The sequence below is a fragment of the Pyramidobacter piscolens W5455 genome, assembly GCF_000177335.1.
GTDB lineage: Bacteria > Synergistota > Synergistia > Synergistales > Dethiosulfovibrionaceae > Pyramidobacter > Pyramidobacter piscolens.
Genome location: NZ_ADFP01000071.1, coordinates 1 through 57,671 on the forward strand (window position 1 = coordinate 1; position 57,671 = coordinate 57,671).

Consider the following 57,671-nt stretch of genomic DNA (forward strand, 5'->3'; position numbering starts at 1 on the left):
GCGGGCGCGCAGCGCGTCGGCGACGCCGGCGGCGAGCGGGCCTTCCGGGCCGACGATGGCCAGGTCGATCTGACGATCCTCGCAGAACGCGGCCAGCGTTGCGCCGTCTGTGACGCTCAGCGCATGGCACTCCGCTTTTTGGGCGATACCGGGATTGCCGGGGACGGCGTAGAGTTTCCCGCAGCGGGGCGAACGGGCGCAGGCGGATACGAGCGCGTGTTCGCGGCCGCCGCCGCCGAGAACGACAATGTTGAGTCTGCTGGTCATGGCTTAATGGCGGAAGGTGCGGTGCCCGCTGATGAACATGGACACGCCGAGTTCCCGGGCGCGCGCGGCGACCTCTTCGTCGCGGACCGAGCCGCCCGGCTGGATGACGGCGGCGATCCCGGCGGCGGCCGCTTTTTCGACGCCGTCGGGGAACGGGAAGAACGCGTCCGAAGCCATCACCGCGCCCTTGGCCTTCTCGCCGGCCTGACGCGCCGCGAAATCGACGGCGAAGACGCGGCTGCAGAATCCCATGCCGATGCCGACGGCTTCGCCGTTTTTGACCATGGCGACGGCGTTGCTCTTCGACACGGCCGCGACTTTCCAGGCCAGCACGAGATCGTCCCAAAGGTCGGGACGGGGCGTGCCGATCCATTGACCTTTTTTCTGATCGGGAAGAGGGGCCAATTCGTCGCTTTGCACGAGCATGCCGCACCAGGTTGAAACCATCTGCCGGTCGAAAACGCGCCCGCCCTTCCACGTCATGACGCGCAGGTTTTTGCGCTTCTCGGTCAGGAGCTTCAGCGCCGCGTCGTCGATGGAAGGACACAGCAGCACTTCGGTGAAGTGTTTGGAAATGGCTTCGGCCGTTTCGAGGTCGATGTGGCGGGTGACGCCGACGACGCCGCCGAACGCCGACAACGGATCGCAGGCGAAGGCGCGGTCGTAGGCTTCCGCGACCGATTTTCCGACCGCCATGCCGCAGGGCGTGGTGTGCTTGATGACGACGGCGCCGACGTCGCTCTGCAGCATGGCGGTGGCGCGCATGGCCGTGTCGAGGTCGAGCAGATTGTTGTAGGAGAGTTCTTTGCCGGCCAGCTGCGTCACGGGGAAGTCGGCCAGCGGCGGAAGGTAAACGCCGGCGTGCTGATGGGGATTTTCGCCGTAGCGCAGTTCCTGCTTGCGCACGAGCGGCAGCGTCACGGAATCTTCACCGCTTTCTTCGCCCATCTCGCGGCGCAGCCCGGCGCCGATGGTCGCGTCGTAGCGAGCGGTGGCGTCGAAGGCGCGAAGCGCCAGGCGGCGGCGCGTTGCGGGCGTCACGTCGCCCTCGGCCTTGAGCTCTTCGAGAACGGGCGCGTAATCGGCCGGATCGGTCATGACCGTTACGTAGCGGTAGTTCTTGGCGGCCGCGCGGATCAGCGCCACGCCGCCGATGTCGATGTTTTCGATCAGCGCGTCGAGGGCGGCGCCGGAGCGGGCCGTCTTTTCGAACGGATAAAGATTGGCCGCCACCATGTCGATGCCGTCGATGCCATGATCTTTCATGTCCTTGACGTCGGCGGGCAGATCGCGGCGGGCCAGGATGCCGCCGAAAACAAGCGGATGAAGAGTCTTCACCCGGCCGCCGAGGATGTGAGGAAACTTGGTGACGTCGGAAACTTCGACGACGGGAACGCCCGCGTCGCGGAACATCTTCGCCGTGCCCGAGCTCGACAAAATCTCCCAGCCCAGTCCCACGAGAGTTTGGCCGAGTTCAAGCGCTCCCGACTTGTCGGCCACAGAAATAAGCGCTCTGCGTTTCATGTACAGACCTCCTATGAAATCCGCTTGATGTAGTCTTTCAACGCCTGCCAGTAGATCTGATGCTCCACGGCGTGAATCTTGGCCGCAAAAGTCTCGATCGTGTCTCCGACTTCGCGGGCGACTTCGCGCTGCGCCAGGATCGGGCCGTGATCCATCTTCTCGTCGACGAGGTGGACCGTGACGCCGCTGACCGGTTCGCCGCTTTTCCAAAAGTCCTCGATGCCGTGAGCGCCGGGAAACTTCGGCAGCAGCGCCGGATGGATGTTGAGGATGCGCCCTTCATGGCGGCCGACGAACTTGCCCGTCAGCAGGCGCATGAAGCCGGCCAGGACGAGCAGATCGATCCCGCGCTCCTGCCAAAGCTTTTCGAGGGCGGCTTCGCCGGCGGCGCGTCCGTCTCCATAGGGCAGCACGGCCGTGGGAATGCCGCGCTGCCGGGCGAGGCGTAGCCCCGCCGCGAAAGCGTTGTCGCTGGCCACGAAAAGCGGCTGCACGTCGGCTTTTTCCGCGGCGATGCGATCGACGATGGCCTCCATGTTCGTGCCGCGGCCGGAGACGAGAATGCCGATTTTGCAGGTCATGCCCTGACGACGCGCCCGACGCGGCGCGGTTTTTCGCCGAGAGATTCGAGGACCGCGACGACCCCGGCCTCGTCTTCGGGCGAGACGATGAAGACGTAGCCGATGCCGAGGTTGAACACACGGCGCATCTCCTCTTCGGGAACGCCCTTGGAGGCGATCAGATCGAAAACGGCCGGGCGCGGCCAGTCGTAGCTCAGCTTGCAGACGCAGGGGGCGGGGATGACGCGGTTGATGTTGTCCTCGAGGCCGCTGCCGGTGATGTGCGCCATGGCCTTGACCTTGCCCGTCTTCGTCGCCGCGACGGCCTGGGGAACGTAGAGGCGCGTCGGCTTCATCAGCGTTTGTCCCAGCGTTTCGCCCGCGACGGGGCCTTCTTTGTCCAGACCGTGGGCGATCTCATCCGCCAGCGCCGAACGGACCAGCGTGTAGCCGTTGCTGTGGACGCCGGAACTGTGCAGGCCAATGATGACGTCGCCCTCTTTGACCTTGGAGCCGTCGATGATCTCCGATTCTTTGAGCGTGCCGACGGCGAAGCCTGCCAGGTCGAAACTTTCCTTGCCGTAAACGCCGGGCATTTCCGCGGTTTCGCCGCCGAGCAGCACGCAGCCGCAATACTCGCAGGCCTCGACGACCGACGTGACCACGGCGGACATCATCTCTTCGTTCAGCGCGCCGCAGGCGATGTAATCGAGAAAGAAGAGCGGCACGGCGCCGCCGGTGACCAGATCGTTGACGTTCATGGCGACGAGGTCCTGCCCGAGACCGTCGTAAATCCCCGAGGCGCGGGCGATTTCCACTTTCGTGCCCACGCCGTCGCAGCAACCGGCGATCAGGCGGTCCCCGTCGAGGCGCATCAGCCCGCTGAATCCGCCGATGCCGCCGACCACCCGCGGATCGGATTTGTGGCGTTTCATAATGCCCTTGATCGTTTCAACCCAATGGTCGCCGCCCTTGATGTCGACGCCGGCCTTTTCGTACGTCAGATTGCCCATGGTCTTCTGTCCTCCAATTAGTCAAAGCGAGATATTTCGATTGCAGACGGTTCAGCAGCGTCCGTCAGCTCAAACTTCGGCGCGGCGCGAAAAAAACGCCGCGGTCGCGCGAACCGCTGCCGGTGGAGGGACGCGGCTCGCGCTGGAATTTTAAAGATTTCTGAACGCCTTGTTCAGCGCCTCGACGCTGCGAAGGCATTTTCCGCCGACGGCGAGGCATGGACCGCCGACAACGCCGATCTCTTCGAGGGGCACGTCCTTCCAGCAGCGCCGGAACTCTTCGACCTTCGCGGCCGGCACGGCGTAGATCGCCGCGGTCGCTCCTTCTCCGAAAAGATCGGCGGCGCTGTAATCCTTGTCTTTCAGATCGGCGCCGACGCCGCTCTCGATCGCTTCTTTGGCGACGGCGACGAGCAGGCCGCCGCCGATGATCGGACGGGCGCTGTCTGCCGCCCGGGCTTTTGCCGCAGCCAGCGCGGCGGCGTTGAACGCGCGCTCGCGCTCGGGCACGAAGGGAACGGGACGTCCGGCGAAGTCGTGCGCGTAGTGGCGTTGATAGACGCTCGCCGCCAAAGTGCCTTCGTTCCAGCCGGCCAGGAAAAGGATATCGCCCTCGTTCCACCGGCCGCATTTCATGACGGCCGGCGCCTCGACGAGGCCGACCACGCCGAGCAGCGGCGTGGGAAGGATCGCCGTGGCGGACGTTTCGTTATAGAGGCTGACGTTGCCGGAGACGACGGGGCAGTCGAGCTCGCGGCAGGCGGACGCCATACCCTCGACGCTGTGCGAGAGCACCCAGAAGTGCTGAGGATTTTCCGGCGAAGGGAAGTTGAGGCAGTTGGTTAAACCGCCCGGAACGGCGCCGGCGACGGCAAGCGCGCGGCAGGAACGGGCCACCAGATTGGCCGCCGCCCGTTCCGGATCGAGTTCGCAGCTCCAAGGATCGGCTTCCATGCTGACGGCGCACAACCGTCCCGAGTCGGCGACGCGGAAAACGCTGACCGGCGAGCCCGGACCGACGACGGTATTCGCCTGCACCATCGAGTCGTACTGGACGTAAATGTCTTCTTTGCAGTGCAGATTGGAATCCCCCAACAGATCGACAAGGGCCTGAGCCGGACAGGGCGCGTCGAGTTTCAGCTCTTTGTTCCAGCGGGCTTCGAGGTTCGGACGCTGCTGCGGCCAGTCGATAGTGGGGCAGTCGCTGCCGATCGTCGTGGCGGGAATGTCGGCGACGATCTTGCCTTTCCAGTAAATGCGGTAATGGTCGCCCTCTTCGGTGCGGCCGATCTCCGTGGCGTCGAGCCCCCATTTTTCGGCGATCGCGTAAATTTCGGGCATTTTCGCGTCTTCGACGATCAGCAGCATGCGCTCCTGAGACTCCGACAGCGCGATTTCCCACGGCTCCATGCCTTCCGCCCGCAGCGGCACCTTGTCGAAGTCGATCGTCATGCCGACGCCGCTTTTGGCGGCCACTTCCGAGGAGGAAGAGAGGATCCCGGCCGCGCCCATGTCCTGCATCGACACGAACAGGCCGGCGTCGCGCATCTCCAGACAGGCTTCGGTGAGCAGCTTTTCGACGAACGGGTCGCCGATCTGGATCGAAGGGCGGCTCTCCTTGGTGTTGTCTTTCAGTTCCGTGGAGGCGAACGCCGCGCCGGCGATGCCGTCGCGCCCCGTTTTGGAGCCGAGGATGACGACGGCCTGGCCAGGCCTGGCCGTCTGCGAGCTGACGATCTTGTCGAGGTGGACCGTGCCGATGTTCATGGCGTTGACGAGCGGATTGCCCTCGTAGGTGGAATCGTAACAGGTCTTGCCGCCGATGGTGGGCACGCCGATGCAGTTGCCGTAGCCGCCGACGCCCTTGACGACGCCGTCGTGGACCGGCGACTGCTCGGAGCCGAAGAACAGCCCGTCAAGCGAGGCGACCGGCCGAGCGCCCAGAGCGATGATGTCGCGGATGATGCCGCCCACGCCGGTCGCCGCCCCCTGATAGGGAGCGACCGCCGAGGGATGGTTGTGGCTCTCGACCTTGAAGGCGATACCGATGCCCGCGCCGCCGTCGATGACGCCAGCGTTCTCGCCGGGACCGAGGACGACGAACCTGCCCTCTTTGGGAAGCTTTTTCAGCAGCGGGCGCGTGGATTTGTAGCTGCAGTGTTCCGACCACATCACGCCCATGATGCGCAGTTCGAGTTCGTTGGGCTCGCGTCCCAGCGTTTTTTTCAGGGAAAGATACTCGGACTCGCGGAGTCCTGCTTCTTTGTAATTCATCGGCGAAGGCCTCCTTCAAGCCAGCTTTTTACGGAAGTCCAGAATCCGGCGCCGTCGTTTCCGCCCAGCAGCAGATCGCTGTAGCGCTCGGGATGCGGCATCAGTCCCAGCACGTTGCCGCGTTCGTTGACGATGCCGGCGATATTGTTCAGCGCGCCGTTGGGATTGCTTTCCGGGGTGATATTGCCCCGCGCGTCGCAGTAGCGGAAAGCGATCCGCCCTTCGCCTTCCAGGCGCTCCAACCCTTCGGCGTCGATGTAATAGCGTCCCTCGTTGTGGGCAATCGGGATCGTGAGCACGTCGTTCTTTTTGTATCGAAGCGTAAAAGGCAGATCGTCGCGCTCCACGCGGACGGTGACGGGCTTGCAGACGAAATGCATGCAGTCGTTGGCAAGGAGCGCGCCGGGAAGCAAACGGCTTTCGGTCAGAACCTGAAAGCCGTTGCAGATGCCGAGAACGAGCCCGCCTTTGGCGGCATGTTCCTTGACGGCGTTCATGATCGCCGAATTCGCGGCCATAGCGCCGCAGCGCAGATAATCCCCGTACGAAAAACCGCCGGGGAGAACGACCAGATCGGTACGGTCGGGAAGGGCCGTTTCCTTGTGCCAGACGGTGACGGCCGTCGCTCCTGCGACCGAAGCCGCCGCTTTTACGGCGTCCTGGTCGCAGTTGCTGCCGGGGAAGACGACAACGGCGGTTTTCATGCGCGGGGTGCCTCCGGCTCGATCGTGAACTCTTCGATAATGTCGTTGACGAGCAGATCGTCGCACATCTTCTCGACCTGTGCGACGGCTTCGGCCTCGGAGGCGGCGTCGACGTCGAGATGGATGTACTTGCCGACGCGCAGATCTTTCAGGCAGCCGTACCCCATGCCTTTGAGAGACGCCGCGACCGTTTTGCCCTGAGTGTCGAGCACGCCTTCTTTGAGAAAAACAAGCAGACGGATTCCGTAAGTCATCAGTTCATACCTCTTTCTGGAATTGCATTCCAAATAATTTTCTCCCCGAACGCCGGAGAACGTTTAAAAGCCGTTCCTTAAAAGTTGTTGCCGACAATACAGTTTCAGGTCCGTCCCCAAAATATCCACGGGCCCGAACGCAGAGATTGCACTGACATTATTCTTCATTGCGAGATAAAAGTCAATAAACACGACGCGCGAATTTTTGTCGAAAGAGGAGCCGAATTCTCGTTTGGCGGCCGTTCGTTGCAATAAATCGAGTCGTTGTGTGCGCGTCGAAACTCTTTCTGCAAATAATAACAGAGAAAGGAGCTTTCGCGAAAATTTTTATTTTTTTTGACGGCTGGCATTTGAAAGTCTAAAATCAAAAAAACTTTGTGCTGGCAGGAAAATCGTGTATACTAGCTTGCAGATCAGAAACCGCAATTTTTGTATCACGCAAGAAAGAAGGACGATTTTTGTGACGGCCGATCCTCGAAAAATACGCAACTTTTCAATTATCGCTCATATCGACCACGGCAAGTCCACGATCGCTGACCGGCTGCTGGAATCGACGGGAACGATCGCCAAACGGAACATGAAGGAGCAGATCCTCGACAACATGGCGATCGAGCGGGAGCGGGGCATCACCATCAAATCCGTGCCCGTGCGCATGGATTACCGTGCCGCCGACGGGCAGACGTACGTGCTGAACCTGATCGACACGCCGGGGCACGTCGATTTCGGCTACGAAGTGTCGCGCTCTCTGGCGGCCTGCGAAGGCGCGCTGCTTGTCGTGGATTCCACGCAGGGAGTCCAGGCGCAGACGCTGGCGAACGCTTACAAGGCGGTCGATCACGATCTGACGGTGCTCCCGGTTCTGAACAAAATCGATCTGCCCTCGGCGCGCCCGGAGGAAGTCCGCCGCGAGATCGAAGACGTGATCGGCATCGACGCTTCGGAGGCCGTGTGCTGCAGCGCCAAGGAAGGCATCGGCATCCGGGACATTTTGGAGCAGGTCGTCGCTCGCGTCCCCGCGCCGCGGGGGAGCGAAAGCGCGCCTTTGCAGGCGCTGATCTTCGACGCCGTTTACGACAACTATCGCGGCATCGTCTGCTATGTCCGCATCATGAACGGCGCCATGCGCCCGGGCGACGCGATAAGAATGATGGCGACGGGCACTTCCTATGCGGTCGAAGAGGTGGGCGTCTTTTCGCCGGGCTGGACGCCGGTCGATGCGCTCGGGGTGGGGGAAGTCGGGTACTTTACGGCGAGCATCAAGACGCTTGACGAAGCGCGCGTCGGCGATACGGTGACGAACGTCGCCCGGCCGGCGGAAAAGGCGCTTCCCGGTTACCAGGCGGTGAAATCGGTGGTCTATTGCGGTTTTTACCCGGTGGAGCGCGACGACTTCCCGCAGCTGCGCGACGCTTTGGAAAAATTGAAGCTGAACGACGCCTCGCTGACTTACGATCCTGAGACTTCGACGGCGCTGGGATTCGGATTCCGCTGCGGCTTCCTCGGACTGCTGCATATGGACATTTCGCGCGAGCGGCTCGAGCGCGAATTCGACGTTCATCTCGTCGCCACGGCTCCCAACGTGGTGTACCGCGTCGTCAAAAAGGACGGCGAAGTCGTCGAAGCGCACCGCCCCGGCGATTTTCCTCCGGAGGGCGACGTTCAGGAAGTCCAGGAGCCGATGATCCGGCTGACGGTCTACACGCCCAAGGATTACGTGGGCAAGGTCATGCAGCTCTGCCAGGACAAACGCGGCGTGTATATCAACCTCGACTACATCACGCCCGAACGGGCGCGGCTTGCCTACGATCTGCCGCTGGCCGAGTTCATCGTGGAATTCTACGACAAACTGCAGTCGCTGACGCGCGGCTATGCGTCTCTCGACTACGAGCATATCGGCTTTCGGGCGTCGAAGCTGGTCAAGGTGGACATGCTCATCAATCAGGAGCCGATCGACGCGTTTTCGTTCATCTGCCACGTCGACGACGCCTATCACCGCGGTCACGCCTCGGCCATGAAGCTGAAAACGCTGATCCCCAACCAGCTTTTCGAAGTGCCGATCCAGGCGTCGATCGGCAAAAAGGTGATCGTGCGCACCAACGTGCGCGCTCTGCGCAAAGACGTGCTCGCCAAGTGCTACGGCGGCGACATCTCGCGCAAGAACAAGCTGCTCGAAAAACAAAAGAAGGGCAAGGAACGCCTGAAGCAGATCGGCAAAGTCTCCATTCCGCCGGAAGCGTTCCTCTCGTTCCTCGACGTGAACGATGAAGAGGATGACAAATAACCGCTGCCTCTCGCTTTACGTCCATGCGCCTTTTTGCCGTTCCAAGTGCCCGTACTGCGCGTTTTACAGCTTTGCGCCGCGAAGCGGGCAGATGGAGCGGTGGCTGGCGTGTCTTGCCGCGGAACTGGAAACGATAAAGAGCGGGCTTGGCGAAGGAGAAAGTTTTTCTACGGTCTATATCGGCGGCGGCACGCCGTCGTATCTTCCCTTGGCTCTCTGGCGCAAACTGCTCGGCGCGCTGGGCAAGGTGCCGCGGGAGCCCGCCTGCGAGTTTACGGTCGAAGCCAATCCCGAGAGCGTCGACGAGGAAAAACTGGCGCTCTGGAAAGATTTTGGCGTCACTCGCGTCAGCGTGGGCGTACAATCCCTCGACGATCGGGAACTGAAAACGATGGCCCGACCGCACGACAGCGCGCAGGCGCTGAGGATTCTCGAACTCTGCATGAAAAAGGGTTTTCGCGTCAGCGCCGATCTGATCTTCGGCCTGCCGCGCCAGACGCTGAGGCGCTGGCACGAAAGCATGTCGAAGCTCGTCGCCGAAGGCGTGACGCATCTGTCCGTCTACCAGCTCATGATCGAAGACGGCAGTTTCTGGGGGCGCTGTCGGCCGTCGGGACTGCCGGACGGTTATCCGATGTACCGTTGGGCGCAGTATTATCTGCCGCGCCAAGGATTGAAACAATATGAAATCGCCAGTTTTGCGGTCCCGGGATTTGAAAGCCGGCACAATCGAGCCTATTGGAAGCGCAGCGACGTATATGCCGCCGGGCCTGCCGCCTGGGGCTTCCTGGGCGGCGTCCGCTTCGCCAACTGCCGCAGCCTGGCACGGTGGGCGGAGCGGATCGAGAACGGACAAAGTCCCGTGGAATTTCGCGAGAAACTTTCCGCGGCGCAGGAAGCTTCGGAAGCGGCGATACTGGCGCTGCGCACGAGCGAAGGCATCCATTTCGAGGAGTTTGCCGCGCGCTATGGCAAAAGGTGGCTCGACGCGATAACGAAGCGCCTGCGCGCCCTGCCGGAGGCGGATTTTGTCTGGAGCGGGAACGGCGTGGCCCTTTCGCCGCGGGGAATGCGCGTCGGCAATTCGATCTGGACGGAACTGATGGATTTGGAGCGGTAAAGAGGCCATGGGAATGAACGATTTTTTGCCGGTCTGCCGGCGCGACATGGAGCGCCGCGGCTGGGACCAACTGGATTTTCTGTTTGTCACCGGCGATGCTTACGTGGATCACCCGACGTTTGCCAACGGTCTGATCGCCCGCTGGATGGAATTCCTCGGCTATCGCATCGGCGTGATCGCCCAGCCCGACTGGCGCGGCCGCAGCGATTTCGAAGCGATGGGGGAACCGCGGCTGGCCGTCTTCGTGTCGGCGGGCAACTTGGATTCCATGCTGAACAAGCTGACCGCCTCGCGCAACAAGCGAGGTCACGACGCCTATTCGCCCAACGGCGAAGCCGGACATCGCCCCGATCGGGCCACGATCGTCTACTGCAACCGCGTCCGCGAGATCTGGGGGAGAAAGCCGCTGATCGTCGGCGGCATCGAAGCCAGTATGCGCCGTTTCAGCCATTACGATTACTGGTCGGACAAGGTGCGCCGCCCGATGCTTGCCGACTGCAAAGCGGATCTTTTGATTTACGGCATGGGCGAACTTCAGCTGAAGGAAATCGCCGCCCGGCTCGAGGCGGGCGTGCCGGCGCGCGAGATCGACTCGGTGCCGGGCACCTGCGTGATGAAAAAGTCAAAGCCGGGGGACTGCGTGGAAATTCCCCCCTACGAGGCGGTCGCGGCCGACAAAACGGCTTATGCCGAAGCGTTCCGCCTGCAAAGCCTGGAACAGGACCCCATCCGCGGCACGGCGGTGGCGCAAAAAGTCGGCGACCGCTACATGGTGCAGAACAGGCCCATGCGCCCGCTGACGACGGAAGAATTCGACCTGGTCAACGAGCTGCCGTTTACCCGCGAAGCCCATCCCATGTACGACGCCCGCGGCGGAGTCCCCGCCATTGAAGAGGTGCGCTTCAGCATCAACAGTACGCGCGGATGCTTCGGCAGCTGCGCTTTCTGCGCGATCCACGCCCACCAGGGGCGCATCGTTCAGGCGCGAAGCGAGGAGTCGATCCTGCGGGAAGCCCGCGAGATGACGCGCCACCCGAAATTCAAAGGCTACATTCACGACGTCGGCGGCCCGACGGGGAATTTCCGTTCTCCCGCCTGCGAAGATCAGCTGCGCCGCGGCTGCTGCCGCCACCGGCAGTGCCTTTCGCCGAAGCCGTGCCCTCATCTGAACGCGACTCATCGTGAGTTCATCCGGCTGCTTGAAAAACTGAGAGCCGTTCCCGGCGTGAAAAAAGTTTTTATCCGATCGGGACTGCGTTACGATTATATCCTCGCCGATCCCGAGGGCGGACGGTTTATCGACGCGCTGTGCCGCTATCACGTTTCCGGGCAGCTGCGCGTGGCGCCGGAGCATGCCAGCCTGCGCGTGCTCCGTTTGATGGGCAAGCCGCCCGTCGAGGAGTACGTGCGCTTTAAAAAGCTCTTCGAAGAGGCGACGCGGCGCGCGGGGAAAGAGCAGTACGTCTTGCCGTATCTGATTTCCAGCCATCCGGGATGTACGCTGAAAGACGCGGTCGAGCTGGCGGAATTTCTGCGCGATCAGCGTTTCACGCCGGAGCAGGTGCAGGACTTTATCCCGACGCCGGGCAGCCTCTCGACCTGCATGTTCTATACCGGGCTCGACCCGGCGACGGGCGAAAAGCTGTACGTCCCCCGCGGCGGTCATGAAAAAGCCCTGCAGCGCGCGCTGCTTCAGTATCGGAAGCCCGAAAATTACGACCTTGTGGCGGAAGCGTTGCACAAAGCCGGCCGCGACGACTTGATCGGCTGGGACGAGCGCTGCCTGATCCGCCCGCCGAAGAGGGGCCGGCAGGGGATTTCTGTGAAACGAAAAGGACGGAACGCGTCTTTCGCTTCGGGAGGAGAAAAAAGGAAATATGGCCAACACACTCGCCGAAACCCTGACTGATTCGGGATTGATCTGGAAAGCCGGCGTGCCGCTGCGAAATCTATGTCACTGGAAGATCGGCGGCCCCGCGGATTATGTGATCGAACCGCGTAGCGCGGAGGAGACCGCGTCGGCGCGCCGCCTTGCCATAGAGGCAAACGTTCCGTTTCTTGTCATCGGCCACGGTTCCAACATGCTTTTCGACGACGCCGGTTACCGTGGCGCGATCATAAAACTGGGCAGCAGGATGAGCCGCTGTCGTTTTTCCGGCACGAGGGTCAAAGCGGAAGCCGGGATCTGGGCTCCGGCGCTGGCGCGGGCGTGCGCCGGGCGCGGCCTGACGGGGCTCGAACATATCGTGGGCATCCCCGGCAACTTGGGCGGATTGCTTTATATGAACGGCGGCAGTCTCAGAAAGAATATCGGCGACGCCGTTGTCTGCGTGGACATTTTGGACGAACAGGGGAACAGTGCCGCCGTCTCTTCCGCGGAGTGTCGTTTTTCTTACCGTCATTCGGTTTTTCAGGAGAAGAAGAGCGTTATTCTCGGCGTGGAACTGGAACTTCGGCAGAGCACTCCCGATGAAGTGCGCCGAAATATGTTGGCCGTCCTGAAAGAACGCCGGGAAAAGTTTCCTCTGGACCTGCCCAACTGCGGTTCGGTGTTTAGCAACGAGCCCCGGCTTTACGAAACGTACGGGCCGCCGGGCATGGTGATCGAGCAGACGGGACTGAAAGGCGTTCGCGTCGGCGATGCGGAGATCAGCGCGCGCCATGCCAACTTTATCGTCAATTGCGGACGGGCTTCCTCGGCGGATGTTTTCGCGCTGATCAGGCACGTCCGACGGAAAGTTCTGGAGCGGACGGGATTTCTGCTGCACTGCGAGGTCTGTTATGCGGCCCCGGACGGCCGATGCGGGCGTCTTGACGCATTCCTGTAAATAAAAAATGGAAGCTCCTCATTTCCGGAAGAGCTTCCATCATTTTTGGATTCGACGTCGGGAATTTCACAGAGAAAGAGTATTGCAGGCAAGCAAGGTGGAAACGATCTCGAACATGTTGGAGACGATCCCGACCCCGACTTTTTCCATCAGGCCGAAGTGCTTCAGGCAGGTCCCGCAGACAAGCACCGTGCCGCCCCGCGCCACATAATCGCGAAGCGTTTCGGCGCTGGACGTGTCCCGTTCCGCAAGCTTGACGCCCTCGTTCATCAGGGCGATCACGGCCGGGCGCTCGTTTTCGTCGTACTGTACCAGCGTGCCGAGAAACGCTTTCATCAGCACTTCGCCGAGTTGCGGATCGTCGCCGCCGATTCTGCTGTGAGCGATGAAAACGGCGTTCTTCAGTCTGGCCGACGGCATCAGGTCGCAGCCGCAGAATTCGGGAGCCGGCAGCGAACCGTCGCGGGTGCCGGTGACGGTGAAATCTTTGCCTTCGCCGCTGACCACGGCTCTGTAGCCCTTGCTTTCGAAAAAGCGCGAGACGTTCTGCGTGGCGGGGACGTTGTCCACGCGCACGGCGACGGCGTCGGGATTGTCGGCGACGGCGTTTTTGGTCATGATCACGGGTTCGGGGCAGGCTTTGCCTCTGGCATCGATTTGAATCATTTTTCTTTCCTCCAATTCCAATATTCGTGAGATAATAAACGACGACAATAATGATTATAGCATTCAAGGTTAAAAATGCTACTCGAAATTTACTGTGGGAGCGTGTTCATGTTGATTAAGAAGCAGAGTAAGGTCGAGTCCGTTCAGGAGGTAATGCGGTCGCTTCCTTCCATGGAAAAAATTCTCACCGACGGCCGCTTGGGCGAATTCGACGGCATTATCGACCGCGACAGTCTCAAACGCATGTGTCGCGACGCTCTGGAACGCTGGCGCGACATGATTCTCGACAGAGAAGTGCTGAGTTTTGACGGCGACGTTTTTTTTGCGGAACTGCGTCAGGAATTGAAACGTCGGCTGCGTCCCAGTCTGCGTCCCGTGCTGAATTGCACCGGCGTCGTGGTGCACACGAATCTCGGGCGCTCCTGTCTTTCCGCCGAGGCGGCCGAAGCGGCGCGCGCGGCCGCCTGCGGGTACAGCACGCTCGAGTACAATCTCGAAAGCGGCGCGCGCGGGCACAGGAACTTCCACGTGGAATGGCTTCTTTGCCAGCTGACGGGAGCCGAAGCGGCGCTCGTCGTGAACAACAACGCGGGCGCGGTGCTGCTGGTGCTCGCCGCGCTGGCCGGCAAAAAGGAAGCGGTCGTGTCCCGCGGGGAGCTGGTGGAGATCGGCGGTTCGTTCCGCATTCCCGACATCATGAGCTTCGCCGGGGCCCGCCTGGTGGAGATCGGCTGCACGAACCGCACCCACTTGAAAGATTACGAAAACGCGATTACCGACGAAACGGCGATGCTGCTCAAAGTCCATCCGTCGAATTTCCGCATTACGGGGTACGTGTCCCTGCCGCTCCGGGAGGATCTGGCCGAACTGGCCCATGCCAAGGGGCTGCTGATGATGGAGGATTTGGGAAGCGGCATTCTCGTGGACGCGCAAACGCTGGGGCTTGAGGGCGAGCCGACCGTGAACGAGTGTCTCGAAGCCGGCGTTGACGTCGTCACTTTCTCGGGGGACAAACTTCTCGGCGGTCCGCAGATCGGCGCCATCGTCGGCAGGAAAGAGATCATCGATCGGATCCGCAAGTACCCGCTGCTGCGCGCTTTGCGCTGCGATAAAATGACGCTGGCCGCCATGGAGGCAACGCTCCGCATTTATCTTCGCGGCGACTGGGAAAAAATCCCTTCACTCGGCATGATCGCCGCGTCTGAAGACGAATTGAAAGCGCGGGCGGCCGCCTTGAAAAAAAGAATTGATGCCGAGCTGGCCGATTTCTGCCTGCACACGAAAGTCGTGCCGGTCCAAGACGCCGTCGGCGGCGGCGCTTATCCGGAACGTCCGCTGCCGGGCTGGGCGGTTTCGCTGCTTCCGGCCAACGAGAATTTAAACGCCGGCATTCTGCAGGAACGCCTGCGCCGCTGTACTCTGCCCGTCGTCGCCGGAGCGCGCAGCAATGAGCTTTTGCTCCATATGCGCACGCTCCCGGCCGAGAACGAGAGCGTCTTGATGGATTCGCTGAGAGAAGCTCTGGTGACGGAACGATGAGCCGGCGCGAAATTTCGCTCGTGGTCGGAACCGCGGGGCACATCGACCATGGCAAAACGCAGTTGGTCAAAGCTCTGACGGGAATCGACTGCGATCGTTTGGGCGAAGAGAAAAAACGCGGCATCACGATCGAACTGGGATTCGCGCCGCTGGTCCTGCCCAGCGAGCGCGTGATCAGCCTGATCGACGTTCCCGGTCATGACCGTTTCATCCGGCAGATGGTGTCGGGAGCTTCCGGCGTCGACGCGGTCATGCTGGTCGTCGCTGCGGACGAAGGCGTGATGCCGCAGACGCGGGAACATCTGGACATCCTGTGCCTGCTTGGCGTTCAGCACGGCATCGTCGCCATCACGAAAAAGGATCTGGTCGACGAAGAGATGCTCGCACTCGTCGAAGAGGACGTCCGCACTCTGACGGCCGGCACGTTCCTCGAGGGCTGCCCGGTCGTGAGCGTCTCTTCGGTGACCGGCGCCGGCATCGACGAATTACGGCGCGCGCTGGAGCGTCTGGTGGATCAGGTAAAGCCGCGGGAGCGCAGCGGCGCTTACTTCATGCCGATCGACCGAGCGTTTCCCGTGGCGGGATTCGGCACGGTCGTCACCGGTACGGCCTACAAAGGGAGCATTGCTCCCGGCGAGGAGATCGAAGTCTATCCTTCCGGGCGGAGATCGCGCGTGCGCTCGGTGCAGGTCCACGGGAAAACCGTCGAGTCCGCCTATGCCGGACAGCGCGTCGCCATGTGCCTGAACGATCTCGATCTGAATGAGATCCGGCACGGCGACGTCGTCTGCGCGGACAGCGTCTACAAAGCGACATCGTGTCTTGACGTGATGCTCAAACTGCTCGGCTTCGTTCCCGAACCTCTGGAACATTGGCAGCGCGTCCGGCTTCACATCGGCACGTCCGACGTCCTGACCAGAGTTTCCCTGCTCGACGAAAAAAATCTCCGTCCCGGTCAGACCGCCCCCGTTCAGCTGGTTCTGGAAGAGCCGGTGGTCGCTTCGCTGGGGCAGCGCTTTGTGATCCGCTTTTACAGCCCGCTGCGGACGATCGGCGGCGGAGAAGTGCTCGTCCCCTATGCGAGCCGCCCCTCGGGCAGGAAACGCCGCGAATCGGAACGCGACCGTCTGGTCGCGCTCAGCGGGACGTTGACCCGCGAGGAACGGGTCGGCGCGATCGTGAACTTCGAGGGGAGCCTTTCCATGAGCGAACTCATGGTGCAGGCGCAAGAGCGCCGTCAGGACCTTGCCGCGGTCCTCGAGAAGCTGGAAAGCGGCGGCAAATTGGTGCGTCTCCACGTCGGCGACGGCATGATCTTTTCGGCGGAAAGCTATCGGAACGCCGTGGAAAAACTTCGTGCCGCAGCGAAGGCGTTCCATGCCGCTTATCCGCACCAGCGCGGGATCGCGCCGGAATCGCTGATCAATCAGGTCTTCTCTGAGTCGGAACGGAAAATCGGCCGCCTGATCCTGGAAAAGGCCGTCGAGCAGAGCCGGTTCAGAGTTGACGGAGACGTGCTGGCGCTGCCGAAGTTTGCAGCCGTCGACGACTCTGCGTACAGCGAGGCGCGGAAAAAACTGCTGGATCATTGTTCCAGGTGCGGTTTTCAGCTGCCGGAAATCGAGGCTTTGCCGAAAAACCTGAACATGACGGCCGGAGATTTTAGAAAACTGCTGGATCAGCTGAAAAAGAACAATGAAGTCGTCGTTCTTGAAGGGACGTTTGTCCTCGCGGTCGAGATTCTCAATCCGCTTCTGGCCCGGCTGAGCCGGATCGAGGGAGGGTTCACGCTGGCGCAAGTGCGGGATTTGACGGGCAGCAGCCGCAAGTTCGTCCTGCCTGTCCTTGAGTACATGGACGGAAGAGGGATCACGCGGCGCGTCGGCGAAAAGAGAATTCTCTTGAAAAAAGACTAAAAAGCAGAGTCTTCTCCGGAATGAAGAGGCGCTGATTATTTCAAAAAGAGGCTCCGGCCTCTTTTTTTGTCGCAGCGTGCAGGAGGCTGATCGAGGTGGAATTTCGGAACTGCTGGGCCAAGATAAATCTGTCTTTGCGAGTTGTGGGCAGGCTGCAATCCGGTTATCATGACCTGTGCTCCGTCTTTTTCAAAATCGGGCCGGTTGATTGCTTGACAATTAATGAGGACGTAGAGGATAATGTAAGGGTAATTTTTAGCCGGACAAAGTCAGGCATCCAGGGACGCAATATTCTTTTGAAAGCGCTGGACAGGATCCGCGCTGCGGGCATCGCCGTACCGCCGCTGGACATGCGCCTCGAGAAAAGAGTACCGCCGGGAACGGGGCTGGGCGGCGGCAGCGGCGACGCCGCCGCGCTTTTGGATTATCTGGCGTCGGCGGGGTATCCCGTGGGACGATTCGCTGCGGAGATCGGCGCCGACGTTCCGTTTCTGCTCAGCCGGGTTTCTGCGGCGCTTGCGCGGGGGGCGGGGGAAAAACTCTCGCCGCTGCAGGCCTCCCCAGCCCAATGGCGAGTCGTCGTCGCCATACCGACGTGGCGTTGTGTGACGGCCGATATGTTTGCCAGACTGGACGAATATTTTCATGACGAATGGAAAAGCACGAGCGAGCGGGCGTGCTCGGAAGCGCGTCAAGTTTTTGACCGGCTTGTGCGCGGAGAGTTCTGCGGCCTGCTGCCGAACGATTTTTCCGATCTGCTTTTAAGGGAACGCGGCGAATATCGAGCGCTTTTTGCCGATTTTTATCGGAGCGGGGCCATCGCCTGGGGAATCAGCGGCAGCGGCAGCTCTGCCTTTGCCTTGTGGAATAAGAACGACTTTCGCGGTTTCAGCACTGCGTTGCCCTGGGTGGAGGACGTGCTTGTTTTTTGAATCGATCGAAAAAGAAAAGGTGTGACACGACATGAAAGGTCAGCGTACGGAACGGCTTATTCGTATAACTTCCAAATTTCTTTCTTCCCCGTCATGTCAGATTTCACTGACCGGTCTGGCCGATGAGTTCGGGGTTTCGAAGACCGTGATCAGCGATGATGTGTCCATGGTGAACGATGCCCTGACGCAAGAGGGATACGGCCATCTGGTCGTAGACCGTGGCCGCACCGGAGGAGCTTTTCTCGTCCCCGCATTGTCCCCGGAACGGCGCGAAGAGTTTTTGAAGAACGTCGCGAAAATCCTTTCCGCCCCCAGCCGTTTGCTGCCGGGAGGGTTGATTTATTATGCGGATATCCTCTTCAATCCCGTCTATACGGATATCTTGGGATTGGCTTTCGCTTCGGATTTTAAAGGGCTTCATCCCACTTTGATCATGACCTCGGAGGTAAAAGGAATCCCCCTTGGGCTGGCGACGGCCCGGGCTTTGGGCGTGCCTCTGGCGGTGTGCCGTTTTCGAAACCGCGCCAGCGATGGGCCGGCCGTCTGCGTGCATTATCCGACGCAGAGCGGCGAAGTCCGCTCGATGTACATGGGAACGAAAATCCTTTCGCCCGACGACAAGGTGCTTCTGATCGACGATTTCATGCACGGCGGCAGCACTGCGGCCGGAATGGCTCAGGTCGTGCGTGAATTCCGCGCGGAATTGGTCGGGATGGGCGTGTTTATCGTCGTGGACGAGCCGGAGGAAAAAGCCGTCAGCGAATATAAAGCTTTATTGAAGCTCTCTTTGCATGGCGAGGAGCGCGTTTCGCTCTTTTGATGCGCATGGAATGACGGGTTGACTCATGTCGTGGCGCTGGTTATAATTGTGCGTCGTGGGAAGGGGACTGGCTCATGTTTGTGACCCTAGATACGGAGAAATGTATTGGCTGCGGCGTCTGCGTACAAATCGCGCCGGACGTTTTCTCTCTTGACGAAGCGCGCGGCGTGGCGAAAGTCATTCGCCAGGAAGGCAATGCAGCGGTGGAGCAGGCTGTGAAAAGCTGTCCGGTCTCGTGTATTGCGGTTGAATAACGTCGTTCGTCGTCTGGTTGCATGATCTGAGAGGGCCCATAGCTCAAGGGCAGAGCTGCCGGCTCATAACCGGGAGGTTCCAGGTTCGAACCCTGGTGGGCCCACCATTTGTCTGTTACGTGATTGAATTTTTTGCGAAACCTCGCTTGCGGCGAGGTTTTTTTGTTATACTGTGTGTGTCGCTTTGCGGCTCTTCCTCGAAACGCCGCAAGGTTTGAGCTTTTATAAAGGAACACCTTTGTCGAAAATACAAAGCTGCCGTGTACGGCAGCGTTCCAGGGAGGCTGAAGGCATTGAATAAGTTGAAGGGGAAGATCGGCGAGGCACTCAAGTCAGTTACGCCTATTTCTCTCTTGGTCGTTGTGCTGAGCGCATTGATCGTCCCCATGCCTGCGGAGATACTGATGCTTTTTCTTGTCGGCGCGGTGCTTTTGATCGTGGGGATGGGGCTTTTCTCTCTCGGCGCGGACATGGCCATGATGCCGATGGGGGAGGGCGTCGGAAAGCAGATCACTCTGCTGCGCAAACTTTCCTTTGCCGTGCCCGTCTGTTTTTTGCTTGGTCTGATCACGACGATCGCCGAGCCGGATCTGCAGGTATTGGCCGGGCAGGTGCTGGCGGTTTCGGATTTTATGCTGATCATCACGGTTGCCGGCGGCGTCGGCGTTTTTCTTGTCATCGCGATGCTTCGCCCTCTATTGAAGATCGAGCTTGCTCACGTTTTGTTGTTTCTGTATGGAGTGGTTTTTCTTCTCGCGTACTTTACGCCGCAGTCTTTTATTCCCGTCGCTTTCGACGCCGGCGGCGTCACGACGGGACCGATCACCGTCCCGTTTATCATCTCTCTCGGCGTCGGCATGGCGTCGATGCGCCACGATGAATCGTCTCAGGAGGACAGTTTCGGTCTCGTTTCCCTCTGCAGCGTCGGCCCCATCTTGACGGTGATGCTCCTGGGAATGATCTACGATCCCCAGACGGCGGCCGTATCTCAAACGATTGCCTCGATGGACAAGATGACCTCGATCGACATTGCCGAAAGCTTCTTTGTAAGAATCCCCGCTTATTTGAAAGAAGTCTCGCTCGCCTTGACGCCCGTGGTCGCTTTTTTTGTCGTTTTCCAAGGGATCTTTGCCCTTTTCCGCCGCGGCTCTCTTGTCCGCATCGTCGTGGGGGTTGTCTATACGTTTCTCGGGCTCGTGCTTTTTCTTACCGGCGTCAACGTCGGCTTCATGCCGGCCGGGCACTTTATCGGCAAGTCGCTGGCCATGTCCGAGTACAGATGGCTGCTGCTGCCTCTCGGATTGATTATCGGTTATTATGTGGTTGACGCGGAGCCGGCCGTCCACGTTTTGAACAAGCAGGTCGAAGAGATTACCGGCGGCACCATTTCGCAACGGGCCATGCATGTCAGCTTGGCCTGCGGCGTGGCCTGTTCCGTTGCGTTTGCGATGCTGCGCGCGATTACGGGACTGTCCATTTACTGGATCATCATTCCGGGTTACGCGCTGGCGCTTGTTCTGACCTTTTTCGTCCCTCCCATTTTTACCGGAATCGCCTTCGACTCCGGCGGCGTTGCCAGCGGCCCCATGACGGCGACGTTTCTTCTGCCTTTGGCCATGGGCGCGTGCGAGGGCGCGGGCGGTTCCATCCTGACGGACGCGTTTGGCGTCGTCGCCATGGTGGCGATGACGCCGCTCATCTCGATCCAAATTCTCGGCGTGCTCTATAACATGCGCCTGAGGGCCGCTGCCAAACAGCCGCCGGTCAGTAAGGTTTACGACAACTTCGTTATTATCGAGTACACTCCGGAGGAGCTTGCGTATAATGACTGAGAAATTGCCCGTAATGGAACTCATGGTCACGATTGTCGACCGGACCAAAGCGCTTCAGGCCACAAATTTCTTCAAAGGGAAAAACGTTTCCCTGACGCTTTCCTGCTGGGGGAGAGGAACGGCGAGCACCGAGATTTTGGACATCCTGGGCATTGGCGAAAAGGAAAAAGTCGTGGTGTTCAGCCTGACCCCGCGTTCCTGGATTCCCGCTCTCATCACCCAGATCTCGGACGCCATGCAGCTTCGCAACGCCGGGCGGGGGATCCTTTTTACCGTACCGCTTTCATCCGTGAACCAGGGAATACCGCGTCGTTACCTGTCAGCCATTCGTGAGAAAAAAAACGAGGAGCGCGTCATGTATAAGACTAACGAAAACAAATACGAATTGATCATTGTCAGCACGGAAGATGGTTTCGTCGATTCGATCATGAAATCCGCCCGGAGCGCCGGCGCGCGCGGGGGGACCGTGATGAGGGCCCGCGCTGTCGGCGACGAAAATACGGAAAGTTTTTTCGGGTTGAAGCTGTATGATGAAATGGAAATCCTGGCAATACTGGTTCAACGCGAAGAAAAATTGAAGATCATGTCCGCCGTCAGCAAAACTCTGGCGGAGAAATCCCCGGAAATGGGCACGATCTTTTCGGTGCCGGTCGACGATGTTGTAGGAGTCGGCGCGGTCCTGGAGAGTCCCGACCCGGCGTAGCAACGAGAGATCTGAATTCGATCGTTGGCGGATCGCGCGTGAGGCGCGCGGATAATGGACGGGCATATTAAAACTTTTGCGCGATCCGTCATGTCGATTTTTATGTATTAATATGCTATACTAAAGCCGCGCGGGCCGCTTGCCCAGAAAAATAAAAAAATCCGCAAGACGGTTCGTCTTGCGGATATGCCGGTCTCGATGGTGGGCGATACAGGGTTCGAACCTGTGACCTCTTCCGTGTGAAGGAAGCGCTCTTCCACTGAGCTAATCGCCCTTTTTGTTTGCAACGTATGAGATTATAAATGCTCGGTGCGATTTTTGCAACCCCCAAAAGGGAGAAGTTGCTTGTATACGGCGTTTTGCTTTTGTGGTAAGATTTGAAAGAGTTAGATGGATAAAATGCGCTGTATGCAGTCGAATGGATACCTCATCGTGTGGGAGAGTGGCCAAAATGATCGATATGTCCTATTTAACGGGCGGAAAAATTTATTGGGACGATTGGCGTTTTGAGCCATGGCAAAGCGGCAGCGCGTCGGGGGTTTATCGTCGGGTCGATTTCATAAAAGCGGGATTGCTTGGCGAGGTTGGCCGTTATAAAGCGGATGATTACATCATCTGGAAATATGAGGATGGGGACGTCGAGCATCTGTTCAAAAATGTCAGGCACCAAAAAGGCTTAATGCTTCAACGCTATATTTTCGTCCGCCCAGAAGGGAATACCACTTCAAGGAGCAAATCTTTTCGGATGGGATTCAGCGGCTTTGTCGAGGTCTATCAGTATACGCCTCTGGGAGATTCATTGAAAAGGCTGACCGATCTTACCCAGCTCATCGATGCGGCCCACAAATATGCCTTGGCTCATAAGGGGGAGTCGTCGGTATAAAGCGCAAGCGTGGCAAGATTTCATGGGGTGAGTGCCGGTGGGGAAGCAGGTCCTCCCGGTTCACGATAGAAAAACGCCCAAGACGGAAGGGCGCAAAAAATTATATGGAGGTGTGTTTTATATGCTGTTTCCAATGATGTTTGGTATTTCTGCTGTCATATTTATCATCGGCTACATCGTTTATGGGCGCTTTATGGCGAATGTGTACGGCCTTTCCGACACGAACGAGACTCCTGCTGTCAAGTTCGAAGATGGGATCGACTACTGTCCTGCCCATCCGGCCGTCTTGCTGGGGCACCACTTTGCTTCGATTGCCGGCGCTGGCCCCATTACGGGGCCCATCGCCGCAGCCATGAAGTTTGGCTGGCTGCCCACGATTTTGTGGTGCGTCATCGGTTCCACCTTCCTCGGCGGACCGCATGACATGGGCGCGCTGGTCGCCTCTCTTCGCCATGACGGCCAGTCGATCGGCGCGGTTGTCGAAAAATGGATCGGCAAAACGGGAAAATTCCTTTTCCTGAGTTTTACCATCCTCACGCTGATCCTCGTCGTCGCCGTCTTCCTGGTCATGTCCGCCGGCACGTTTGCGGCTGATCCTGTCGTCGCCTTTGTCAGCACTCTCTATATTGTCCTGGCGATCATCGCCGGCTTCATGATCTATCGCTGGCACGTTCCTCTCTGGGTCGTCACGATCGTCATGCTCGCCTTGATCGTCGGCGGTTGCGTCAAGGTCAACGCCGAGACGGCCCCCTGGCTGATCAACACCGTTTTTGCCCATGACATCAACTTCTGGAACGCGTTCCTCGGCGTTTATATTTTCTTCGCTTCCATTCTGCCGGTGTGGATGCTCCTTCAGCCCCGCGATTATCTTGCCTCATACTTCCTGTATTTTGCCGTGATCGTTGGCGCGTACGGCATGTTCGCCGGCAGCGCGCTCGATTCGAAAACCGTTTCCGTGGTGGCTGCCAACGTCCGCTACTTTGGCTTCTCTTCCAGCGCCATGTGGCCTGCCATGTTCGTCCTGGTTGCCTGCGGCGCCATTTCCGGCTTCCATAGCCTCGTCGGCAGCGGCACGACGTCCAAGCAGCTTCGCAAGGAGAAGGACGCCGTTCTTGTCGGCTATGGCGCGATGCTGATCGAAGGCCTGGTGGCCGTCATCTCCATCGGCACGCTGATGGTGATCGGCCTCGAGGGCGCAAAGGGACTTTCTCCCGTGCAGATTTTCTCGTTGGGTTTTGGCAAGTTCTCGACGCTCGTTGGACTTGACGCCACGTTCGGTGCCCGTCTGGGCGCCATCGCCATCAATAGCTTCCTGCTGACCTCTCTTGATACGGCGACCCGTCTGGCCCGCTATCAGGTCCAGGAGATCACCGGCGGCAAAGTCAGTATGTATCCTGCGACGATTTTCGTTATCGTCCTCGCTCTTTGCCTGGTCTACACCAAGACTCACGATGTGAGCGGCAAGGTGATCGCGGCATGGCTGGCGATCTGGCCCATTTTCGGCGCCGCCAACCAAATGGTCGCCGCTTTGAGCCTTCTGAGCATCGCCGCCTGGGTCAAACTGGGCCTCAAAAAGAAGCATACTTTCGTGTATGCTCCCTTCTGGTTCATGCTTGTAACGACGGTCTTCTCGCTGATCATCGAGGTGAAGGAACGGTTCGCGGTTGCCCAGCCCAACTATCTGCTTTCCAGCTTGGCGGTTATCCTCATCGTTCTGGGGATCGCCATGTCCATCGCTGGAATCAGGACGATGCATTCCAGCGAAAAGCAAAGCGCCTGAGACGACTGAAACTGAAATGGACAAAAAATCTTCCTCTCCGGAGGAAGATTTTTTTTTGTGAACGAAAAGATCCCGTTTCATGCGAATTCTTGATAGAAAGTCTTGGCGTAGTTTGCTTGGCGCAGCAAAAGAGTTCATCCTTGTTTTCGTTAAACAGGGCACAAGTTCTTCGCCCTTTTCGGCACGCGAAAAGGGCGTGAGATCCTGTGTTGCGTGATTTTTGTAACACCACCGTGTGTAGCGCGGCGTTTTTCAATCGGGGCTTTTATTTTTCGATATGCGTTATCTACTTGCCTGCTCCTCGCGAAATGGTGAGTTTAAGAAAGGGGCCATCGTTTTTACAATGTTAATTATTGCATTTGACAAAGAGTTGTAATTTTGATATTATTCAAACACAACACGGTATTTTTTTGGTATACTGAAAAAATACTACCGGGATTTTATGATGTTCTAGCGCGTAAATGGAAAGTGAAAAGCCGTTCTTTTTAAGAAGATTTTACGTTATGCTGCAACGTTAAAGGGAGGGGAAATATTGTCTGCTACGAAAAGGGACATTGCGTACAAAAGAATCAAAGAAATGATTCTTCAGGGAGATTTAACGTCGGAATTCACCCCTTCAGAGAAAAGTCTAGGTGATGAGCTCGGCATGAGCCGAACCCCTGTACGTGAAGCTCTTCAGCGGCTGGTCATGGAGGGATTCATGAAGGGGTGTTCGCATAAAGGTTCTATGGTCAACGAAATCTCGATAGCCGAAGCTGTGGAGATCGTGGAGTTGCGCATGGCTGTGGAGGAGTTTGTCATTCAGAATCTCAGTCTTCCTCTGAGCGACGAACAATGCGCGAAGCTGCAGGCGATGGTCGATTCTCAGGAGGAGCTCGCAGCCGCCGGCAATTCGTCGGCTTTCCTTGAGAGCGACGTGGAATTTCACGACTATCTGGCAAGTCTTTACGGCAATCAGCTGCTGAGAGACACTCTCAAAAGCGCTCGTGAGCGCTTTCTCGCCCCCGGCGGAGTCATTTTGCGCAACAAACCTCAGATGCTGGAGGCGCTGGAAGGGCACGTGAAAATACTTGGTGCCCTGCGAAAGGGGGACTCGGAAGAGGCCAAGCGGCAGATGCACGCCCACATGGTTTTTGCGAAACACGTGCTGATTTCTTGATGGAGCGTGAGAAGACAGAGGTTCAAGGGAGTTACTTCACCTCACGATGGAGTCCACTTCACCGAGAGGAGTCAAAAAATCGTTAGGGAGGTTGTTTGGATGAGTGCACTTGCCATTCATAAGGAACCGACGGTTCCTGTGGGGAAGTACAGCAAAAAACTCTTGACGGAGCTCTACGGAAAGATGGTAACCATCCGGCTTTTTGAACAGACGGTCGAATCTCATTTCCTCGCGGGTGAGATCCCTGGGTTCGTGCACCTCTACATCGGCGAAGAAGCCATTGCTGCTGGTATTATGGCGAATCTAACCAATCGCGATTACATCGAAAGTACCCATCGCGGCCATGGCCATACAATCGCCAAAGGAGCCGATCTAAAACGCATGATGGCCGAAATCTTTGGCAAAGCCACGGGCTACTGCAAAGGCAAGGGTGGTTCTATGCACATCGCGGATTTTAGCATCGGCATGCTCGGGGCTAACGGCATTGTGGGCGGCGGCTACACTTTAGCAGTTGGCGCTGGATTAGCCACAAAACTTTCTGGCGAAGACAAGGTTTCCGTTGTGTTTTTCGGCGATGGCGCTTCCAATCGCGGCACTTTTCACGAGGCTCTGAACATGGCGGCCATCTGGCAGCTGCCAGTGTTATTCGTTTGTGAAATGAACCAGTGGGCTTCCACGACTCCTTACAGAACCACCACATCCGTAGAAAACATTGCCGATCGTTGCCAGGGATACTCCATTCCCGGCTATGTTGTGGACGGAAACGATGTTTTAGCTGTGTATGAGGCCGCGAAGGACATTGTCGCTGATATCCGCGCGGGGACAGGTCCCGCCCTCTTGGAGTGCAAGACGTATCGAATCAAGGGACACTTCGTGGGTGACCCCGAGAAATACCGCACAAAAGAGGAAGTTCAGCACGAATTCGAGACCAACAACCCGATCACCCGTTTTGAGGAAAAAGTTCTGAAGGCCGGGGCCTTGACTCAAGCTGATCTCGATGCCGTTTATAAGCAGGCAGAACAAGAAATTGCCGAGGCACTGAAGTTCGCCAAGGAAAGTCCGGAACCCGCGCCTGAAGCGATCTATGAGGATCTCTACGTATAAGGAGGCTCGTCAGCTATGAAGACCATCACTTTTTCTCAGGCAACTCAAGAGGCCATGATCGAAGAGATGGAGCGTGACCCCTCCGTATTCGTCATGGGAGAGGACATCGCCCGTCAGGGAGGCATTTTCGGCCAATTCAAGGAACTCCCGGGACGCTTCGGCACTGATAGAGTCCGTGACACGCCGATCAGTGAAACGGCGATCGTCGGTGCTGCCGTCGGGGCTGCTCTTGCGGGTATGCGTCCCGTTGCCGATATGCATTTTGCCGATTTTATGCTCGTCTGCGGCGATGAGGTGTTCAACCAAATGGCTAAAGTTCATTACATGTTCGGAGCGCAAAAGACTGTTCCCATGGTCCTCCGCGCTCCTGATGGATTGATCAGCCAGGCTGCCGCACAGCATTCTCAAATGGTTGAGGGGATTTTTGCACATATTCCTGGATTGAAGATTGTTTCCCCCTCCAATCCCGCCGATGCGAAAGGTCTCTTGAAATCTGCGATTCGTGATGACAACCCCGTTATATACTTTGAGCACAAAGCCCTGTTCAGCACCAAAGGCGAAGTCCCGGAAGACAGCGATTTTTACGTTCCCATCGGCAAGGGAAGAATTGACAAGGCCGGTACGGACGTGACAGTGGTTTCCTGGTCTCACTGTTTGCACACTACGTGCCAGGAAGTCGTTAAACTGGCAGAAAAGGAAGGTATCAGCGTTGAGCTGATCGATCTTCGTACGATCGTTCCCTGGGATAAGGAAATGGTTCTTGAGTCCGTTGCGAAGACTAGTCGCCTCTGTATTGTCCATGAGGCTGTGAAGCATGGCGGTTTTGGCGGTGAAATCGCCGCTACCGTTGCTGAAGAAGCCATCGGAATGCTTGATGCGCCGATCCTTCGTTTCGGAGCTCCCTTTACTCCGGTTCCCTTCGCTCGTACGCTGGAGCAGGCCTACCGACTTTCGCCGGAGAAGATCATGGCTGGCATCAGGAAAATGTTCTAGTGTTTCTTTTGTGAATCTTAGGAACATGACGTGAAAGTTATTTTTATTATGATCGTTGAGATTCTTAAGTAAATAGATGTTGTGTTGCGAGTATTACGAGGCGTTTTGAAGCTCTTTTGAGAGCTTAATTCATGCTCAAAATAATGTGAGGAGGGTATTTTATGAAAAAGTTTGCAGTAGTGTTGTTGGCACTCCTGGCTGTTGGCATTACCGTTCCTGCTATGGCAGCCTACAAAAGCGAGTACAAACTTGATATCGTTCCCAGCATTACCACCGCCTGGGGGCAGGGAGCTCAATACTTTGCAGATCTGGTTCGTACCAGAACGGACGGGCGCGTCAACATTAAGGTCTATCCCAACGCTCAATTGACTACCGGCAAGCAGACCAATGCCTTTATGATGATCCGCAACGGGGCTATCGACTTTGCCTGTCAGTCCTCGATCAACTGGTCGCCTCAGGTGGTGGAGCTGAATCTTTTCGCTATGCCCTTCTTCGTGGCGGAGCAGCCCGATCGCTATGCCGCGATGGATGCCATCACAGGCGGCAAGAGCGGCGCCATGATCAAGACTGCCGTGGAGCTCAAGGGCGTTAAAGTTCTCGCTTACGGCGAAAACGGATTCCGCGAGTTGACCAACTCGAAAAGGGAGATCCACACCCCGGAGGATTTCAAAGGGTTGAAGCTCCGCGTCGTTGGCTCCAAACTGTTCCTCGACACCTACAAAGCTATGGGAGCCAATCCCATCGCCATGAACTGGTCCGATACGATGACTGCCCTGCAGCAGGGCGTCGTCGACGGCCAGGAGAACCCAATCAACACCTTCTACCCCGTAAAAGTCTACGAGTACAACAAGTACATGCTAGACTGGCACTGTGTAATCGATCCCACATTGTTCTCGGTGAACCCTGGCGTCTGGAAGTCCTTCACTAAGGAAGATCAGGCAATCATCGAGGAAGCGGCCAAGGAAGCCGCGAAATTCCAGATTGCCCTTGCCCGGATTGGCCTTGACGACGGCTGGGCCTATGATTACCTTGCCAAGATGAACAAGTTGCCCGAAGTTACCGACTGGTATAAAGAACTCGCCAAGGTCGGAATGGTCGTCACCAAGCTGACTCCGGAGCAGACCGCCGCCTTCGCCGCTCTGGCAAAACCGGTTCGCGACGAGTGGTACAGTAAGTTCCCTCAGATCATGGATCAGGCAGTCGCAGATATGGCCGCCGTCGCCAAGAAGTAGTTCTCTCGGTATTTCATACAGAAAGGGGAGCGCGCAAAAGCGCTCCCCACTTAACTGAGCGTTTTCTCGACAGCGCAACTTTTCTGTTCCGGTACACTTTCAACGTGAAAGGAGCAGCGTTATGTTGAAAAAATTCTTCGCTCACTTTGAAGAGATCGTGGGCGCGGTTGTCCTTTTTATAATGGTTTCGATTACCTTCGTAAACGTGATAACTCGCTATGTTATTGTATATCCGCTTTCGTTCACCGAGGAAGTGACGGTTAACCTTTTTGTGTGGCTCGTGATGGCGGGGACATCCTTGGCCTTCCGCCAGAATGCGAATCTAGCCATGACCTTTGTGTATAATCATCTACCAAAGAAAGTTCGCAAGATTTGTTTCTGCTTTTCTTGCTTTCTGACGGTGGTCTTCCTCGGTCTGCTGACGTGGCTCGGAACCTCTCAGGTGATAGATGAGATTGAACTCGGATCTGTCACGGAATCGCTCGCTATCCCATCGGCCGTGTATTCTGCTGCGGTCCCCTTCTTTTCTGTAATTATTTTGATTAGATTTTCGCAGGCTGCGCGTGATTTCGTCGCGCAGGGCAGATATTGAGAAAGGGGCGATTCTTATGAGCGAATTCTTTTCGGATTCGGCGCTCTGGACTGTCATCCTTTTCTTCATCCCTCTGCTTCTCGGCGTGCCTATCGCCATTTCCCTGGGCATGACGGCCATCGTCGTCGCCATTGGTTGGGATATGGGTTACCAGATGCTTTCCTACAGCTACTTTTCAGGCATTGCCAAGTTCCCTCTGCTCGCAATCCCTTTCTTCGTCATGGCTGGCGTCATTATGGAGAAGGTGGGGATCGCGGAACGCCTGATCGCCCTGATTAAGCAGCTTGTGGGCGACATGCCCGGCGGACTTGCAGTGGCGACCGTTCTCGTCGCCGCTTTTTGGGGGGCCGTTTCGGGGTCGGGGCCTGCTACGGTGGCCGCCCTGGGACTTATCCTTATCCCCGGCATGGTCGACGCTGGATACGATAAACCCTTTGCGACGGCCGTGGTGTCGGTCGCGGCAGGGCTCGCCATCATCATCCCTCCGAGTATTTGCTTCATCGTCTACGGGGATATCATGGAACAGTCCATCGGCACGCTGTTTGCTGCCGGCGTGTTCCCCGGGCTGGTGGTTGCCGGATGTCTGTGCGTTCTCGTTTATCTCGTATCGGTAAAACGCGGCTACCGCGGCGCGCCCCGGGGGGCTTCCAGGGAGGTGTGGAAGGCCTTCGTGGATGCCTTATGGGGACTTATTACTCCTGTGATTATCCTCGGCGGAGTGTACGGTGGAATTTTCACTCCGACCGAAGCCGCAGCTGTGGCCGTATTCTACGGCCTGTTTGTCGGCATGGTGGTCTACCGCACCATGTCGTGGAAGATGTTCTACGATATTCTCGTCGACACGGTAGTGTCGACCGCCGTAGTCATGCTCGTGGTCACCTGCGCCGGGCTTTACGGCTGGATTGGAGCTACTATCGGCCTGATCGATAAAATTGCGGCGGTCCTGTTGTCTGTTTCTGATAGCCCCGTCATTATCCTGCTCATGATCAATGTGATCTTGCTTTTTGCGGGCATGCTTCTCGATGCTATTTCGATCTGCTACATCTTTCTGCCTATTCTGATGCCCATTATCGCTCATTTTCAGTGGGATCCCATCTGGTTCGGCGTCATGATGACCGTCAACTTGGCAATCGGGCAGGTCACGCCTCCTGTAGCGGTCAATCTCTATGTTGGGGCTCGCATCAGCAACCTGTCGATTGAAGATATAGTTCCAGACGTTCTTCCTCAACTTTTTGCCGCTCTGATTGCGCTGTTGCTGATCACGCTGTTTCCCTCGATTACGACGGCTCTTCCTCATTGGATGGGTATGCTGTAGGTTTCTTCGGCCTTCTCCTATTCGTTCGGATGGGAGAGTTGCAGCGTTGCTTTGGCTGCGTGGATGGAGAAGGCAGGAGCAAACTTTTCTGGACACTTGGTCGGCGAGCCGGAGTGTTTGAACAGGAGGCATCTTGGCATCGGATTCTTTATTATAGGGAAAGAGGGAATTGATTCATGGCAACTTCTATTACAATGCCCAAACTCGGTCTGACGATGACTGAAGGAACGATTTCGAAATGGTTGAAGAAAGAAGGAGATTCAGTTGCGACGGGAGACTCCCTGTTCGTCGTTTCTACCGACAAGCTGACCTACGAGTATCGGGCGGAGGTAAACGGAACGCTGCTGAAAATCGTCGTGCCCGAAGAGGGAACAGTTACCGTCGGCGGCGAAGTGGGCATTGTAGGAGGCGTCGGCGAATCGGTCGAGGCCGCTCCCGCGGCGAAGGTCGTTTCCGTCAAAGTCCCGGAAGCCAGCGTGACGTTACCCTTAGCGGCGGTATCGCCGCTAAGGGAGAGCTCTGTTAACGTTTCGCCCAAGGCCCGCGCCTTTGCGAAAGCCCGTGGTATCGATCTTTCACTGATCGTGGGACACGGCGAGCCTCCCATGGTTCACCTCTCGGACGCCAGGGCCTATGCGGATGCCCGTACCGTCAATGCGACGCCTAAAGCGCGGAGTCTGGCCAAAGAGAGAAAGGTGGATCTTTCCGCTGTCGCTGGTCACGGAGAGCCGCCTATGATCCATGTGGCCGACGTGGAAGCATGGCTTGCCGCGAATAAGGTCAAGTCATCGCCGCTCGCCGCGAAGATGGCTGCGGAGCTTGGCGTGGACATGGCTGATTTGGGGCTCGGCCGTCGTCGCGTCATGAGCGGCGATGTCATGAAAGCCGCTGGGATCGTTCCCGCAGCTTCTGCCACCAAAGTCTCAGAGGCTGTGAAACCCTGTGAGAACGACGCGGACGCAAGACCCATGACGAAAATGCGTCAGATTATCTCGGAGCGCATGACCGAGAGCGTCACTGCGATTCCCGCGGTCAATTACCAGACCGACGTGGACTGCACTGCTCTCAAGGCGATGCGCAATGCGTTGAAGAACGACGGCGCCAAGGTCTCCTTTAATGACATTATCATGAAGGCCTGCGCTCGAATTCTTATGGAGATGCCCATGTGCAACTGCTCGACCGACATGGAGCGCAAGTGTTATGTCATGCATGGCTTCGTCAATATTGGCCTTGCTGTGGCGGTGGACGGCGGCTTGGTCGTTCCCAACGTCAAGAACGTGCAGACCAAGGGACTGGCAGAAATTTCAGGCGAGAGCGCGGCGCTTGTGGAAAAGGCCCGCAGCGGCAGTTTGATGCCCGACGACATGTCCGGTGGCACCTTTACGATTTCCAGCCTGGGCATGTTCGGCATCAAGCACTTTACGCCCATCATCAACCCGCCTGAATCCTGCATTCTCGGTGTAACTATGATCGAAGAGCGTGCTGTGGTCCGGGATGGACAGATCGCGATCCGCCCAATGAGTACCTTCTGCCTGACCGCCGATCACCGTTCTGTGGACGGCGCCGACGCGGCGAAGTTCTTGCAGAGGCTGAAGGAGCTCCTGGAAAATCCTTACCTGATGCTGCTCTGAAGAAGAAGGGCTCTGGCGAGAGAACGTTCGGTTCCTCCTCTTGTATTTTAGATATTGCGAAAGAAGGATAAAGATCAATGGCTCAATCCATCACCATGCCTAAGCTTGGCCTGACGATGACCGAAGGCACCATTTCAAAATGGAACAAGGCTGAAGGCGACGCTGTTGCCGTCGGCGAAGTTCTTTTCGTCGTGTCCACCGATAAGCTGACCTATGAATATCAGTCGGAGGTCTCCGGGGTGCTTCTTAAAATTGAGGTGCCCGAGAACTGCAGCATTGCGGTGGGTGGGGAAGTTGCGCTTGTCGGCGAGGCCGGCGAGGTCGTCTCTTCGAGGTCTGCGCCGCCGCGGACTTCAGACGGGAAAGAGACGTCCGTGGCCCCGGCCGCGGTCTCCTCTGCAGCGTCTTCCGCCGGCAAGAAAAAAGTCGTCGTCATCGGCGGGGGCCCCGGCGGTTATGTCTGCGCCATCCGTTTGGCGCAGCTTGGGGCCGACGTCACACTCGTGGAGAGGGAGAGAGTGGGCGGCACTTGTCTCAACGTGGGGTGCATTCCCACCAAGGCTCTCGTCAAATCGGCCGAACTCTACGGCGAGATGAAACACGGGGCGGATTTCGGCGTCCTGTGCAGCGGCCTTCGCGTGGATTGGGCTGCCGTTCAGAATCGAAAAAACGCGGTCGTCGAGCAGCTTGTAGATGGGGTGTCAGGGCTTCTGACCGCCAATAAAGTTGCCGTCGTCTCCGGCGAAGCTCATTTTCTCTCTTCCTCCGCCGTCGAAGTGTCGGGCAGGACCATCCAGGCCGATGCCTTTGTGATTGCCGCCGGCTCGGCTCCCGTGATTCCTGCAATTCCGGGAATCGAGTCTGAGGGCATCGTGACGAGTACCGAAGCCCTTTCCTTCGCGAAACTGCCTGAAAAGCTCCTTATCGTGGGCGGAGGCGTGATCGGCATGGAGTTTGCCTGCTTGTACGCGACTCTGGGCGTGGATGTGACCGTCGTCGAGATGATGCCGGCAATTCTTCCCCCTGCCGACGAGGAAATGGGAGTCATCGTCCGCAAGCGCATGGAAGCCCTTGGGGTGAAAATCCATACGAGCTGTAAGGTGACTGGTTTTGACTCCATTTCGAGCGGCGTGATGACCCATGTGCTCGATTCTCTGGGCAGAGAGCTGCAGTTCAGCTCCGACAAGGTTCTTCTTTCCATCGGCAGGCGCGCCGACACGGCAGCTCTGAACCTTGATGCCGCGGGAGTGAAGGCCGAGCGCGGCCGCATCGCCGTTAATAAAAAGATGGAAACTTCCGTCAGGAACATTTACGCCATCGGCGACTGCTGCTCGCCCATCATGCTGGCGCATGTGGCTTCCGCGGAGGGGGAGGTCGCGGCGGAAAATATCATGGGGGCCTCCTGTGATATGGACTATAAGACCGTCCCATCCTGCGTCTATACTCTTCCTGAAATGGCCTGGGTGGGCATGACCGAGAAGGCTGCTGTTGAAACGGGACGCAAGATCAAAGTCGGGAGGTTCCCCCTGATAGGGAACGGCAAAAGTCTGATCATGAACGAAACCGATGGCATGGTCAAGATCATCGCCGATGAGAAATATGGCGAAATCCTCGGCGTTCACATCGTCGGCCCCCATGCTACGGATCTGATCGTCGAAGGTGCCCTGGCGCTCAGACTTGAGGCGACTGCGGACGAGATCATTTCTACCGTTCACGCCCATCCCACGGTGGGCGAAGCGCTCGCCGAAGCGACGCTGGATCTGCAGGGCAGAGCCATACACTTGCCGCCACAGGCATAGACAATTTGAGGATGCATTCAGCAAGAGAGGGTGATTCGTGCGACGACCATCCTCTCTTGTCTTAATTGATGCAGCGCTTCCCATAAGATGGATTCACGCTGTTTCTTACTGGAAGACGACAAACGAATTGTCTCGCCCCCGAGGGAGTCCACTCGCTCGGACGTGCTCGACCGCTGTGGAGTCTGCGTAACTCGCTTAGTGGCTTGACCTTGGCCTTTCCTCGGAGAATTTCTGTTGTGAATGAGTGTGAATGGCTTAGAGGCTGAACTTGGCAGCTTACGGAGTCTCTGTGTTTTTTACGAGGAATCACGGACTGCGGACGACGCTTAAAGACAGGGGCAGGTAGGACGATGAATTTCACCTATGTATTGAACGACAATCACGATCCCCGGCGCAATCTGGCCTTGGAGGAAAGCCTTTTTCTAAAGGCGCAGAGCGACAAGGAAGGTTTTCTGATGCTCTGGAGCAACGATCCCACGGTGGTGGTGGGGCGTTTTCAAAATACGGCCGAAGAGGTGAACCGGAAATTCACCCAGGAACGGAATGTCTTCGTGGTGCGCCGTATTACGGGCGGCGGAGCCGTTTACCACGACAGGGGAAATCTGAATTACACAGTCATTCTTCCCACCGAAGACGCGGCTACGCTGGACATCCATTCTTTCTCGATACCTTTGCTTGGTTATCTTGCGTCGCTGGGAGTCAGGGCAGAGCGTACGGGCCGAAATGACGTGACCCTCGAAGGACGCAAATTCTCCGGCGTGGCGCAGCATTCAGGCGGCGGCGTGGTGCTCCATCACGGCACGATCCTCTTTGATTCTCGGCTGGAGGACGTCGTGGACTCCTTGAGAGTGGATCCTGAAAAATTTCAGTCCAAGGGCTTGAAATCCGTACGCAGCCGCGTGACGAACCTTTTGCCCTGTCTGAAAAACCCCGTTGCCATGGAAGAATTTCAGTCAGGCTTTGCCGACGAGCTGATTTCCTTTTATCGGGCTGAAACGGTCAGAACGCCTTCGAACGACGAAGCAGAGAAAGCGGAAGAGCTTTTCGCTCAAAAATACTCCCGTTGGGACTGGAACTGGGGGGCTTCTCCGGAGTTCGATTTTACGGACAAGCGGCGTTTTCCCGGCGGAACCGTGCAGTTCTGTCTGTCGGTGATGGACGGCGTCGTGGAGAACTGCCGTTTTTACGGCGACTTTTTCAGCTATCTTGGCACGGAAAAAGTGGAGCTGCTTTTACAAGGGCGTCCCTATCCTTTTGAGGGGCTTGAGAAGATTCTACCCGACGAACTCCTCAAAGGCAGCTTTATCGGCGTTGCCCCCTCTCAGCTTCGGGCTTTTCTCTCTGAATGACCTGGCGAGACGGCAGCGGCGAAAGTCAGACCAGTTTTTTCAGCTCCTCGGCCATCAGATGGGCCATCATTTTATGTCCCTGGGCGGTCAGATGGAGGCCGTCGAGGTAGAATGAAGTTCTCCGAGGATCTGGCATTTGCGCGAACAGCCCCCAGAAATCCACGAAGGGCACCCGAAAAACTTCGGCGTAACGGCGCAGCCATGCGACATATTGGCGCAGGATCTCTGCGGCTGAACGGAAATCCGTCAGAAGAGACCAGTCGTCCCGTACCAAGCTGGGCTCGAAAGGAACAGGAAAGCCGATTACGGGGATGATCGCGAGGGATAATGCCTGCTGGACCAACGACCCCATATTGCACCGCGCCGTGCTGTCGCTTCCCGTCAGGAAAATGTCGTTGCAGCCTCCCATAAGAACAGCGACGTTCGGTTTGAGCCGGGGAACGTCGACGCAAAACCTCGCAAGCATGCCCGACGTGGCGTCGCCGTTGACCCCTCCGTTGATCATCTCATGACCGGTCGCCGCGCCGACAAGGGCAGGCCAGGCTTCGCGGCGGGAAACTCCGAAGCCGTAGGTCGTGCTGTCTCCAAGACAATATACGCGCATCTTCTATCCGCTCCTTTGTAATAAATTGATGCCGTTGTTCGTAGCGGCGAGCCCGCCATTCAATCCATAGGTGAGGAAGTGTGCTCTCTGAATGTCTTCCTGCTTTGCGCCCTGTTGTTTTCAACTCCTTTTCCTGAAGTCGGTTTTATTGTACTCTTCATGGCATAGAAAAGAAAAGAAGGGAATACGATGAGTCTGTCTCGAAACTCGCAAAAAAGCGAGAGGCGAGACAGGCTCTTTTATTTGTTTCGCGGTTCTCTTTGGGCTTTCTTTGCGTTGATTTTTTCGTGAGAAATTGTCATGTTGAAGAAAACTGTAAAACTGTTTCAGCGCCCATAAACGTGGTATGATTTAGCGTGGAGTGTTTCTTTCAAAGAGTTTTTTCTCCTTGTCTGTGATTGATGCCGGTTCTTTGAGAGGACGGATTGACGGCGAGCCGACGACATGCCGGGAGAATCCAGTCGCTCAAGCGTGCTCGTTTGCTGCATGGTCTGGAGAGCGCGCTTTGCGGCTGCGATTCACTCTTTTGGTCAAGATCAGGATGAATTCCCTGTATAAGTTTTCACGTGGCTTTCTAAATAATGGAGGAATGACGATGATAGTGACTGTAACGTTGAACCCTTCGGTGGATGAAGAGTATTTGCTTGACGAGATCGTTTTGGGCAGCTGGTCCCGGGCGAATGCTACCCTCAGGATGCCGGGAGGGCGAGGCGTCAACGTGGCTCTGATGCTGACGCAACTGGGGTACAGTGCCGTGGCAATGGGGTTCCTGGCCGGCTTCAACGGTGAATACATTCGCGACGCGCTGCGCCGGGCAAATGTGACGACGAATTTTGTGCATATTCAGGGAGAGACGCGTACGAATGTTTATCTTTCCCTGAAAAATCCCGACGAGGGAACGAGTATTTACGAAAAAGGCCCCCGGGTTGACGATGAGGCGCGCAAAAGGTTTCTCATGAATTACAAGCGCATGATCAACAGAGCGTCGGCGGTCGTCATCGGCGGCTCCCTCCCGGCGGGAATGCCGAAAGAAACCTATAAGGAACTTTCGCTGATGGCCAAGGAAGCCGGCTTGCCGGTGTATATCGACGCCTATGGTTCCCCGTTTCTGATGGCTCTGGAGACGCAGCCCCGCATGGCGAAAGTTCCCGATACGCAGATCGAGCATCTGGCGGGCAGGCCGGTGGACTCTCTTGAGGCTTACGTGGCGGCCGCGCATAAAGTCCACGAGATGGGGATCCCCTGGGGCGTGGTCTCGTATCAGGTTTACGGCGATGTCTTCGCCACTTCCCATGGGACTTATCTCGCGAAGATGACACGGGACAAAAGCCAAGCCTTTTTGTTTACAGCGCGGGACGCTCTCGTCACCGGGATGGTGATTGCGGATGCCGAAGGGATGGGCACGGAAGATTCGATTCGCTTTGCCATGGCGTGCGCGATCGAGAGCTCTACCCATGTGGACAAAAACATCAAAGGGCGTGCGTCGATAGAGCCGTATATTGATAAAGTTACGCTGGAAAAGCTGGATTAATACTCGCCTCCAATGAAAAAATCTGCGCGCCGTAAAGCCTCGAAGCGAAGCCCATCCTCTCGGGCGGCGCTCTGGAGAGGCGCGGTATCGAGACCGTTAAAGAGAAAAGAGGGATGATCCGTGTTCAGTCCCGGAAAAAAACAGCGTTTCTGCATATCCGTTTTTCTGCTGTTCGGCGTGCTTGTCTGCGGCTGTACGGAGCCGGCCTCTGCGCGCAGGAAGAAAGAGTCGGGGATCGAAGCTTCCGTGAAGCGGGAAGTTGCGATTGGCGCGAGGGTCGCCGAAGAAATTGCCAAAAACATGGAATTTGTTGAAGATCCTCTTGTGACTGCTCGCGTGAGAGGCATTTTTAATCGTTTGACGCCTTGGGTGAAACGCCCGCTTCCATATAATGTCCATGTCGTGAAAGAAAAATCGCCGAACGCGTTCTGTATCCCCGGCGGCAACATCTATGTCACAACCGGTCTGATAGATTTCGTCAGGTCCGATGCAGAGCTCGCTTTTGTCATGGCCCACGAGTTGAGTCACGCCGACGGGAAACACGGAATCATCCAGATGGAACGGAACCAGAAGCTTTCGCTTGCGGCTCTGGCGATCGCCGTCGCTTCGCGGGGAGCGGGCGCCGCGATGGTCCTTTCCAACGTAGCGGCCGTTGCCGTTTCGAATGCTTACAGCCGGGACCTTGAACAGGAAGCTGACCTCGGCGCGGTGACCATCGCCGAAAATGCGGGATATGAACTGTCCGCCGGCGTCACGGTCATGGAAAGTCTTGCTGCGGAAGAGCTGAAGCAGCCATGGGTTGATCCCGGCGTTTATCGCGACCATCCCAAAATATCGGAACGCATCCATTACATCGCCAGCGCTGTCGAAAGCAGAGGGCATAAAATTCAGCGCAAAGACGTCCTCAAACTGCTGATTCCTCGGCTCGGCGAGGAGGGAGGCCGGCTTTTGCTGAGAGTTGACGATACGGTGATCGTGCAGGCCCCGGCCTCTTCCGAATCCAGACAGATCTTTGAGGGAGCGCGGATGGTTCTGCAGCGCGCTCTGCAAATAGAAACTCCCGTGTACGATATTCGCGTCGACGAGGCCGGCGGCCGTCCATCGGCGGTCTATATCGGAGTGAGCTGCGTTTTACGGGAGCCCTTGCCCAAAGGAGCAGATTCTTTGGGGCACGTTCGTTTACAGCTTGTAAAAGCTTTGACGGAAGCGAGAAAGAAGCATCCGATGGCGAATTACAACCTGTAAGGCGAATGGGGAGCGAACGTAGAGATGTCTTATAAAGTACTTATATAACGTGCCCCATTCTGGAGGTAGAAAAGTGTATATATCCCTCTACAGGCGGTACAGACCGCAAAAGTTCTCCGACGTCGTCGGCCAGTCCGCGGCAATTGGCGTGATCACACGTGCTATTGAAAGCGGCGCGATAGGTCATGCCTATCTTTTTTCCGGCCCGAGAGGCTGTGGAAAGACCACCGTTGCGCGTCTCTTTGCAAAAGCGGTAAACTGCCCGTCCAAAACGGGAGCCGAACCTTGCAATGAATGTGAAACGTGCCGGGCCATCCGCGAGGGAAGTTGTCTTGACGTCATTGAGATAGACGGCGCTTCCAACAACAGCGTCGACGAGATTCGCAATCTCAAAGAACACGTCGCTCTGGCGTCGTTCACCTGTCCGTATAAAGTTTACATCATCGACGAAGTCCACATGCTGTCGATCAGCGCGTTCAACGCGCTTTTGAAAACGCTCGAAGAGCCCCCTGAACGCGTGATATTCGTTCTGGCAACGACCGCTCCCCACAAAGTGCCCGTGACAATTCGCTCGCGCTGCCAGCATATTCCGTTCCACGGCATGACTTTGGAGCAGATCGTCAATCGTTTGAAGCAGGTCTCGGAAGCGGAGCGTATCGATGCCCGGGATGAAGCGCTGTGGGAGATCGCCCGCAATTCGGAAGGCGGCATGCGCGATGCGCTGTCCCTGATGGAACAGGCGATCGCTTTGGGCGCCGGCAGCGTGACGCGGGAGACGGTGGATAAGCTTTTGGGGGGCGGCAGTTCGTCTTCGATTCGTCAATGGCTGTCCGGCAGTCATGCAACGCCGGAGAATTCGCTCCCCATTTTGGAAGGTCTCTTTCGTTCGGGCGCGGAGCCCGAACGTTTCCTGTCGGTGCTGTTTGCGTGCGTGCGGAATCTATGGCTGCAAAAGCGCTGGGGAGAGAAGATCCTGCGCGCACTGGCGCTTTCGGAAGAAGAGCGTCAATGGCTGGCGCAGGAGAAAGATTTTCTGTCTTTGCCGCACCTTGAAGAATTAATGGCGCGGATTGCTTCTCTCTTGCCTCAGGTCCGACGCGGACTTTCGATCGATGTGCTGTGCGGGCTGTTGGTCAGCTGGACTCTGAAGAGCGCCGTTTCTGAAGTGTCGTTGCCGGACGTAGAGACGGCCGCGTCGGCGACCAATGTCTCTCCTGAGGGACGCGCGGCGCGGATTCGAAGCGGCGCGCGCGATACGGGTGCGCCCGCGTCCGCTCCGGTACGGAGCCGTCTACCGGAGAGCGCGCCTTCGGCAGCGCAGAAGGCGCAAACCGCTCCTGAAACGGAAATGCCGCCTCGCGAACAAGCTGCCCGCGCTGAGAGCGGCGCTTCCCCTTCTGCGGCGGAAGTTCCTTCTGCGGAGACCGTCGGCAGTTTGGCTCCTCTTCACAGCGATGTGAAAGACGCTCTTCTTTCTGCCTTGGGAAAGCAGCCCAACGTCGCGGTGCCCTTATGCCTTGCGGATATCGTTTATGATCGGGAGAGGCAGGAATTGGGCATCCTGTTGAACGAAGACGACGTTCAGGCATACGAGACGCTGAACAGCGAGCGCATGGCCAAAGCGGCTCAGTCGGTCCTGCACCTGAACGATCTGGAGATTCAGTCCATAAAACTCCAATGTGGAAGCCGCGTTGAGCGTTTTGATCATCTCGACGCGGAACGTGCTCCCGAGAACACGCCTCTGCAGCTGGCGCTCGCGGAGGATCAGCCCGGGAAGGACTCGCCGTATGCGGGTTTTCTGCGCCGTGACGCGGAAGCGGCCGCTCCGGAGCGTCTTGAGAAAAGAAACGCTCGTGCCGATAAAAACGCAACCGCTACTCCTTCAAAAAACAGCTCGCTCGCAGATTATCTGCGGGGAACCTTCATGGAAGGGGATCTGTTGTATTGCCGCCCCCACGAAAGTACTGACGACGCCCCCGACGAGAATGATTCCTGAGATGCAGAGAGCCGGACGTTTGAACTTGTTTGTATGACACGAAAGGAGATTTTTATGTCCGCAGAGAAGAATTTCGTTCATCTGCACGTACATACCGAATATAGCCTTCTCGATGGCGCCATACGCTGCGCCGACTTGGCCAAGCGCTGCGCCGAATGGGGCATGCCGGCGGTGGCCATGACCGATCATGGCGTGATGTATGGAGCCGTCGAATTTTATCAGCAGTGCAAAAGCGCGGGCGTCAAGCCGATCATCGGCTGTGAAATGTATGTCAGCCCCGATGGCATCGACAATAAAGAAAAAAAATACAACCACCTTCTGCTGCTTGCCGAGAACGATGAAGGCTATCACAACCTGATCAAACTTGTATCGATCGCCAATACGAGAGGTTTTTACTACAAGCCGCGCGTCGATCACCAGCTGCTGGCCCAATACAGCAAGGGGTTGATCTGCTCTTCGGCCTGTCTGGCGGGCGAGATTCCCCGTTTTTTGCTTGAAGGGGACGAAAAAGGGGCGCTGGAACGCGCCCAGATGTACCGCGATATTTTCGGGGCGGAGAGTTTCTTTCTGGAAATCATGCCCAACCAGCTTCCCGAACAGGTCGCAGTCAACAAAATGATCATCGAGATGGCGCGGAAGAACAACTTCCCGTTGCTTGCGACGAACGACGCCCATTATTTGAACAGCAGCGATTATGACTGGCACGAACTGCTGCTGTGCGTCGGCACGAAAAAGGTCATCACGGATCCTGGACGCATGTCCTTCAGGGTGAACGACTTCTATTTCAGATCCGCGCAGGAGATGTGGGGGTATTTCGGCAGCGAGGCTCCCGACTCTCTGGAGAACACGCTGCGGATCGCGGAGCGGTGCCATTTCGATTTTGCCCTGAACACCGGAGATTATTTGCTGCCAAAGTTCGAAATCCCGGAAGGGATGACCCTTGACACATACCTTGAAAAAATGGCCCGCAGTGGCTTGAAAGAACGTCTCGGCGTCGAAGTGATCCCCGACGAATACGAGAATCGTCTGAGTTACGAATTGGGAATCATCAAGCAGATGAAATTTCCCGGGTACTTTCTGATTATCGCGGACGTGATCGGCGCCTGCAAATCCCACGGCATCCCCATCGGGCCGGGGCGCGGCTCTGCGGCCGGGTCTTTGGTGGCCTATTCCATGAAGATCACCGAGCTGGATCCGATCAGGTTTGGCCTGATCTTCGAACGGTTCCTCAATCCCGAGCGAGTTTCCATGCCCGACATCGATACCGACGTTTCCGACAAAGGGCGCGACCGGCTGATCAAGTACGTGGTTGATAAATATGGCGTGGAGAACGTTTCGCAGATCATCACTTTTGGCCGCATGAAATCCAAGCAGGCCATCAAAGACGTCGGGCGCGCCATGGGAATGCCTTATGCAGACGTCAACAAGGTTGCCAACCTGGTACCTGACGGCGCCAAGAGCATAAAGGAAGCTGTGGAACAGACGCCGGACTTGCAGGATCTCGAAAAGAGCGATTCGCAAATATCGAAGCTGCTGACTTCCGCGAGCAGCATGGAAGGGTTGGCGCGTCATTGCTCACAGCATGCGGCGGGAGTGGTCATTACCCCCAAGCCATTGACGGATCTCGTCCCCGTGCGCCAGATCGAAGAGGGGCAGGTCGCAACCCAGTTTTCCATGGACCCCGTTGCCAGCCTCGGCCTCGTCAAAATGGATTTCCTCGGCTTGCAGACGCTGTCGATCCTTGAAGAGGCGGTCGCCAACGTCAAGCGCAACGGCACGACTCTCGGCGATCTGAACCGCCTGCCGCTTGACGATCCCGAAGTTTATCGGCTCCTGCAAAATGCGGATACTTTGGGCATATTTCAGCTTGAGTCGTCGGGGATGCGCCGCCTGATCAAGAAGATGCAGCCCGACCGCTTTGCCGATCTGGTCGCCATTTTGGCGCTGTACCGACCCGGCCCCCTGGAAAGCGGCATGGTCGATCAATATGTAAACTGCAAGCACGGCGAAGAAGTTCATTATCTGCACCCGCTGCTCGAACCGGTCCTCAACGAAACGTACGGCGTCGTGCTTTATCAGGAACAGGTCATGAAATGCGCTTCGACGCTCGCGGGCTATACGCTGGGCGGCGCAGACCTGCTGCGCCGCGCCATGGGCAAGAAGAAAAAATCCGTCATGGACGAGCACCGCAGCATCTTTATCAACGGCGCGGCCAAAAACGGCATTGATGCCGAGAAGGGCGCGGAGATCTTCGACATTATCGAGAAATTCGCCGGCTACGGGTTCAACAAGTCTCACAGCGCTGCCTATGCCCTCGTCACCTATCAGACGGCATGGCTGAAAGTGCATTACCCCAAGGAGTTCATGGCGGCGTATCTGTCCAGCAAGATCGGCGCGAAAAAGGAAGTCATGGCCGAGTACGTGCGCGAGGTTCGCGCCTCGGGCATCGACGTCCTGGCGCCGGATATCAATCAGTCTTATGCGGACTTTACGGCGACGAAGAATGAAATCCGTTTCGGCCTTGGCGGCGTGACAAAAGTCGGGGAAGCGGCCTTGAACTCGATTTTCAAAGCCAGAGAAGAAGGCGGCCCTTTCAAGGGCTTCTGGGATTTCATTGTTCGCGTCGACAAGCACAGCGTCGGCAAAGCCGTCATTGAAAGCCTGATCAAGGCCGGCGCCTTCGATAGCCTGAACTCGAACCGGAAGCAGCTTTTGACGTCGCTGGACAACCTGTTTGAAGTCGCTTCGAGGCGGGATTCGCAGGGCGATCAAGGGTCGCTCTTCGGCGATATGACGTCCGAAGACCAGCCGGAGCTCGCCGAAGTTGACGATCTGAACATAACGGAAAAGCTGGAAATGGAAAAAGAAGCGTTGGGCATGTACATCTCGGGGCACCCTTTCGATGGATTCCGCCGCTTGGCAGCGCAAAAAGCGAACGCCCGTATCGCCGACCTTCCTTATTGGAAAAGCGACACCACGACGCCGACCTTTGCGGGGCTTCTGTCGGGGTGGCAGGAAAAAATGACGAAGCGGGGAGACGCCATGGGAATCTTCAGCATTGACGACGGCGAGGACGAGATCAAGGTGATCTGTTTCCCCAAAGCGCGCAGTGGAAAGTCATGGCTTGAAATAAAGCCGACGTTGTTCGAAGGCAAGCCTTACCTTGTCACCGGGCGACCGGACGACCGCGGTGAAAGAACGATCATCGCAACGGACGTTCAACCGCTTGAAAATGACGCTTCAGATCACAATTACGTGGAGATCTGCCTGTCGTTGGACGCTTTGAGGGAGATCCCGCAGAAAAAATTCCTGACGATGCTGAAAGAACATCGCGGCCGGCAGACGGTTATTCTCAAAGTCGATGATGATGTCGAAACCGCGGCCATAGCGCTGCCGAATGTAAGAGTGACCTCGTCCAGAGCGCTTGAGGACGATCTTGTCGCGCTTTTTGGAAGAGGAGAAGCGCGGATCGGCGCTTCGTTTCCCGGCGACAGAGAGGAGACGCCAGTCTATGGAGCATAAAGTTAAAATCGTCTGCACCCTTGGGCCTGCGAGTCTCAACAGGGAAACTCTCGGCGGCATCGTGGATGCCGGCATGAACGTGGCCCGGCTTAATTTCAGCCATGGAACGCATGAGAGCCATCTGGAGGCGCTTCATTTGGTGAGGGATGTCGCCGCGGAGAAAAAAACGTCCGTAGCGGTCATGCTCGACACCAAAGGCCCGGAGATCCGCACGACGCTGCTCGAAAACGATCAGCCGGTAGCGCTGCAGCAGGGGCAGTTTTTTGAGCTGCGTCCCGACGACGGCAGCCGCGGCTGCGACAAATGGGTCTGTGTGACCCATCCGACTCTGGCGCGCGAATGTGCCGTCGGGCAAGACGTCTTTATCGACGACGGCACGATCCATCTTAAAATCGTCGAGATCCGCGGCGACGTGCTCGTCTGCAAGGTGATCGTCGGAGGCCTGCTGTCGAACCGAAAGGGAATCAACGTTCCCGATGCGGAGATCAGCCTGCCGACGCTTTCCGACAAGGATAAGGCCGACATCCTCTGGGGCGTGGAAAACGACGTCGATTTTATTGCCGTTTCCTTCGTGCGGAATCGCGACGACGTCTTGGCTGTCCGGCGCGTGATCGAGGAAGCCGGCGGCGACATCAAGCTGATCGCGAAAATCGAGAGCCGAAAAGCGGTCGAACGCCTCGACGAGATCGCCGACGTCGTCGACGGCATGATGGTCGCGCGCGGTGATTTAGGGGTGGAGATCCCGACGGAAGACGTGCCCCTGGTTCAGAAACAGATCATCGACATCTGCCGCAGCCGGGGAAAGCTGACGATCGTGGCCACGCAAATGCTGGACTCGATGATCCGCAATCCGCGTCCCACGCGGGCGGAGGCGAACGACGTCGCCAACGCCGTTCTCGACGGCGCGGACGCGGTGATGCTGTCCGGTGAATCCGCGGCCGGAAAATATCCGGTCCGCGCGGTTGAGACCATGGCGCGAATCGTCCACCGGGCGGAGGAAGGCCTTGTTCGCTGGCAAAGACCCTTTGCGGTTCCGACGCTGGAGGACAGCGTGCCCGACGGCGTGAGCATGGCGGCCGTCGAACTGGCGCGAAAATTGAGGGCGCGCGCGATCGTGTCGCTGACGCGCAGCGGTTCGACCGCGACCATGGTCAGCAAATACCGCCCGGAATGTCCGATCCTGGCCGTGACTCCGTCGGAAAAGAGCTGCCGTGAAATGTGCCTGTACTGGGGAGTTTTCCCTGTCATGTGCCCGGAAGGGGGCACCGAAGAACAAACGATCAAGGACGCCGTGCGAGCCGTCATGCAGCGGGGCTACGCCGAAGAGGGCGATATGCTTGTGATCACTGCCGGAATGCCGCTGGGCGTTTCCGGGACGACGAACATGCTGCGCGTTTATACGATCGGCCAGATTGTGGCCAGAGGGCTGCCGGTGCTGCCGGGCGTCGTCACCGGCCGGGTTCTCGTCGTCAAAAAGGTCGAGGATCTGGTGGGAATTCAGAATGGAGATGTTCTGGTCACCGGCAGCACGACAAAAGACTACGTCAAATATCTTGATAAGGTCTCGGCCGTGGTGACGGAAGAGGGCGGTCTCACCAGCCATGCGGCGATCGTTTCTCTGGAGCTGGGGTTGCCCTGCATCGTCGGCGCCAAGGGGGCCGTTGCGTCGCTCCGGACGGGAATGGTTGTGACGGTCGACACCAAAGCGGGACTTGTCTATAAGGGCGTCGTCAATACCGGCGCACGGACCGGCGCGTGATTTTGAGCGAAGGGGCGATGTTTTTGCGACGGGTTGTGTGATATGATTTAGCGGTTCTTCCAAAAATATCACAAAAATGAGCCGGAAAAGGAGTGTTGTTCTTGTCCGTAGGCGTGCTGAAATTTTTCAGATGGCAGGATGTCATCGATATAGCACTGGTAACCTATATTATTTATAAGACGCTCAGTCTTCTGGTCGGGACACGGGCGATACAGCTGGTCAAGGGCCTTTTCCTGCTTGTTGTTCTCTCTTTTGCCGCGCGCTGGCTCAATCTGGATACTTTTTCATGGATCTTGACCCAAGGATTCAGCGCGCTGCTCATCATCGTGCCGATCATTTTTCAGCCCGAACTGCGTCGCATCCTCGAAGAGCTTGGCCGCGGCAGCATGTGGCGGCGGAGCAAAGCGTTGAAACGGGCTGAAGTCGTCGCCGACGAAGTCTCGAAGGCGCTGATGTATTGCTGCGCGCATAAAATCGGCGCGCTGATCGTCCTGCAGAGGGGGACGGGGCTGAAGGATTACTGGCGGAACGCCGTGCTCCTCAACGCGGATATCACTCAAGAGCTGATCATCGCCATTTTCTGGCCGAACAACCCGCTTCATGACGGGGCCACGATCATCGACACGGAGCAGATCATTTCCGCCGGATGCTATCTGCCTCTCACGGAAGATGCGGATCTGTCCCGCTGGCTGGGAACGCGGCATCGCGCCGCGATCGGCGTGACCGAAGTCTCCGACGCGGTGTCGTTGATCGTTTCCGAGGAACGCGGCGAGATCTCGCTGGCGATCGGCGGAAGAATCTCGAGAAATTTGAAAGAGTCACAGCTGAAAAAATATCTTGTCCACTATTTTTCCGGGCAGGATCAGGAGCAGCAGGGCGTTCTGGAAAGTCTCAAGGAAGAGCTGCGCTCTTTTGGCGGCAACGATTAGGTGATTGGCGATGAAAAAGAATCAGCCTGCCCGTCTTGACGATTGGCTTTCTTCCAGAAGTTTCTTGGTTGTTGTTTCGTTGATCCTCTCGTTTGTTTTGTGGTTCTACGTCGTCGGCAATCGCAACGAGGAAATTGCCAAGACGTATGAAGTGCGCCTCGATTTTTTGAACCCCCCCGCGGACCTCGCACTTTTCCCTTCCGTAAGGACGGTTGTCGTCACGTTGAACGGCGAGCGTCGGGCGATGAACGTCCTGCAAAACTCCCAGCTCACCTCCGAAGTCGATCTGAAAGATCTGAGCGCCGGGCGTCATACCGTGCCCATTCATTTCAAAGCGCCGTCTCGCATGAACGTGGCGCAGATCGTTCCCAAGGACGTCGAAATCGAGCTGGCGCGCATGATCGACAAGGAGCTCAAGGTCAAGATCCTGCCTCCGGAGAACATGCCGGAAGGATACGTCATGGACGGCGCCGCAGCGGATCCGGACGTGGTGGTGGCTCACGGGCGCGAAGATCAGCTTTCCTCGATTTACGAAATTTCCGTGCGGCCGACTCTGGAGGAACTTTTCCGAGGCGGCGCCTGGCGCATTCCGCTCAGATCCCCCAGCGGGGTGGAACTGGATTTCTCGCCTGCCGACGTGACCGTGTCCGCAACCTACTATCAGGGAATACCGCGCAAGGAACTTCCCGTGGAAGTGAGAACTCGCGGCACTCTGCCGCCGAGCCTTCGCCTCCTTTCCGCAAAGGTGGTCCCCGAGACCATTCTTGTCGAAGGACGGGCGGAAGCTTTCGATCAGGTCGCCAAGCTTTATACGGAGCCGATCAACCTGGCGCGCCTTTCCAAGAGCGCTTCCATACAGACGAAAATTGCGGAGGTTCCCGCCGGCCTGTCGCTGCTTTCTTCTCCGGCCGTGACCGTGAACGTGGAAGTGAAAACGCTGAACGACACCCGCGACTACGAAGAGATTCCCATTGCGGTGACGGGCGCGTCCGCCGATGTGCGCTGGGCCGTCGAACCGGCGACGGTGACCGTGTATGTCGAGGGGACCGCCAATGTTTTGCAGGACTTGACGCTGAAAGATCTTGAACTGACGGCTTTCGTCGACGTTTCCAATATTGTCGCTCCGTCGATGCGCCTGCCGGTCCATCTGAAACGAAAAGAAATCGCCGGAGTCGAATCGGTCGGCGTTGAACCGTTGACCGTAAAGGTGACGCGGCAGTCTCAATAATCTGCTCTCAGGGAGGAGAAACGAATGGATGTTAAAAGCACGCCGGCGCCGCGTTGTCGCTGTCTGTTCGGCACCGATGGAGTGCGCGACATCGCCAACAGGGGATCTATGACTCCGGAGATGGCGCTTCGTCTGGGAAGGGCGTATGTCCTGTTTTTGATTCAGCGCGGCACGCCGCGCCCCAAGATCGTGGTCGGGCGCGATACGCGGCGTTCGGGCAAAATGCTGGAATCGGCGCTTGTCGCGGGAATGATGTCCGCGGGAGCCGAGGTTATTTTGCTGGGCGTGATCCCGACTCCGGCCGTAAGCTACGGAGTTCTTTTCTTCAAAGCGCAGGGCGGAGCGATCATCAGCGCTTCCCATAATCCGCCGGAATACAACGGCATCAAATTTCTCAGCGGCGCGGGACAAAAGCTGCGCGACAGCGAAGAGCTGGAGATCGAGGATTATCTCGGGGACGACCTGATCGACGACTGGCGGCCTTCCGGAGCTTCCATCGGCGAGATGGTTTCGGAGGAGGGTTTTGCGATCATGTACGCCGACCGCGTGCTCCAGATCCTCGACAGCGATCGCCTTTCCGGCATGAAGATCGTTTTCGACTGCGCCAACGGCGCCGCTTCGACCGTCGTCCCATTGATCGCGCAAAAGCTTGAGTGCGAGAGCGTGCTGATCGGCGCCGAGCCCGACGGACTGAACATCAACGAGAAAAGCGGCGTCATGCATTTGGAGGCTTTGACCGAGGCGGTGCGGGCAAATGACGCCGATATCGGCATCGCTTATGACGGAGACGCCGATCGCGTCCTGTTGGTCGACCGGCAGGGCAAGGTCATCGACGGCGACATCGTGCTTTGGGTTCTGGCGCGCTGGCTGCAGCGGGAAGGCATTCTCGGCAGTGGCGTCGTCGCGACGGTGATGAGCAACGGCATTCTGGAAAATCATCTGCGCAAGGAAGGAATTCAGGTTTTCCGCTGTGCCGTGGGCGACCGATACGTTCTTGACATGATGAAAAGCACGGCTTCCGGACTGGGCGGCGAACAATCCGGGCACGTGATCATCGACCATTACGTCAGAACCGGCGACGGGCTCTGCACGGGCTTCGCCTTCCTGCGCGCATGCCGCGAGTTGGGGGAAGTGCCTGAAACTCTGGTGGACCGTTTCGATCCGTTCCCGCAGGAACTGACGAATATCACTGTCTCGGATCGGGATAAGGTTATGCAGGACGCGGAATTGAGAAATGCCATCGAACAGACGAATCGCGAATTGGGGACGACCGGGCGCGTGTTTTTGCGTTCTTCGGGGACGGAACCGCTGATCCGTCTGCTGGTGGAATGCAAGGACCGCGATACGCTCGCGTCGCTGTCGAAGAAGTTCGGCGCGATGATTCGCGCTCTTTAGAGCCCGCCGCGCTTGTCGCACGGGGAGGATTGGACCGTACGGTTCAATCCTCCCCGTTTTTGTGATAATATAAACGCCGGGAGGAAACGAACGAACGGAAGCGCCAGGACTGAACCGCTTCTCACTCCGCGGCGACAGTCGACGAGGACGAAAGTGATCGAACCATTCGGCGGATGCTTTCGTGGCGGGCGAAGGGGAGCCATGAACCTCCGTCACAAAACCCCGGGGCGACCCGGGAACAAACGGCGGAGGCCCTTCAATGCTGAGGAGGTTGCTCAGTATGTGTGGAATTGTTGGTTATGTCGGCGCCAAGAATGCCTGCGAGATTGTCGTTCGAGGGCTGGAGCGCCTTGAATATCGCGGGTACGACTCTGCGGGAGTAGCCGTCTGCGAGAAGGGCGCCTTCAGGACGGTCAAAACCGTGGGCAAGGTGGCGAAGCTGAAAGAACTTGTCGGAGCGGGCGGCCTGAGCGGAAACATCGGCATCGGGCACACTCGCTGGGCCACTCACGGCGGCGTGACGACGGCGAACGCCCATCCTCACACCGATGAGAAGCATACGGTGGTTCTCGTCCACAATGGGATCATCGAAAACTACAAGGAACTCCGCGACGAACTCGTCGCTCGGAACGTGCACTTCAGCTCGGAGACGGATACGGAAGTTGCGGCGCAGCTTCTTGCCCGGCTCTATGACGGAGAACCTGTCAAAGCCCTGTGCCGGCTCTTCAAGAAGTGCCGCGGAGCGTTTGCCTTTGTGCTTGTTTTCGGCGATCGACCGGATGAACTCTACTGCGTGAGGAAAGGCGCGCCGCTGGTCGTCGCTCTGGGAGACGGCGAAGCGTATTGCGCGTCGGACGTCCCGGCAATCGTCGAGCATGCGGACAAAGTGATCTTTTTGAACGAAGGCGAGATCTGTCGTCTGAGCACATCGGGCGCCGAGTTCTGGGATCTTGACGGCGTTGCGCACCAGCGCCGCACTGTTTCCGTGGAAGTGGACGCGGCGATGATCGACAAAGCCGGCTACCCGCATTTCATGTTGAAAGAAATCAACGAGCAGGGCTCCGTCCTGCGTCGCGCGCTTTTTGGCCGTACCGCAAGCGACCTGATCGATCTCGGCGGCGAGTGGGGGATCGCGCCTGAAAAGGCCAAGACGTTCAAGCGAATGGATCTCGTTGCCTGCGGCACGTCCTTCTATGCCGCAACCGTCGCGCAGCGAGTGTTGGAGAAATATCTGAAGATCGACATTCGCGTCGACATCGCTTCCGAATACCGATATCGACCGCTCAGAGCCGACGGGGATACCATGGCGGTTTTCGTATCCCAGTCGGGAGAGACCCTTGACACGCTCGAGGCGCTTCGGCATGTAAAGGGAGCGGGGGCTTACACCGTCGCCGTGACGAACGCCCCCAATTCATCGATTGCGCGTGAAGTGGACGACGTGATCCGCCTGAACGCCGGCATCGAAATCGGCGTGGCGGCGACGAAAACGTTCACGGCGCAGATGGCGGTGCTGATTTTGGCCGGGCTGTACCTGGCCAAGCTCCGCGGCGAACTGTCCGCCGCGGACGAAAAACGCCTCGCTGGAGCGATGCAGGATTTGCCGTACAAGGTGGAGCAGACGCTGCTTCTGAAAAACTCCGTCAAAGCGCTGGCCCGCAAATTCGGCGCGGCGCGGGATTTTCTGTTTTTGGGGCGGGGCGTTTCCTATCCGGTGGCCATGGAAGGCGCTCTGAAGCTGAAAGAGATCTCCTACGTCCATGCGGAGGCATATGCCGCCGGAGAAATGAAACACGGCCCGATCGCCTTGCTCGACGAGAAACTTCCCGTCGTAGTGATTGCGCCCGCAGACGATCTGTTGGAAAAAATTCTTGCCAACGTGGAGGAAACTCGCGCCAGAAAAGCGCCGGTAATCATTGTCACCACGGAAAACGTTCCCGACGTGAACGACGCGGCGGGAACGATCAAGGTACCGATGACCGAAGCCGAGTTAACGCCTTTCCTGACGGTCCTGCCGCTGCAGATATTCGCTTACGAGTCCGCGCTGCTGCGCGGTTGCGATATCGATCAGCCGCGAAATCTGGCAAAGAGCGTCACCGTCGAATGAAATAATTAAAAAAGAACGTTCGGAATGGTTCGGTTCCGAACGTTCTTTTTTGCGGAAGTGGCGGATCGGAAAGCGGTTTGCGCGCGCTTCCTCTTTTTTGTACAATAAACGCAGTCTTCGGGAAAGGATGAACGCACCATGAGAAAAAGCGTGTTCCTGATGGCCGTCGCGGGCATCTTCATGGGCTTCGGCTGGCGCGCCGACCACGCCATGAAAATGCGGAAAATGGAAAACGTCGAAACGGTCACGGCGCGATACGTGGCGGAGCGCGCCGGACGAAAAGATTTTTTCGTCGTGGATCTGCGTGGCGCGCCCTCGCCGGAACGGACGCCGGCCGCTTTCGAAGTCTTTCTGACGCCGGCTCAGCTCGAAGGAGCCGACGCCGCCGCGCGGCTGGAAGCGGCGGGGATCACCTCCGACGCCGAGATCGTGCTGATCGGCGATTCGCAGGAACAGACGGGCGCCGCGGCGAAACGGCTTCTGACGCTGCTGAACTGGAACTCGCTGGTCGTGAAACGGCTGGATCCTTCCGCAGCCTGAAACGGCCCGATGGATAAAAATGAAGAGGAAAAAAGACAAAAGGCCGTTCGCGCCGGGAAATTTCCCCGGCGCGAACGGCCTTTTCAGCGGGACGTTTTTAAGCGCGCGTCACGTGTCTCTCAAGCGAGAGCAGTTTTTCGAAAGATTACGCCGCGGCGAGCGACGCCATGCCGAGGGCGTAGAGGACGACGGCCAGCAGCGCCATGCCGAACAGCAAGATCTGAGGGTACTTGCGCAGGAACGGGACGGCGAAATAGAACGCGGCGCTCAATCCCGCAAAGGCCCAGAGCTCGCGGCGATGGAGCACGGGCAGCGCCACCGTCCACAGCGCCACGGCCAGCAGCCCCACCACGACGGGGCGCATGGCGACGCGGATGCGGTCGACCCAAAGGCGCGCCGCGCCGGAAGCGTTCTCGAAAATCCACACCAGCGCCATCACCACCAGCAGCGGCGCGACGACAACGGCCACTGTGCCGGTAATGGAGCCGGCGAGCCCGGCGAAGCGGTAGCCCAGCAGCGTGGCCGAATTGAGAATGATGGGACCGGGCGTCATCTGCGCAAGCGCGACGGTCTCGCTGAACACGCCGGCCGTCAGCCAGGCCTTTTCGGTGACGAAGACTTCATAGAGGAACGGCAGCGACGCCAGGCCGCCGCCGAAGGTGAGCAGACTGACCTTGGCGAAGATGAAAAACAGGGCAATCAGATCCGTCATGCCCTTTTCCCTTCCTTCTCGAGAAGCAGGTTGACGATCAGCGCCACGATCGTGCCGCCGATCAGTCCCCACACCGCGGAGACCTTGAAGATCAGCACCGCCGCGGCGACCAGCAGGCAGATCGCGGCATCCTTAACGCTGACGAGAGCGTTTTTCTTGCCCAGCTTCCAGACGATGGCGCCGAGCACGACCACCAGGCCGGCCGTGGCGCCGCTGAAGAACGCGGAAATGTAGCCCGAGCCCATGTGCGCCAGCAGCCAGCTGGAAAGCACAAGAATGGCGATGAAGGGCGGCAGCGCCATGCCGAACACGGCCGCCGCCGCGCCGGCCGGGCCGCCGAGCGCCAGCCCCGCCTGATAGGACATGCTGATGCCCATCGCGCCGGGAGCCGCCAGCGAAAGCGCCAGCATGTCGGCCGTTTTTTCTTCGGGAACCAGCCCCGTGCGGTTCACCGCTTCCTGGATCAGGCCGATGAGCACGGCGCCGCCGCCGAGCGTGAAGGCGCTGATCTTGAAGATCATCATGAAGATCGAAAAAAGCCCGAGCTCCTTTTTTTCTGCCTGTTCTTCTATCTGTGATTCCACTGGAGGATGCCTCTTTTCTCGAAGTTGAAAACGCCGCTGAAAAGACGGCGAATTCGTACGGTCTGAACGGTAGCAGAATTGTCGCGCCCTGTCAATGAAAATGTTTTTCGTGTTTCGCGATACAAAATTGAGGATCTGTACCGACGAAAGGGTATCGGTTGGATTATGTAATTAAGATGGCGTTGCGAAATGCCCCCGCATCGGTTAAAATTTAACACTAGCCATTAAAACCAAGTCATAAAATTTGTGCGGCGGAAACGTTGGATCACAATAGAGGAGGAACTGAGTGCATGAACAGAGGTATGTCAGTCAGAGGCATTTCCTGGTGCCTGCCGGAGCGATTCGAGACCAACGAGGATCTGGTCAGGGAATTTGGCACGTGGACGCCCGAAAAAATTTACAAGAAAACCGGCATCGTCAGACGTCATATCGCGGACGTCGACAAGCCCGTGTCCCATTATCTGGCCATGGCGGGCGAGAAGTTCTTTGCCGAACGCCCGGCAGTTTCCCGCGACAGCATCGACATGCTGGTGGTCTGCTGCGAGGCCCGCGACTACATCGCGCCCGCCACTGCGTGCGTGGTCCATCACAAGCTGGGGTTGCGGAAAAGCTGCGGCGCCGTGGACTACGAACTGGGCTGTTCCGGTTACGTGTACGGGCTCTCCATCGCCAAGGGCTACATCGCTGCCGGAATCGCCGACCGCGTGCTGCTGATCACCGGCGACGAAGTGACGCGCTATGTCAACAAACACGACAAGGCGATCCGCACCATTTTCGGCGACGGCTATACGGCCACGCTCCTTGAGGCGAGCGAGCGCGACCGCGTCACCGGCTTCGACCTCGGCACCGATGGCTCGGGGCTTCGCGATATCATCATCGAAGCGGGGGAGACGGCGCTGCCCCGTTCGGAAAGCACGGCCGTGGAGCGGGTGAACCGCTTCGGCAACGTGCACAGCCAGGAGAATGTGGTCATGGACGGCCGCCAGGTGCTCGAGTTCTCCTTGAGAGAAGTTCCCGGTTCGGTGCAGCGTTGCCTGGAACGCGCCGGCGTCGGAAAAGAGGAGCTTGACCTGATCGTTTTTCATCAGGCGTCCCGGCTTCTGCTGGAGCAGGTGCGAGACGAAATGCGTTTCCCCGAGGACAAGTTTGTGATCAGCCTTGAAGACAAAGGCAACACGGTCTCTTCGACGATCCCGATCGCGCTGGGCGAATGCGCGGAACAAGGGCGGCTGAAAGCGGGCATGAAGGTCCTGTTGTCCGGCTTCGGCGTGGGCTTGTCGTGGGGGACGGTGTTGGTGGAGTGGGGGACGGACGACGGCGCAGAATAGCCGGCGAGAATTGCCGAGGCGGAGCGACAGCGCGGACTTCTCGCGTTTTAATTCGCGGCGTCGCCGCTTGTGACGAAAAGACAGCGTCCCGTTTTTCCGGGATGGCTGTCTTTTTCGTTTGCGAGGGCGCGACGCAGCGCGAGAATGCCGAAACGGCAGCGCCAGCTGCGCAGCTTTTATCGGCGCTTGAAAAATTGTGAAACTTTTCCGCTGGCGTTTAACTTCTCTTAGCCTTTTTTGTCTTGACGCTGAGCTCTTTTTCCGCTATTCTTATTCGCATCGCGTCTATGATGAAGTTTTTTAATAGCTTGTATTTATTGGTATTCGATAGTTTTTTCTTGGGCGGAGGTGAACGGAATGGTCTTTGACGGCATGGGCGGGGCTACGGCTCTCACGGCGATTGCGTTCGGCGTCGTTTTTCTCGTGCTCGCAGGATTGACCGGCGTGATTTACGCGATGCGTATCGTCAGCGCCGGCCGCAAGTAAGGCTTGCGGAGGGCGTAAAACGGTTGAAAGCGGCTCGGGCCGCATAATCTTGTGATTTTTCCAAGGAGGAAAAAATTATGAGCGTTGTTTCTGAAGCGTTTGCCCGCATTGTCGGCGAGTCCGGCTTTGCGGGGCTGACGGGCGGCAACATTGTCATGTTGCTGGTGGCGTTTGTCTTGCTGTACCTGGCCATTGGCCGCGGCTTCGAGCCGCTGCTGCTGATCCCCATCGCGTTTGGCTGCCTTCTGGCCAACCTGCCTCTGTCGGGCATCACCTCCGGGCCCGTGCTCGACGCTCTGGGCAATGAGACGCAGGCCGGCGGATTCCTGTACTATATGTCCTTCGGCACGGTCAAGGAGATCTACCCCGTCATCATCTTCATGGGCATCGGCGCCATGACCGACTTTACCCCGCTTCTGGCCAACCCCATCACGTTCCTCCTCGGCGCCGCCGCTCAGCTGGGCGTTTTCATCGCCCTGTTCGGCGCCATGATGCTGGGCTTCAGCGTACAGGAAGCCGCTTCGATCGCCATCATCGGCGGCGCCGACGGGCCGACCAGCATCTATCTGTGCTCGAAACTGGCGCCTCAGATTCTCGGCGCGGTCGCCGTGGCTTCGTACAGCTACATGTCGCTGGTTCCCCTGATCCAGCCTCCGATCATCAAGCTGTGCACCAGCAAGGCCGACCGTGCCATCACGATGGACAAGCTTCGTCCCGTCAGCAAGCTTGAAAGGATTTTGTTCCCCATCGTCGTCACGGTCGTGACCGGTCTGATCCTGCCCATGTCGGTGCCTTTGATCGGCGTGCTTATGTTCGGCAATCTGCTCCGCGAGTGCGGCTGCGCCGACCGCCTCAGCGACACGGCCCAGAACGCGATCATGAACACCACCACGATTTTCCTGTCGCTGACCGTCGGGGCCACGATGGAAGCCGACAAGTTCCTGACCCTCGGCACGATCAAGATCATCGTCCTCGGGCTGATCGCCTTCATGGCCAGCACGGCGGGCGGCTGCTGGTTCGGACAGATCCTGAAGGGACTGAGCGGCGGCAAGATCAACCCGATGATCGGCGCTGCCGGCGTGTCCGCCGTTCCCATGGCGGCCCGCGTCGTCCAGGTGGTCTGTCAGAAGGAGAACCCCGGACACTTCCTGCTGATGCACGCCATGGGGCCCAACGTGGCCGGCGTCATCGGCACGGCCGTCGCCGCGGCCGTCATGCTGACGCTGCTGTCTCACTGAGTTCTGCAGTCTGCAAAAAATCCTCCCGTTCGCGAACGGGAGGATTTTTTGTGGACTGTCATACTGATTCTTGATAGAAAGTGTTAATATAGTTTTCTGGGCGCTGCGAGGAAGTTCGGTCGCTCAGAACTGCCTCGACTGCTGCGCAGCTCGCTTTGTGAATCTCGCTCGCGGCGCCCTCGTGTTCGGCTTTTTTCGATTAAGGAGAATAGTATCAGCCCGTTTCGGGAGCCATGGCAGGGAATGTCGTCTCTTCCCGCGGAAAAACGGCCGACGATAGTGCAAAACAGCGCGGCGCCAAGGCGGCAGAGAGAAGTTCTGTGCGCGCTTTCATGGGATAGCGCTCCTCCCGTTGAAAACGGTTTATTTGCGATCATGGAGGAAAAAGTTTTTTATGCAATCCGAGGTGTACAATGTCAACATGTGATGACGTCGTTCCTGAAGGGCGGCGTCGCTTTGCAGGCGATCTCGCCGACTCGGCCGCGCAGGTATTATTTTTTCGTTCGGGAGAAAAAGCGTATGAGGCTGTCCTCTGATTTTTTCAGTATTTTCACGCTGACGTTTTGTGCCCATAGCCTGTTTTCTGCCGGCTGCGTGCCGCCGTCGTTGATTGGCCCCCTGTCGGAGCGCGTGGGACTGGATAGAGTGCTGGCGGTTATCGGCTGTCGTGCGATGGGAGCATTCCCCGTGATCTGCGCGACGCTGTGGCGTCATCCGCCATTGCGCGCGCAAACGAGCAAGGAGGCAGGATCCTGATGATTCGAGCACATTTTGATGGCGCCTCGCGGGGTAATCCCGGCGAGGCCGGCGCCGGCATGGTGATTTACGACGGCGAACGGGCGATCTGGCGCCGTGCGCTGCCGCTGGGCATGAAGACCAACAACGAGGCGGAGTATATGGCGCTGAGCCTGCTGGTCGACGAGCTTGAACGCCGCGGCCTGAAGAACGCGGAGATTCGCGGCGACAGCAAACTGGTGATATCGCAGGTGACGGGGCAGTGGAAGATCAAAGAACCTCGTCTGAAAGCGCTGGCCGATCCGATCATCGAGCGTATCCGCGCTCTGCAGGCGCGCTGCCGCTGGGTGCCGCGGGCCCAGAACGCCGAGGCCGACCGTCTGTCCAACGTGGCGCTGGACGAGGGCGAAT

The 57,671-nt window shown here is 57.8% G+C and carries 47 protein-coding genes, 2 tRNA genes and 1 pseudogene (1 of these 50 running past the window's edge); 38 read left to right on the plus strand and 12 right to left on the minus strand.

Going from position 1 to position 57,671, the window contains the following annotated elements:
- The 7 genes and pseudogenes from HMPREF7215_RS06225 to purS form a co-directional block, all read right to left on the minus strand.
- Positions 1 to 267, minus strand: a pseudogene (locus HMPREF7215_RS06225) (phosphoribosylamine--glycine ligase N-terminal domain-containing protein); the annotation flags it as partial.
- Positions 268 to 270: 3 nt separating this feature from the next.
- The gene (gene purH / locus HMPREF7215_RS06230) at positions 271 to 1,791 is read right to left on the minus strand and encodes a bifunctional phosphoribosylaminoimidazolecarboxamide formyltransferase/IMP cyclohydrolase (protein WP_009164880.1); all 1,521 of its coding nucleotides are present in this window, start codon (positions 1,789 to 1,791) and stop codon (positions 271 to 273) included.
- A gap of 11 nt (positions 1,792 to 1,802) precedes the next feature.
- Entirely contained in the window at positions 1,803 to 2,372 is a 570-nt protein-coding gene (purN, locus tag HMPREF7215_RS06235; protein WP_009164881.1) for a phosphoribosylglycinamide formyltransferase, read from the minus strand.
- Complete coding sequence (gene purM, locus HMPREF7215_RS06240) at positions 2,369 to 3,364, minus strand: phosphoribosylformylglycinamidine cyclo-ligase (protein ID WP_009164882.1); 996 nt, start codon at positions 3,362 to 3,364, stop codon at positions 2,369 to 2,371. The genes purN and purM overlap by 4 nt, the downstream gene beginning before the upstream one ends.
- A 150-nt stretch (positions 3,365 to 3,514) precedes the next feature.
- Positions 3,515 to 5,638: a phosphoribosylformylglycinamidine synthase subunit PurL gene (purL, locus tag HMPREF7215_RS06245; RefSeq protein WP_009164884.1), complete on the minus strand. Its 2,124-nt coding sequence runs from the start codon at positions 5,636 to 5,638 to the stop codon at positions 3,515 to 3,517.
- Complete coding sequence (purQ, locus tag HMPREF7215_RS06250) at positions 5,635 to 6,342, minus strand: phosphoribosylformylglycinamidine synthase subunit PurQ (protein WP_009164885.1); 708 nt, start codon at positions 6,340 to 6,342, stop codon at positions 5,635 to 5,637. Before purQ ends, purL begins: the two co-directional genes overlap by 4 nt.
- Entirely contained in the window at positions 6,339 to 6,596 is a 258-nt protein-coding gene (gene purS, locus HMPREF7215_RS06255; protein ID WP_009164886.1) for a phosphoribosylformylglycinamidine synthase subunit PurS, read from the minus strand. The genes purQ and purS overlap by 4 nt, the downstream gene beginning before the upstream one ends.
- 460 nt (positions 6,597 to 7,056) lie before the next feature.
- Here purS and lepA point away from each other — a divergent pair, with 460 nt between their 5' ends.
- The 4 genes from lepA to murB are packed head-to-tail and all read left to right on the plus strand — an operon-like array spanning position 7,057 to position 12,825.
- Complete coding sequence (gene lepA / locus HMPREF7215_RS06260; protein WP_009164888.1) at positions 7,057 to 8,877, plus strand: translation elongation factor 4; 1,821 nt, start codon at positions 7,057 to 7,059, stop codon at positions 8,875 to 8,877.
- The gene (hemW, locus tag HMPREF7215_RS06265) at positions 8,867 to 9,997 is read left to right on the plus strand and encodes a radical SAM family heme chaperone HemW (RefSeq protein ID WP_009164889.1); all 1,131 of its coding nucleotides are present in this window, start codon (positions 8,867 to 8,869) and stop codon (positions 9,995 to 9,997) included. Before lepA ends, hemW begins: the two co-directional genes overlap by 11 nt.
- 13 nt (positions 9,998 to 10,010) lie before the next feature.
- On the plus strand, positions 10,011 to 11,906 hold the full coding sequence (locus tag HMPREF7215_RS06270) for a YgiQ family radical SAM protein (RefSeq protein WP_009164890.1): 1,896 nt from the start codon (positions 10,011 to 10,013) through the stop codon (positions 11,904 to 11,906).
- Positions 11,875 to 12,825, plus strand: coding sequence for a UDP-N-acetylmuramate dehydrogenase (gene murB, locus HMPREF7215_RS06275; RefSeq protein ID WP_009164891.1), 951 nt, complete (start codon positions 11,875 to 11,877; stop codon positions 12,823 to 12,825). The genes HMPREF7215_RS06270 and murB overlap by 32 nt, the downstream gene beginning before the upstream one ends.
- A 66-nt stretch (positions 12,826 to 12,891) precedes the next feature.
- Here murB and yedF read toward each other — a convergent pair whose 3' ends face one another.
- Positions 12,892 to 13,491, minus strand: coding sequence for a sulfurtransferase-like selenium metabolism protein YedF (yedF, locus tag HMPREF7215_RS06280; RefSeq protein WP_009164892.1), 600 nt, complete (start codon positions 13,489 to 13,491; stop codon positions 12,892 to 12,894).
- 108 nt (positions 13,492 to 13,599) lie between these two features.
- On the opposite strand from yedF, the gene selA reads away from it, so the two are divergent.
- The 8 genes from selA (at position 13,600) to HMPREF7215_RS06320 (ending at position 21,487) form a co-directional block, all read left to right on the plus strand.
- A complete protein-coding gene (selA, locus tag HMPREF7215_RS06285; RefSeq protein WP_156797458.1) occupies positions 13,600 to 15,030 on the plus strand; it encodes an L-seryl-tRNA(Sec) selenium transferase in 1,431 nt (476 codons plus the stop codon).
- Positions 15,027 to 16,946 (plus strand): selenocysteine-specific translation elongation factor, encoded by a 1,920-nt coding sequence (gene selB / locus HMPREF7215_RS06290; protein ID WP_009164894.1) that lies wholly within the window; start codon positions 15,027 to 15,029, stop codon positions 16,944 to 16,946. The genes selA and selB overlap by 4 nt, the downstream gene beginning before the upstream one ends.
- Positions 16,947 to 17,242: 296 nt before the next feature.
- On the plus strand, positions 17,243 to 17,878 hold the full coding sequence (locus HMPREF7215_RS06295) for a GHMP family kinase ATP-binding protein (protein ID WP_050768878.1): 636 nt from the start codon (positions 17,243 to 17,245) through the stop codon (positions 17,876 to 17,878).
- A 31-nt stretch (positions 17,879 to 17,909) separates the two neighbouring features.
- Positions 17,910 to 18,698 (plus strand): phosphoribosyltransferase family protein, encoded by a 789-nt coding sequence (locus tag HMPREF7215_RS06300; RefSeq protein ID WP_009164896.1) that lies wholly within the window; start codon positions 17,910 to 17,912, stop codon positions 18,696 to 18,698.
- A gap of 74 nt (positions 18,699 to 18,772) precedes the next feature.
- A complete protein-coding gene (locus HMPREF7215_RS06305) occupies positions 18,773 to 18,952 on the plus strand; it encodes a ferredoxin (protein WP_009164897.1) in 180 nt (59 codons plus the stop codon).
- Positions 18,953 to 18,984: 32 nt separating this feature from the next.
- A tRNA-Ile gene (locus HMPREF7215_RS06310) sits at positions 18,985 to 19,059 on the plus strand.
- Positions 19,060 to 19,245: 186 nt separating this feature from the next.
- Positions 19,246 to 20,784, plus strand: coding sequence for a DUF1538 domain-containing protein (locus tag HMPREF7215_RS06315; RefSeq protein WP_040550716.1), 1,539 nt, complete (start codon positions 19,246 to 19,248; stop codon positions 20,782 to 20,784).
- Positions 20,777 to 21,487: a P-II family nitrogen regulator gene (locus tag HMPREF7215_RS06320; RefSeq protein WP_009164899.1), complete on the plus strand. Its 711-nt coding sequence runs from the start codon at positions 20,777 to 20,779 to the stop codon at positions 21,485 to 21,487. Before HMPREF7215_RS06315 ends, HMPREF7215_RS06320 begins: the two co-directional genes overlap by 8 nt.
- A 199-nt stretch (positions 21,488 to 21,686) precedes the next feature.
- On the opposite strand, the gene HMPREF7215_RS06325 is transcribed toward HMPREF7215_RS06320, so the two are convergent.
- Positions 21,687 to 21,761, minus strand: a tRNA-Val gene (locus HMPREF7215_RS06325).
- Positions 21,762 to 21,938: 177 nt separating this feature from the next.
- Between HMPREF7215_RS06325 and HMPREF7215_RS06330 the strand changes: the two genes are divergently transcribed.
- The 11 genes from HMPREF7215_RS06330 (at position 21,939) to HMPREF7215_RS06380 (ending at position 35,324) form a co-directional block, all read left to right on the plus strand.
- Positions 21,939 to 22,370 carry a hypothetical protein gene (locus HMPREF7215_RS06330; protein ID WP_009164900.1) on the plus strand — a complete coding sequence of 144 codons (432 nt, stop codon included), beginning with the start codon at positions 21,939 to 21,941 and terminating at the stop codon, positions 22,368 to 22,370.
- A 121-nt stretch (positions 22,371 to 22,491) separates the two neighbouring features.
- Positions 22,492 to 24,150 (plus strand): carbon starvation CstA family protein, encoded by a 1,659-nt coding sequence (locus HMPREF7215_RS06335; RefSeq protein ID WP_009164901.1) that lies wholly within the window; start codon positions 22,492 to 22,494, stop codon positions 24,148 to 24,150.
- A 532-nt stretch (positions 24,151 to 24,682) separates the two neighbouring features.
- Positions 24,683 to 25,309 carry a GntR family transcriptional regulator gene (locus tag HMPREF7215_RS06340; protein ID WP_009164902.1) on the plus strand — a complete coding sequence of 209 codons (627 nt, stop codon included), beginning with the start codon at positions 24,683 to 24,685 and terminating at the stop codon, positions 25,307 to 25,309.
- A gap of 99 nt (positions 25,310 to 25,408) precedes the next feature.
- Positions 25,409 to 26,413 (plus strand): thiamine pyrophosphate-dependent dehydrogenase E1 component subunit alpha, encoded by a 1,005-nt coding sequence (locus HMPREF7215_RS06345; protein WP_009164903.1) that lies wholly within the window; start codon positions 25,409 to 25,411, stop codon positions 26,411 to 26,413.
- 15 nt (positions 26,414 to 26,428) lie between these two features.
- A complete protein-coding gene (locus HMPREF7215_RS06350; protein ID WP_009164905.1) occupies positions 26,429 to 27,406 on the plus strand; it encodes an alpha-ketoacid dehydrogenase subunit beta in 978 nt (325 codons plus the stop codon).
- A 161-nt stretch (positions 27,407 to 27,567) separates the two neighbouring features.
- On the plus strand, positions 27,568 to 28,638 hold the full coding sequence (locus HMPREF7215_RS06355) for a DctP family TRAP transporter solute-binding subunit (protein ID WP_009164906.1): 1,071 nt from the start codon (positions 27,568 to 27,570) through the stop codon (positions 28,636 to 28,638).
- A 121-nt stretch (positions 28,639 to 28,759) separates the two neighbouring features.
- The gene (locus HMPREF7215_RS06360; protein WP_009164907.1) at positions 28,760 to 29,230 is read left to right on the plus strand and encodes a TRAP transporter small permease; all 471 of its coding nucleotides are present in this window, start codon (positions 28,760 to 28,762) and stop codon (positions 29,228 to 29,230) included.
- A 16-nt stretch (positions 29,231 to 29,246) separates the two neighbouring features.
- Complete coding sequence (locus HMPREF7215_RS06365) at positions 29,247 to 30,545, plus strand: TRAP transporter large permease (protein ID WP_009164908.1); 1,299 nt, start codon at positions 29,247 to 29,249, stop codon at positions 30,543 to 30,545.
- Between the two features lie 176 nt (positions 30,546 to 30,721).
- Positions 30,722 to 32,176: a 2-oxo acid dehydrogenase subunit E2 gene (locus tag HMPREF7215_RS06370; RefSeq protein WP_009164909.1), complete on the plus strand. Its 1,455-nt coding sequence runs from the start codon at positions 30,722 to 30,724 to the stop codon at positions 32,174 to 32,176.
- A 77-nt stretch (positions 32,177 to 32,253) separates the two neighbouring features.
- Positions 32,254 to 33,975: a dihydrolipoyl dehydrogenase gene (lpdA, locus tag HMPREF7215_RS06375; protein WP_009164910.1), complete on the plus strand. Its 1,722-nt coding sequence runs from the start codon at positions 32,254 to 32,256 to the stop codon at positions 33,973 to 33,975.
- 350 nt (positions 33,976 to 34,325) lie between these two features.
- The gene (locus HMPREF7215_RS06380) at positions 34,326 to 35,324 is read left to right on the plus strand and encodes a lipoate--protein ligase (protein ID WP_009164911.1); all 999 of its coding nucleotides are present in this window, start codon (positions 34,326 to 34,328) and stop codon (positions 35,322 to 35,324) included.
- A 25-nt stretch (positions 35,325 to 35,349) separates the two neighbouring features.
- Here the strand turns inward: HMPREF7215_RS06380 and HMPREF7215_RS06385 are convergent, their stop codons facing one another.
- Positions 35,350 to 35,928 (minus strand): GDSL-type esterase/lipase family protein, encoded by a 579-nt coding sequence (locus HMPREF7215_RS06385; protein WP_009164912.1) that lies wholly within the window; start codon positions 35,926 to 35,928, stop codon positions 35,350 to 35,352.
- 394 nt (positions 35,929 to 36,322) lie between these two features.
- Here HMPREF7215_RS06385 and HMPREF7215_RS06390 point away from each other — a divergent pair, with 394 nt between their 5' ends.
- From HMPREF7215_RS06390 to HMPREF7215_RS06435, 10 genes are all read left to right on the plus strand, one after another.
- Positions 36,323 to 37,459 (plus strand): 1-phosphofructokinase family hexose kinase, encoded by a 1,137-nt coding sequence (locus HMPREF7215_RS06390; RefSeq protein WP_232205536.1) that lies wholly within the window; start codon positions 36,323 to 36,325, stop codon positions 37,457 to 37,459.
- 300 nt (positions 37,460 to 37,759) lie between these two features.
- Positions 37,760 to 38,704 carry a M48 family metallopeptidase gene (locus HMPREF7215_RS06395; RefSeq protein WP_156797460.1) on the plus strand — a complete coding sequence of 315 codons (945 nt, stop codon included), beginning with the start codon at positions 37,760 to 37,762 and terminating at the stop codon, positions 38,702 to 38,704.
- Positions 38,705 to 38,777: 73 nt separating this feature from the next.
- Complete coding sequence (gene dnaX / locus HMPREF7215_RS12420; RefSeq protein ID WP_009164915.1) at positions 38,778 to 40,700, plus strand: DNA polymerase III subunit gamma/tau; 1,923 nt, start codon at positions 38,778 to 38,780, stop codon at positions 40,698 to 40,700.
- 54 nt (positions 40,701 to 40,754) lie between these two features.
- Positions 40,755 to 44,222, plus strand: a complete 3,468-nt coding sequence (gene dnaE, locus HMPREF7215_RS06405; protein ID WP_009164916.1) for a DNA polymerase III subunit alpha — start codon at positions 40,755 to 40,757, stop codon at positions 44,220 to 44,222.
- Positions 44,212 to 45,981, plus strand: coding sequence for a pyruvate kinase (gene pyk / locus HMPREF7215_RS06410; RefSeq protein ID WP_009164917.1), 1,770 nt, complete (start codon positions 44,212 to 44,214; stop codon positions 45,979 to 45,981). The genes dnaE and pyk overlap by 11 nt, the downstream gene beginning before the upstream one ends.
- Before the next feature lie 101 nt (positions 45,982 to 46,082).
- A complete protein-coding gene (gene cdaA, locus HMPREF7215_RS06415; protein ID WP_009164918.1) occupies positions 46,083 to 46,910 on the plus strand; it encodes a diadenylate cyclase CdaA in 828 nt (275 codons plus the stop codon).
- 10 nt (positions 46,911 to 46,920) lie between these two features.
- Positions 46,921 to 48,138, plus strand: a complete 1,218-nt coding sequence (locus tag HMPREF7215_RS06420; protein ID WP_009164919.1) for a CdaR family protein — start codon at positions 46,921 to 46,923, stop codon at positions 48,136 to 48,138.
- 24 nt (positions 48,139 to 48,162) lie between these two features.
- A complete protein-coding gene (gene glmM, locus HMPREF7215_RS06425) occupies positions 48,163 to 49,533 on the plus strand; it encodes a phosphoglucosamine mutase (RefSeq protein WP_009164920.1) in 1,371 nt (456 codons plus the stop codon).
- 280 nt (positions 49,534 to 49,813) lie between these two features.
- A complete protein-coding gene (gene glmS, locus HMPREF7215_RS06430; RefSeq protein WP_009164921.1) occupies positions 49,814 to 51,637 on the plus strand; it encodes a glutamine--fructose-6-phosphate transaminase (isomerizing) in 1,824 nt (607 codons plus the stop codon).
- A 138-nt stretch (positions 51,638 to 51,775) separates the two neighbouring features.
- Positions 51,776 to 52,177: a hypothetical protein gene (locus HMPREF7215_RS06435; RefSeq protein WP_009164922.1), complete on the plus strand. Its 402-nt coding sequence runs from the start codon at positions 51,776 to 51,778 to the stop codon at positions 52,175 to 52,177.
- Between the two features lie 145 nt (positions 52,178 to 52,322).
- Here HMPREF7215_RS06435 and HMPREF7215_RS06440 read toward each other — a convergent pair whose 3' ends face one another.
- Complete coding sequence (locus HMPREF7215_RS06440; protein ID WP_009164923.1) at positions 52,323 to 52,889, minus strand: chromate transporter; 567 nt, start codon at positions 52,887 to 52,889, stop codon at positions 52,323 to 52,325.
- Positions 52,886 to 53,473, minus strand: a complete 588-nt coding sequence (locus HMPREF7215_RS06445; protein WP_009164924.1) for a chromate transporter — start codon at positions 53,471 to 53,473, stop codon at positions 52,886 to 52,888. Before HMPREF7215_RS06445 ends, HMPREF7215_RS06440 begins: the two co-directional genes overlap by 4 nt.
- A 290-nt stretch (positions 53,474 to 53,763) precedes the next feature.
- Here HMPREF7215_RS06445 and HMPREF7215_RS06450 point away from each other — a divergent pair, with 290 nt between their 5' ends.
- The 5 genes from HMPREF7215_RS06450 to HMPREF7215_RS06465 form a co-directional block, all read left to right on the plus strand.
- Positions 53,764 to 54,801 carry a 3-oxoacyl-ACP synthase III family protein gene (locus HMPREF7215_RS06450; RefSeq protein WP_009164926.1) on the plus strand — a complete coding sequence of 346 codons (1,038 nt, stop codon included), beginning with the start codon at positions 53,764 to 53,766 and terminating at the stop codon, positions 54,799 to 54,801.
- Between the two features lie 357 nt (positions 54,802 to 55,158).
- A complete protein-coding gene (locus HMPREF7215_RS13915; RefSeq protein WP_009164928.1) occupies positions 55,159 to 55,287 on the plus strand; it encodes a hypothetical protein in 129 nt (42 codons plus the stop codon).
- Between the two features lie 77 nt (positions 55,288 to 55,364).
- Entirely contained in the window at positions 55,365 to 56,525 is a 1,161-nt protein-coding gene (locus tag HMPREF7215_RS06455; protein WP_009164929.1) for a sodium ion-translocating decarboxylase subunit beta, read from the plus strand.
- Positions 56,526 to 56,768: 243 nt separating this feature from the next.
- Entirely contained in the window at positions 56,769 to 57,281 is a 513-nt protein-coding gene (locus tag HMPREF7215_RS06460) for a hypothetical protein (protein ID WP_040550720.1), read from the plus strand.
- On the plus strand, positions 57,281 to 57,671 hold the 5' portion of the coding sequence (locus HMPREF7215_RS06465) for a ribonuclease HI family protein (RefSeq protein WP_009164932.1). Its footprint extends 266 nt past the window's final position; 391 of the gene's 657 nt are visible here — the first part of the coding sequence; it begins with the start codon at positions 57,281 to 57,283; its stop codon lies beyond the right edge, outside the window. The genes HMPREF7215_RS06460 and HMPREF7215_RS06465 overlap by 1 nt, the downstream gene beginning before the upstream one ends.

What these genes read in the sequence shown, in the direction of transcription:
- purN (WP_009164881.1), bottom strand. Translation starts at nt 2,372, where the DNA reads ATGACCTGCAAAATCGGCATTCTCGTCTCCGGCCGCGGCACGAACATG.
- HMPREF7215_RS06305 (WP_009164897.1), top strand. Translation starts at nt 18,773, where the DNA reads ATGTTTGTGACCCTAGATACGGAGAAATGTATTGGCTGCGGCGTCTGC.
- glmM (WP_009164920.1), top strand. Translation starts at nt 48,163, where the DNA reads ATGGATGTTAAAAGCACGCCGGCGCCGCGTTGTCGCTGTCTGTTCGGC.
- HMPREF7215_RS06270 (WP_009164890.1), top strand. Translation starts at nt 10,011, where the DNA reads ATGAACGATTTTTTGCCGGTCTGCCGGCGCGACATGGAGCGCCGCGGC.
- pyk (WP_009164917.1), top strand. Translation starts at nt 44,212, where the DNA reads ATGGAGCATAAAGTTAAAATCGTCTGCACCCTTGGGCCTGCGAGTCTC.
- HMPREF7215_RS06385 (WP_009164912.1), bottom strand. Translation starts at nt 35,928, where the DNA reads ATGCGCGTATATTGTCTTGGAGACAGCACGACCTACGGCTTCGGAGTT.
- HMPREF7215_RS06440 (WP_009164923.1), bottom strand. Translation starts at nt 52,889, where the DNA reads ATGACGGATCTGATTGCCCTGTTTTTCATCTTCGCCAAGGTCAGTCTG.
- HMPREF7215_RS06345 (WP_009164903.1), top strand. Translation starts at nt 25,409, where the DNA reads ATGAGTGCACTTGCCATTCATAAGGAACCGACGGTTCCTGTGGGGAAG.
- purS (WP_009164886.1), bottom strand. Translation starts at nt 6,596, where the DNA reads ATGACTTACGGAATCCGTCTGCTTGTTTTTCTCAAAGAAGGCGTGCTC.
- selA (WP_156797458.1), top strand. Translation starts at nt 13,600, where the DNA reads ATGTTGATTAAGAAGCAGAGTAAGGTCGAGTCCGTTCAGGAGGTAATG.
- HMPREF7215_RS06370 (WP_009164909.1), top strand. Translation starts at nt 30,722, where the DNA reads ATGGCAACTTCTATTACAATGCCCAAACTCGGTCTGACGATGACTGAA.
- glmS (WP_009164921.1), top strand. Translation starts at nt 49,814, where the DNA reads ATGTGTGGAATTGTTGGTTATGTCGGCGCCAAGAATGCCTGCGAGATT.
- HMPREF7215_RS06300 (WP_009164896.1), top strand. Translation starts at nt 17,910, where the DNA reads ATGAAAGGTCAGCGTACGGAACGGCTTATTCGTATAACTTCCAAATTT.
- HMPREF7215_RS06455 (WP_009164929.1), top strand. Translation starts at nt 55,365, where the DNA reads ATGAGCGTTGTTTCTGAAGCGTTTGCCCGCATTGTCGGCGAGTCCGGC.
- purH (WP_009164880.1), bottom strand. Translation starts at nt 1,791, where the DNA reads ATGAAACGCAGAGCGCTTATTTCTGTGGCCGACAAGTCGGGAGCGCTT.
- lpdA (WP_009164910.1), top strand. Translation starts at nt 32,254, where the DNA reads ATGGCTCAATCCATCACCATGCCTAAGCTTGGCCTGACGATGACCGAA.
- purQ (WP_009164885.1), bottom strand. Translation starts at nt 6,342, where the DNA reads ATGAAAACCGCCGTTGTCGTCTTCCCCGGCAGCAACTGCGACCAGGAC.
- HMPREF7215_RS06380 (WP_009164911.1), top strand. Translation starts at nt 34,326, where the DNA reads ATGAATTTCACCTATGTATTGAACGACAATCACGATCCCCGGCGCAAT.
- HMPREF7215_RS06320 (WP_009164899.1), top strand. Translation starts at nt 20,777, where the DNA reads ATGACTGAGAAATTGCCCGTAATGGAACTCATGGTCACGATTGTCGAC.
- dnaE (WP_009164916.1), top strand. Translation starts at nt 40,755, where the DNA reads ATGTCCGCAGAGAAGAATTTCGTTCATCTGCACGTACATACCGAATAT.
- yedF (WP_009164892.1), bottom strand. Translation starts at nt 13,491, where the DNA reads ATGATTCAAATCGATGCCAGAGGCAAAGCCTGCCCCGAACCCGTGATC.
- HMPREF7215_RS06350 (WP_009164905.1), top strand. Translation starts at nt 26,429, where the DNA reads ATGAAGACCATCACTTTTTCTCAGGCAACTCAAGAGGCCATGATCGAA.
- purM (WP_009164882.1), bottom strand. Translation starts at nt 3,364, where the DNA reads ATGGGCAATCTGACGTACGAAAAGGCCGGCGTCGACATCAAGGGCGGC.
- purL (WP_009164884.1), bottom strand. Translation starts at nt 5,638, where the DNA reads ATGAATTACAAAGAAGCAGGACTCCGCGAGTCCGAGTATCTTTCCCTG.
- HMPREF7215_RS06460 (WP_040550720.1), top strand. Translation starts at nt 56,769, where the DNA reads ATGTCGTCTCTTCCCGCGGAAAAACGGCCGACGATAGTGCAAAACAGC.
- HMPREF7215_RS06365 (WP_009164908.1), top strand. Translation starts at nt 29,247, where the DNA reads ATGAGCGAATTCTTTTCGGATTCGGCGCTCTGGACTGTCATCCTTTTC.
- HMPREF7215_RS06360 (WP_009164907.1), top strand. Translation starts at nt 28,760, where the DNA reads ATGTTGAAAAAATTCTTCGCTCACTTTGAAGAGATCGTGGGCGCGGTT.
- hemW (WP_009164889.1), top strand. Translation starts at nt 8,867, where the DNA reads ATGACAAATAACCGCTGCCTCTCGCTTTACGTCCATGCGCCTTTTTGC.
- HMPREF7215_RS06450 (WP_009164926.1), top strand. Translation starts at nt 53,764, where the DNA reads ATGAACAGAGGTATGTCAGTCAGAGGCATTTCCTGGTGCCTGCCGGAG.
- HMPREF7215_RS06335 (WP_009164901.1), top strand. Translation starts at nt 22,492, where the DNA reads ATGCTGTTTCCAATGATGTTTGGTATTTCTGCTGTCATATTTATCATC.
- HMPREF7215_RS06420 (WP_009164919.1), top strand. Translation starts at nt 46,921, where the DNA reads ATGAAAAAGAATCAGCCTGCCCGTCTTGACGATTGGCTTTCTTCCAGA.
- murB (WP_009164891.1), top strand. Translation starts at nt 11,875, where the DNA reads ATGGCCAACACACTCGCCGAAACCCTGACTGATTCGGGATTGATCTGG.
- HMPREF7215_RS06330 (WP_009164900.1), top strand. Translation starts at nt 21,939, where the DNA reads ATGATCGATATGTCCTATTTAACGGGCGGAAAAATTTATTGGGACGAT.
- HMPREF7215_RS06395 (WP_156797460.1), top strand. Translation starts at nt 37,760, where the DNA reads ATGGAATTTGTTGAAGATCCTCTTGTGACTGCTCGCGTGAGAGGCATT.
- HMPREF7215_RS13915 (WP_009164928.1), top strand. Translation starts at nt 55,159, where the DNA reads ATGGTCTTTGACGGCATGGGCGGGGCTACGGCTCTCACGGCGATTGCG.
- selB (WP_009164894.1), top strand. Translation starts at nt 15,027, where the DNA reads ATGAGCCGGCGCGAAATTTCGCTCGTGGTCGGAACCGCGGGGCACATC.
- HMPREF7215_RS06435 (WP_009164922.1), top strand. Translation starts at nt 51,776, where the DNA reads ATGAGAAAAAGCGTGTTCCTGATGGCCGTCGCGGGCATCTTCATGGGC.
- HMPREF7215_RS06355 (WP_009164906.1), top strand. Translation starts at nt 27,568, where the DNA reads ATGAAAAAGTTTGCAGTAGTGTTGTTGGCACTCCTGGCTGTTGGCATT.